This window comes from Streptomyces sp. NPDC096040 (assembly GCF_040303265.1).
GTDB lineage: Bacteria > Actinomycetota > Actinomycetes > Streptomycetales > Streptomycetaceae > Streptomyces.
Genome location: NZ_JBEOTA010000019.1, coordinates 111,973 through 168,319, shown reverse-complemented (window position 1 = coordinate 168,319; position 56,347 = coordinate 111,973). Strand labels below are relative to the sequence as shown.

Here is a 56,347-nt window from a genome sequence, read left to right as displayed (position 1 = left end):
GTACGCGGAGGTGGACCGCGAACTGCGTCTGCTGCGGGAGCGCTGCGCACAGGTCTTCGTGGCGGGTCTGTCCATGGGCGGCACCCTGGCGCTGCGGCTGGCCGCCAAGAACGGGACGGGTGTGGACGGCGTGGTGATCGTCAACCCGGCGAACAGGGTGCACGGCCTGTCGGCGTACGCCCTTCCGGTGGCCCGTCACCTGGTGCGCACGACCAGGGGAATCGCCAGCGACATCGCCAAGCCGGGCGCGGCGGAGGTGGGGTACGACCGGGTGCCGCTTCATGCCGCGCACTCGCTGCGGAACTTCTTCCGCCGGGTGGACGGCGAGCTTCCGCAGGTGACCCAGCCGCTGCTGCTTCTGCGCAGCACCCAGGACCATGTGGTTCCGGCGGTCGATTCGGCCCGGATCCTGAGCCGGGTGTCGTCCACGGACGTAACGGAGGTAGTGCTGGAACAGAGTTACCACGTGGCGACGTTGGACCACGATGCGGACCGGATCTTCGAGGAGAGCCTCGCCTTCATCGGCCGGCTCGCACCCAGTGTCGGCAAGGAAGGGACGGCCGCAGTTGGCTGAGCACGACTCCGACCGCGAGGACCGCGAGCCGGACGAGAAGGGGGTGCCCTTCGACGAGTCCGCCGCCTGGGCGGCGATCGTCGCGGGGTACGGCGACGAGCCGCCGGACCCGCCGGGCGCGAAGCCCTACAAGCCGGTGGAGGACCTGGCGCTGCCGGCCATGGAAGAGGACACCGCCGCCGACGCGGAAACGACCGAGGAGAAGCGGCCCGTGCAGCCCCTGGGCAGCTCCATCTCCTTCGCGCCCGGGGTGGGCCCACGGGACTACACGGCGCCGGAGCCGTCCGAGGACGACTTCGACGATGACGACGAGGGGCACTTCGTGCCGCCTGAACCGCCGCCGCTGGGGGACGCCGACACCACGTCGAAGTTCGCCTGGCTGGGCGTGGTGGGCGGTCCGATCCTGCTGCTGCTCGCGGTGCTGCTCGGCTGGGACATGACCTGGTGGCTGGCGACGCTGGGGATCGGCGGGTTCCTCGGCGGGTTCGTCACTCTGGTGACACGGATGAAGACGGACGACGACGAGGACGACCCGGGGCGCGGTGCCGTGGTCTGAAGCCCTGCTAGGACGCCGGGATTCTGAGGGCGGCCAGGACCGGAAGGTGATCCGTGGCCGCCCTCACGTCTGCGCCGGTGACGCCGGGCTGGTCCTCCGGGACGCCGCAGCCGAGCACCTCGATGCCCTTCGTCGCGAAGATCGCGTCGATGCGCTGATGGGGGTCGGTGGACCAGGAGGTGAACTCGCCGCCCCAGGGCGCGGTGGTACGGCAGTCCTGGAGGGCGTCGGCCAGGCGGCGGAAGGTATGGCCGTCGGGTCGGTCGTTGAGGTCGCCGCCGGCGATGGCGTGCTCCACGCCCATGCCGGCGAGCCGGTCGAGCAGCATGCCGCCCTGCTCGTAGCGCTCGTCCTGCTGGAGGCTGAGGTGGAAGCTGGTGACGCCGAGGCGGGCGCCGCCGAAGCGGACGACGGCGGTCGCGAAGCCGCGGCGGTGAAGGCCGGGGGTGAGGGGCAGGAGGACGTCCTCGGTGCGCTCCACGGTGGCCCGGAGGTCGCAGAGGATGGCCGGGCCGGCGGCGGTCGCTCCCCCGGTGAGGATCACCAGGTCGGAGGCGGCGGCCAGGCGGGCCAGCTTCTTGCGCCAGCGGAAGAACCGGGGCGCCTCCTGGATCAGGACCAGGTCGGGGGCGCAGGCCTTGATGACACGGGCCAGGGCCCGGGTGTCGTCCCGCATCGAGCGGATGTTGTAGCTGAGGACGCGGATGACGGCGGAACCGTCGGGCTCGGTGTGGGAGTTGGGGAGCGGCGCCATGTGGATCAATCTACGCCCACTGGGTGGGGGCGCGAGGCGGGTGGGCGACTGCCGGGCCGTCATGGCTGGTCGCGCCCGCGCGGCGGTAGCCGCATATCGACTACCGCCTCGCGCCCTGACAGCAGGTGGGACCGGTGAGAGGCGCTTACATGATCGGGTCGGGCTCTCGCGCCAGGTCCGCCGCGCCCACCAGGCCGGCCTCGTTGCCCAGCTGGGCCGCGATGACGTCTGCCACCGGGCGCCAGTTGCCGCCCACCAGCCAGCGTTTGTAGGACTTGCGGATCGGGTCGAGGACCAGTTCGCCCTCGTCGGAGAGGCCGCCCCCGACAATGAAGGCGGAGGGGTCGAAGAGGGAGGCCAGATCGGCGAGGCCGGCGCCGGCCCAGCGGGCGAGCTCGCGGTAGGAGTCGACGGCGACCGGGTCGCCCTGGCGGGCGGCCATGGAGATGTGCTTGCCCTCGATGCCGTCGGGGCTGCCGTCGCCGAGGCCGAGCAGGATCTCCGCGTTCTCCGGGGTGGCGTTGGCGCGCTGCTTGGCGTAGCGGACGAGGGCGCGGCCGGAGGCGTACTGCTCCCAGCAGCCCTGCGAGCCGCAGCCGCACAGCAGCCCGTCCGGGACCATGCGGATGTGACCGAACTCGGCGGCGACGCCGAAGTGCCCGCGGCGCAGCTTGTTGCCGATGATGATGCCGCCACCGAGGCCGGTGCCGAGCGTGATGCAGATGACGTTGCGGTGGCCCTTGCCGGCGCCGAACCTGTACTCGCCCCAGGCGGCGGCGTTGGCGTCGTTCTCCACGACCACGGGGAGGCCGACGCGGGCCTCGACCTTCTCCTTCAACGGCTCCTGGCGCCAGTCGATGTTGGGCGCGAAGTAGACCGTGGAGCGCTGCCGGTTCACATAGCCGGCGGCACCGATGCCCACGCCGACGATCTCGTGCCCGGCGCGCGCACCCTCTACGGCGGAAGCAATGGCGTCCACGATGCCCTCGGGCGTGCCCGGGGTCGGCACCTTGTGGGTCGAGAGGATGTTGCCTTCCTCATCGACCACGCCGGCCGCGATCTTCGTGCCGCCGATGTCGACGCCGATGGTGAGTCCCATGAATCCCTCAGTTTCGGTCGAGCCCCGCTACGGCCAACCGTACCCGAGGCCCTGCCCCCGGGTTCCCGTCGTCCGCCTGCAGGGACGGGCCCGGCGGCGTCTGGGACGACAACGCGGGTGCGCCGGGCAGGGGGCCTGTCAGTCGAGATCGATGCGTTCGCCGGGGCCGGTGTCCTCGCCCTTGTCGTGGCCGCCGGAGGTCCAGCGGGTCTCCTGGGCCTGGACCGCGGAGCGGTAGGCGGCGAGGAGCTCGCTGCCGGCCGCGGCCAGGTGGTCGAAGACGTCCGGGTTGCGCTCTATGACAGGCTCGACGGCGTTCTTCGCCTGCTGTACGACCTGCCGGACCACCTGCTGGGCGGCGGGACCGGCGACCGCCCCGAGGAGCGGGGTCTGGATGCCGGAGAGCTTGTCGGCGACGGCGTCGACGAGCTTGCGCAGTTCCTCGGCGGCCGACCCCGGGGGCTGGCCGTACTGGGCGCGGCGGCGGGCCTTCTCCGCCTCCAGGTCCTCGGCACAGGCCGTGGCCCAGGCGTCGGCGTCCGTCGCCCGTACCTCGTCCGGTGCCTCGGAGGCGTCAGCTGTGGGGCGCTCTTCGCTCATGACCGACTCCTGACTACGGTTCGCTCTTACGACGTTACCCGAACGGGCGTGCCGGATTCACCGTCAGCGCGGCCACAGATCCGGGTCCGGCGCGAAGCGCAGCCGCAGCTCACCGTCGCGCAGCGCGGCACCGGCGACGGTGCAGCGGCGCAGCACCGACGGCAGCGCGACGATCCGGCGGAAGCCGCCGACGGTGATCACGACTTCGTCGCCGCGCCGGATGAGGTCGAGGCCGTCCCGTATCGCGCCGGGCAGCGGGATGTGCCAGACGAGGACGCCGTCCTCCCCGATCCGGTCGGCGACGGGCCACTCGACCGGTGCGGGCGCGGTGTTGACGCCGGGCACGGCGAGCGCGGCGAGGTCCTCGGTACCGCGCGGGTCGTGCCCGAGGTGGGGGACGGCGGTGACGTCGAACGTCTCCGCCCAGTCGGCGAGGGCCTTGCGCTGCTGGGCGACGAGACCGTGCAGGGGCGTGGCCTCGGGCAGCACCCGGTTGGCGACCAGGGCCTCGGTTCCCAGGCCGCGCAGAGCGAGGCCGAGGCGGGTGCTGCGGACGGCGTCCGCACCGGCCGGGCCGGGTTCGGCGACCAGGCGTACGGAGGTGTGGCGGTCGGCGAGTACGGCCTCCACGGCGGCCAGCTCGACGTCCCAGCGGGCGGCCGTCTCGTAGAGCCAGTCGGCGGGCATGGGGACGCCGGCGAGCCGGCCGAGGACGGGGCGCAGGGCGCGGGCCGCCTGCCGCTCGGGCGGGAGGAGGCGGCGCAGATAGCGGCGCAGCTCCTCGGGGAGGGCCAGCAGGTCCAGGGCCTGCGGGGCGGGCGGGAGGTCCACGACGAGCAGCTCGTAGCGCTCGGAGAGGGCGGCGTCACGCAGGGCGCGCAGACAGGACAGCTCCTCGGCGCCGGGGAGGGGGGTGAGCTCCTCGGCGTCCAGGCGGGAGGCGCCCAGGAGGTCGAGGACGTTCGCGGCGCGGGTCTGGAAGGCGGTGAGGTCCTCGCGGAACCGGGCGGCCGCGTCGGGGCGCCAGGCGGTGAGGGTGGGGGTGACGCGGGTCGGCGCCGGTCCTGTCGCCGTGCCCAGGGCCGCGCCGAGGGTGTCCGTGCGGTCGGCGCCGAGCACGAGGGTCGGGGTGCCCTCGCCTGCGGCGCGCAGAGCGGTGGCCGCGGCGACGGTCGTACGGCCGCTGCCGCCGGGTCCGGTGATCAGGATGGTGCGCATGGGGGTGAACCGTAACCGAAGCGGGTCTCGCTTGACGGTGCCCGGCGCTGGGGCCGGCCGCGGGGGGCGTCACTTAACGGCGTCGGCAGGGTGCCTCCCCCAGAGGGGGTACCCCCAGCGCCCACCCGTGCCGCCCCAGCGGTACGACTGCCCGCAGCTGCGAGCCCCTTCGAGAAGGCGAACGGGTGGGTGGGCAAACTAGTGGTCCGACTCCACCCGCTTCTTCAGCCCCGCCAGTGCCCGGTCGATGATGACCTTCTCCGCCTTGCGCTTGATCATCCCGAGCATCGGGATCTTCACGTCCACCGTCAGTGCGTAGGTGACCTCGGTCGCCCCGGCCCCCGCCGGCTTCAGCAGGTACGAGCCGTCCAGTGACCGCAGCATCTGCGACTTCACCAGCGTCCAGGACACCTCGTTGTCACCGGTCCAGGTGTAGCCGAGGGTCTGGTCGTCCTTGATCGCACCGGCGTCCATCACGAGACGGACCTGCTCGGCCCGGCCTCGCGCGTCGGTCTTCAGCACCTCCGCCTCCTTCACCTCACCGGTCCAGTCCGGATAGCGGGCGAAGTCGGCGATCACCGCCATGACGTCGGCCGGGGCCGCCTCGATCGTGATGCTCGAGCTGGTGTGTTCCGCCATCGCCGTGGCTCCTCCAGATGCGGGCCGGTGAGACCGGTACAAGGGGTCGCCGTGCGCGAGCGTGCGCACGCGTGTGCAGCGTGAAGGCTACCGCGCGTCCGACCAGCCGACTTCACCCCCGTCCGGGGCCGTCGTCACCATTCCAGCGCCCAGGGCCGGCCGGTACCGGCGAAGTGCCCGACGTTCACGCACTCGGTGGCCCCGATCCGCATCCGCTTCACCAGCGGCTGGTGGACATGTCCGAAGAGCGAATAACGCGGCCTGGTGCGCCGGATGGCGTCGAGCAGTGCCAGGCTGCCCCGTTCGAAACGGCGCGCCACCGTGTCGTACACCAACTCCGGCACCTCCGGCGGGATGTGCGTGCACAGCACGTCGACCTCGCCGAGCGCCTCGATCTTCGCCGCGTACTCCTCGTCGGAGATCTCGTAGGGCGTGCGCATCGCGGTCCGCAGGCCGCCGCCCACGAAGCCGAAGACCCGGCCCCCGATCTCCACCCGCTCCCCGTCGAGGATCGTGGTACCCGGTCCCGCGTACTCCGGCCAGAGCGGCGGTATGTCGACATTGCCGTAGGTCGCGTACGTCGGTGTCGGGAACGCCGCGAACATCTCGGCGTACTGCTTGCGCACCGCCTTCTCGATCGCGGTCGCCCGGTCCATGTCGATCCCGCCCCACAGCCGGGCCCCCAGCTCCCGCGCCTCCTCGAAGCGGCGGGCGGTGCGGAGTTCTACGAGGCGGTCGGCGTTCTCGACGCCGAACAGGTCGGGGAAGATACCGCGCGAGTGGTCGGCGTAGTCGAGGAAGAGGACCAGGTCGCCGAGGCAGATCAGGGCGTCGGCGCCGTCGCCGGCCCCGGCCAGGTCACGGGCGTTGCCGTGCACGTCACTGACCACGTGGACACGGGTCTTCCGGTTGCCGGAGGGTGTGGCTGCCATGGTGATCAAGCGTAGGCCTGTGCGGCAAACGTGAACAGGCGGTGGCCGGGCCTGCGGTTACTGGTCAGTCACTAAAGGCGTGGACTACCGTACGCGAAGGAACACCAACCTGTGTGACGCACCGAACATCTCGCCGGGACCCCCTGTCGAAGAAGCCATACCGGCGGGTAACGTCCGGGCCGTCCAGTCGTGCTCAGGAATTCAACCAACGGATCTTCCGGCCCGTGGCGAAGCCCTGAGTACCTGCCCGAGCCTTGGACCGCACCGTCGCATCGCACAACGTCGTGGCGCCGGCGCCCTATGAGGAGCAGCAGTCTTGCGCGAGTTCAGCCTTCCGGCTTTGTACGAGGTCCCCGCGGACGGCAATCTGACCGACATCGTCCGCAGAAACGCCGCGCAGCATCCGGATGTCGCCGTCATGGCCCGCAAGGTAGGCGGTGTCTGGCAGGACGTGACCGCCACCGCCTTCCTGACCGAGGTGCACACGGCCGCCAAGGGTCTCATCGCCTCCGGCGTGCAGCCGGGCGACCGGGTCGGCCTGATGTCCCGCACCCGCTACGAGTGGACGCTCCTCGACTTCGCGATCTGGTGCGCCGGCGCGGTCACCGTGCCGGTGTACGAGACCAGCTCGCCTGAGCAGGTGCAGTGGATCCTCAGCGACTCCGGCGCGACCGCCTGCATCGTCGAACTCGACAACCACGTGGCCGCCGTCGAGTCGGTGCGCGAGACGCTGCCGGCCCTCAAGCACGTCTGGCAGATCGAGGCCGGCGGCCTGGAGGAGCTGGGCCGGCTCGGCCAGGGCGTCACGGACGCGACCGTCGAGGAGCGCAGCTCGCAGGCGAAGGCGGACGACCCGGCGACCATCGTCTACACCTCGGGGACGACGGGCCGTCCCAAGGGGTGCGTGCTCACCCACCGCAACTTCTTCGCCGAGTGCGGCAACATCGTGGAGCGCCTGCGCCCGCTGTTCCGCACCGGCGAGTGCAGTGTGCTGCTCTTCCTCCCGCTCGCGCACGTCTTCGGCCGCCTCGTCCAGATCGCCCCGATGATGGCGCCGATCAAGCTGGGCTGCGTCCCGGACATCAAGAACCTCACCGACGAACTGGCCGCGTTCCGGCCGACGCTGGTCCTCGGTGTCCCGCGGGTCTTCGAGAAGGTCTACAACTCGGCGCGCGCCAAGGCACAGGCGGACGGCAAGGGCAAGATCTTCGACAAGGCCGCGGACACCGCGATCGCGTACAGCAAGGCGCTGGACACGCCGTCGGGCGCGTCCCTCGGCCTGAAGATCAAACACAGGACGTTCGACAGACTCGTCTACAGCAAGCTGCGCGCGGTGCTCGGCGGCAAGGGCGAGTACGCCATCTCCGGCGGCGCCCCGCTGGGCGAGCGCCTGGGTCACTTCTTCCGCGGCATCGGCTTCACGGTGCTGGAGGGCTACGGCCTCACCGAGTCCTGTGCGGCGACCGCGTTCAACCCCTGGGACCGGCAGAAGATCGGCACGGTCGGCCAGCCGCTGCCCGGCTCGGTGATCCGTATCGCGGACGACGGCGAGGTGCTGCTGCACGGTGAGCACCTGTTCAAGGGCTACTGGAACAACGAGGCCGCGACCGCCGAGGCGCTGGCCGACGGCTGGTTCCACACCGGCGACATCGGCACCCTGGACGAGGACGGCTACCTCAGGATCACCGGCCGCAAGAAGGAGATCATCGTCACCGCGGGCGGCAAGAACGTCGCCCCGGCCGTGATCGAGGACCGTATCCGCGCGCACGCGCTGGTCGCGGAGTGCATGGTGGTGGGCGACGGGCGGCCGTTCGTGGGCGCGCTGGTCACCGTCGACGAGGAGTTCCTGGGCCGCTGGGCGGCCGACCATGGCAAGCCGGCGGGTGCCACCGCGGCGTCGCTGCGTGACGACCCGGACCTGATCGCGGCGATCCAGGCCGCTGTCGACGACGGCAACGCCGCGGTGTCGAAGGCGGAATCGGTGCGGAAGTTCCGCATTCTGTCCTCCCAGTTCTCGGAGGAGTCGGGCCACCTGACGCCGTCCCTGAAGCTCAAGCGCAATGTGGTGGCGAAGGACTACTCGGACGAGATCGAGGCCATCTACCAGAAGTAGAGCGGCACTTGACTCGCCTGTCCACTCACGTCCCCTCTCACATGTCCTCGGCGAGAACCCGTTCCATCGTCCGCTCGGCGAGCGCGGTGATGGTCACGAACGGGTTCACGCCGATGTTCCCGGGCACCAGCGAACCGTCCGTGACGTACAGCTTCGAATAGCCCCTGACCCGCCCGTAGTCGTCGGTCGCCTTGCCCAGCACACAGCCGCCCAGCGGGTGGTAGCAGAAGTCGTCCGCGAACACCTTGCTGCCCGACCCGAACAGGTCGTACCGGTAGATCGTCGCGTTGGCCGCGTTGATCCGGTCGAAGAGCTTCCTGGCCATGGCGACCGAGACCGCGCTCTGGGCGGCGGTCCAGCCCAGCTTCACCCCGTCGCTCGCGGAGTCGTAGGTGAAGGAGGCCCGTTGCGGGTTCTTGGTGATCGCCAGGTACAGGCTGACCCAGGTCTCGAACCCGATGGGCAGCGGGGCGATCTCCGCGAAGACCGGGTTGCCGGTGTTGGCCCAGTCGTCGATGCCCATCACCGGCATGGTCGCCTGGTTGGCGCCGGTGGTGTCCCAGATGTGGTTGGCGCGCCCGAGCATGGTGTTGCCGTTGGTGCTCCACCCGGCACCGACACTGGAGTTGAGCGCGGGCAGCGCCCCGGTGTCCCGCGCCCGCACGAGCAGTTCGCTGGTCCCGAGGCTCCCACCACCGAGGAACAGGTAGGTACAGCTGTACTGCTTGGTCTCGACGACGGCCCCGGTCACGTCGATCCGGTCGACGCCTAGCAGCCAGCTCCCGTCGCTCGCCCGGCTGACGGACTTCACCTTCTCCATGGTGTGGATGGTGAGGTTGCCGGTGCCGAGGGCGGCGGCAAGGTAGGTCTTGTCGAGGCTCTTCTTGCCGTAGTTGTTGCCGTAGATGACCTCCTGGGCGAGCGCGGACCTGGTGGCGGTGCCTGCGGCTTCCTTCTGCATGTACCCGAAGTCGTAGACGTTGGGTACGAAGGTGGTCTTGAGGCCGGCGTTGGCGGCGGCCTTCCTGGAGGTCCGGGTGAACTGGTACCACTCGGTCGACTCGAACCAGGTGGCGTCGACGGTGTTGACCCCGAGCATGGAACGGGCGCGCGGGTAGTACGTGTTGTACATCGCGCTCGCGTCCACGGTCGGGAACTGCTCGGCGAAGTACGACTGGAGCGGGGTCACCGCCATCCCCCCGTTGACCAGCGACCCTCCACCCACACCACGGCCGACGTACACGGACATGTTGTCGTAGTGCACCCGGTCCAGGACGCCGGGATAGGGGGTGATGTCCTTGTTGACGACGTCCAGCCAGAGGAAGCTGGCGAGCGGCGCCTCCGTACGGGACCTGAACCACATGGATCTCTTGTCCGGAGCCGCGGTGGAGCAGAAGACCTTGCCGTCGGAGCCGGCCGTGTTCCACAGCTGCCCCATCTCGATCATCAGGGTCCGCACCCCGGCCTGCCCGAGCCGGAGCGCGGCCACGGCCCCGCCGTACCCGGAACCGACCACGATGGCGGGCGCGCTGTCGACGGCGGCCGCCTCCTCGGCGGCCTGCGCCGACTGGAGCCCGACACGGGTGAGACCGGCCGCCGCCGCGGTCTGGAGGGCGATCATGCCCAGGATGTGACGTCTCGTCATCTGACGCTGCATCAGTTTTGCTGTCATGCGCGAAGCATGTGCGGATTTTCCGGTTCCGCCTAGAGCTGCGGCAGAGTCGACCCGGTCCCTTGAAGCAGACTTTTCCCCGGGTGGCGGCTCACAACAACGTCTTGAGCTTCTCCGCAAGCAGGTCCCATCGCCACCGCTCCTCGACCCACAGCCGCCCCCGCTCCCCCATCCGCCGCCGCAGCTCCGCATCCCCCAGCAGCACGCCGATCCGCTCGGCGGCCTCCTCCACCGACCCACCCCGCACCACCCACCCGGTCTCCCCGTCGAGCACCGCGTCCGGCGCCCCGCCGGAGTCCCCCGCCACCACCGGCAGCCCGGTGGCCGAGGCCTCCAGGTACACGATCCCCAGGCCCTCCACGTCCAGCCCGCCCCGCCGTGTCCGGCAGGGCATCGCGAACACATCACCCGCGCCGAAGTGGGCCGGCAGCTCGGCCCACGGCACAGCCCCCGTGAACCGCACCGACGCCTCGACCCCCGTCTCCCGCGCCAGCCGCCGCAGCTCCTTCTCGTACGGCCCGCCGCCCACGATCAGCAGCACCGCGTCCGGCTGGGCGGCCAGGATCAGCGGCATCGCGAGGATCAGCGTGTCCTGCCCCTTCCGTGGCACCAGCCGCGACACGCACACGACCACCGGCCGGTCGCTCAGCCCCAGCCGCGCCCGCACCTCGGCACCCCCGGACCCGGGGTGGAACGTCTTCTCGTCCACCCCCGGAGGCAGCTGCACCATCCGCCCGGCCGCGGCCGGACTGAGCGCCGTCGCGATCCGCGAGCGCGTGTACTCGCCGAGGTAGGTGATCGTGTCGGTCGCCTCGCCGATCCGCCCGAGCAGCTGCCGGGCGGCGGGCAGCTGGGCCCAGCCGGCCTCGTGCCCGTGGGTGGTGGCGACCAGCCGCTCCGCCCCGGCCCTGCGCAGCGCGGGTGCCATCAGCCCGAGCGGCGCCGCCGCCCCGAACCACACGGACGTGCACCCGTGCTCCCGGAGCAGCCCGACCGCCGTCCGGGTCGCCCCGGGCGTCGGCAGCAGCATCGTCGTACGATCGCGTACGACGGTGAAGGGCTGCTCCGCGTCGAACGCGGCGGTGGCCTCGACGCCCTCCCGGCTCCGCTTCCACGTGGACGCGTAGACGACGAGCCGCTCCGGGTCCAGCCGCAGCGCCATGTTGTGCAGAAAGGCCTGGATGCCGCCCGGCCGGGGCGGGAAGTCATTCGTCACGATGAGGGTCTTGTGCATCGCGGCCGACCTTACCCGCACGGTGTGTTCGGCCGTGCTTCATGGCCCCCGCACAGGCCGGCGGGAGATCATGTGGCGCACTTCAAGGCAGGGCGAAGGACAGGGGCTCAGGTGGACAGGACGGGCGAGAGGCGTGCCCTGGCGTTGTTGCTGGTCGTCTGGGGCGCCACCCGGCTGTTGGTGCTGCTGTCCGTGCTGAAGGTGTTCGTGTTCCCGGGCGCGGACGTCACGACCGACGTGTCCGTGATCTACCAGGGGTGGTACGAGGTCCTCCGGCACGGAACGTTTCCCCTGGACGACGTCACCTGGCAGTACCCGCCCGCGGCCGCCCTGGCGATCCTCGCCCCCGGCCTCCTGCCCTTCCTGGACTACCCGACCGCCTTCTTCGTGCTGGCCTTCGTGGCCGACCTGGTGGTGCTGTCCCTCCTCCTCTACACGGGCCTGCGCCCCGGCCGCACCCTGCGCGGCGCCTGGGCCTGGGTGCTCGGCGTCCCGCTCCTCGGCCCGACCGTCTACTCCCGCTACGACCTGATGGTCACCGCGGTCGCCGTCGCCGCGCTGCTCGCCGGGGCCCGGCACCCCCGGCTGATGGGCGCGCTGGCCGGCTTCGGCGCGATGGTCAAGGTGTGGCCGGCGCTGCTGCTGGTGGGTGCCGTACGGCGACGGGCCTGGGCGTCGGCGGCGGTCACGGCGGGCGTGGTCGGGGCGCTGTTCGCGGTGGCCATGCCCGGCGCGTTCGCCTTCCTGACCTTCCAGCGGGACCGGGGCACCGAGGTGGAGTCCCTGGGCGCACTGGTCCTCCATGTCGCCCGGCACTACGGCTGGCACGGCGAGGTGCTGCTGAACTACGGCTCGATCGAATTCCTGGGCCCGCAGGTGAAGGCGGTCAGCGCGGCGGCCCTGGGACTGACCGCCTGCGCCTTCGGCTGGCTGCTGCTGTGGCGGCTGTGCGCGGCCCGCTTCCGGTCCCACACGCTCGCGGACGCCGCCTTCACCGCCGTCCTGATGTTCACGGTCACCAGCCGGGTGATCAGCCCGCAGTACATGGTGTGGCTGGTGGGCCTGGCCGCCGTCTGTCTCTGTTTCCGGGCCGGCCGGATGACTCTGCCGGCGGTGCTGGTCCTGCTGGCGACCTTCGTGACGGTCCTGGAGTTCCCGGTCGGCTTCTCGCACGTCGTGGTGAGCGACTGGTACGGCATCACCCTGCTGGCCCTGCGCAACGGCCTGCTGGTCGCGGCGACGGTCACGGCGGCCCGGCAGCTGTGGCGCTCCACGGTGGCCAAGGCCCCGGCCGCTCCCCTGCCCTTTCAGGCCGCCCGCGCGAAGGAGACCTCGGTCCCCTCCTGAGCCCGGGCCGGCAACAGCCAGGTCCGTTTCAACACCGTCCTGGCCTTTCTGCGGCATCTCGGCGACCCGACTGCACAGGCGGCCGTACTGCGCCGCAGGCTGGACTTCCTGGAGACCCCGTCCGGCTTCTCCACCCGGACGGCGAGCCGGTGCGGGCCGAGGAGAGCGGGGATCTCTTCCGGGAGAGCATGCTGCGGGTGGCGCGGGCGACAGGGAAGGCCGAGCGGGGCCTGGCTGAAGGAGGCGATCGAGCGGCTGGCTCAGTCGCCGAGCTGAGCCGTCAGATAGTCCCGCCAGCGCGCGGTGAAGTCCGGCAGGGTCGTGCCGAGTTCCTTCCGCAGCGCGTCCTCGACCGCGCCCGTACGGCCCTGGTGGGCGCCGACGGCCCGGTAGAAGGCGCCGAGCCTCTCCTCGCCCCAGTGGGCGGCGATCATCCGGCAGGCCAGCCAGCCGCCCTCGTAGGCCTCGGCCAGCTTGGTGGGGTCGTCGGTGAAGCCGAAGTCCTTGTCCACCGGGAGGCCCTCGGGAATGTCGCCGGCCTGGACGGCGCGGGCCAGTTCCGGTGCGGCCTCGGTGGGCGTACGGCCGGTGTCGAGATAGCCGATCCAGTCGGCGTACCCCTCGGAGAGCCAGAGCGGGGTGGCGGCCGAGGTGTGGGTGCGGGTGGCGACATGGGTCGTCTCGTGGGTGAGGACCACCTGTTTGCCGACCGAGCCGAGCTCGGCGTACGCCTCCGGGTTGAGGATGACCCGGTCCGCCGGCGCCTGACCGGCGCCGCCCACCTCGCCGGTGGTGACGGCGGCGATGCCCCGGTAGTTGGAGGCCGGGGCACCCAGCAGGCCCGCCATGCCGTTCAGCGACCTGGGTACGAGCAGGACCACCCGCCGGGTCCAGTCCGTGCCCCAGGCCTTCGAGACCTCCGGGACGGCGGTGTCGGCGAGGCCGGCGTAGTCCCGCAGGGTGTCTTTGGGCTGGCCGACCCCGAGAACCAGGCTGTGCGCGCCCTTGACGGCCGTCACCGTGCCCTGGTCCCAGAGCTGCTGCCCGGCCTTCTTCGCGGGTTGGTCGGCGGCGACGTACCAGTGGCCGTCGGCGGTGCGGCTGAGGGTCAGGGTGCGGTCGGTGGTGACCGGGGCCCTGTCGTAGCCCTGGATGCGGTAGCGGAGCTGGGCGTCGGCGGTGGCCTCGGCGCCGTCGGGGTGCAGGGCGGTCAGCCGGTAGCTCCAGTCCGCGAGGGGTACGGCCCGCAGGTTCGTGTACGCGTTCCGGGTGCCGGTCTCGGCGTAGGCGCCCTCGTCATGGCCGAGGACGGCGGCCGCCCGCCGGTCCAGGACCTGCTGCACCTCGGCCATCGCCGAGCCGGTCGGCGCCTGTCCGCCGCCGCATCCCGTCAGCGGCAGGAGCAGCAGACACAGCCCCACCGCTCCTGAGCGCCACGCCCGTCTGCCACCAGCCACTTTCAGATCGTACGGGTCGGGGCCCCAAAGTCAGGGCCGGGTGACGGAGGAGATGGGCATCATCCCGACCGGGTCGTAGCGGACCGGGGCGCCCGGGTAGGGGGCGTGGATGACCTGTCCGTTGCCGACGTACATCCCCACATGGCTGGCGTCGGAGCGGTAGACGACCAGGTCACCGGGGCGCGCCTGGGAGAGCGGGACCTGGTGGCCGGCGTAGCGCTGCTCCTGCGAGGTGCGCGGCAGATGGATCCCGGCGTGCGCGTACGACCACTGCATCAGGCCCGAGCAGTCGAAGCCGGTGGGGCCGCTGGCGCCCCACACGTACGGCTTGCCGAGGGCGGCGCGGGCGGCGGCCACCGCGGCGGCGGCGCGGCCGTCGGGGGCGGCGACGCCGGAGAGGTCGGGCAGGTCGGCGCGGTCGTCGCCCCGGGAGGCGTGCTCGAAGGCGGCGCGGTCGGCGGCGGGCATCGCGTTGAGCAGTCGCCGGGCCCTGGCGAGCTTCTTCTCCACGGTGGCCTTGTGGGAGGCGACCGCCTTGCGGCTGCGCTCCAGCTCGGCGAGGTCGCCGGCGGCCTCGGCGCGCTCCTGGGCGAGTTCACGCATCGCCGCCTGGAGATCCCTGAGCTGCCCGGCCTGGCGGACGTCGATGCGGTCGAGGAGGGACGCCCGGTCGAGGTAGTCCTCGGGGTCGTCGGAGAACAGCAGGGCGACGGTGGGGTCGATACCGCCGGAGCGGTACTGGGCGCCGGCGAGCGAACCGAGCGCCTCCCGCATGACGTTGATGCGCTGCTGCTGGCGGGCGATGCGGTCCTGGGAGTCGTTGACCGCGCGGCGCAGCGCACCGGCCCGCTCATCGGCCTTGTCGTAGGCCTCGGTCGCCTCCTCGGCCTGCCGGTACAGCCGGTCCACCTCGGCGCGGGTGTTCCCCTGCGGGGCCGCGCTCGCGGGCACGGCGCCGAGCCCGGCTGCCGCGGCCGACAGCACACAGAGGGCGGCACCGGCGCCCCGGTTGAACCCGGACGATGCGAGACGGCGATGAGACCCCACAGGAAACCGCGCTCCTTCCGTTTGTCGGACGCCGACGGTCTCCCCGGGTACAGGGGGAGACGCGCCGGACTTTGACGCCCTCCCCCGCCCGAGGGCAGGGGATTCCGGTCCGCACCGCACAGCGCGGCGCCACCACGGGTTCCTGTTTCAAGGCCGCCGCCAACCCGTGTGGGCTGGTCCTACGCGGCCTCCGCAGGCGTGACTTCCCGCCCGTCCGGCGGTAGGTCCGACAACTCTGTCGCCGAACGCGGCGATGCTAGCCATACGACCGGTCCACGGCCAAAGACCTCTGCGCGCCCACAACGCGACGCCCCGCCGCTGACGCAGGTCACCGGCGGGGCGTGGAGTCATCTTCGGTTGTCGTGATTCGCCCGTTCGGGCGTCACCTCGCGTTGATCTTGGGCTGTACGGGTGTCGTCGTAACCCGGTGGGGTCAGATCCGGACGCCGAACTCGAACGTCATGTCGCCGATCGACTCGTAGCGCACCACAGCACCGGTGTGCGGGGCGTGCAGCACCTGGCCGTTGCCCGCGTAGAGGCCGACGTGGTGGTAGTCGCCGTAGAAGATGACCAGGTCGCCGACCTTGAGGTCGCTCTCGTTGTAGATGCGGGTGCCGGCGTTGGCCTGCGCCTCGGAGGTGCGCGGGATGGTGACGCCGGCCTGGGCGTAGGCCCAGGAGGTCAAACCCGAGCAGTCGAAGGAGGACGGTCCGGAGGCGCCGTAGACGTACGGCGAGCCGATCACGGACTGGGCGGCGGAGAAGGCGGCGGCGGCCCGGCCGGAGGCGGAGCCGGTGTTGCCGAGGTCCACCCGGGAGGAGGCGCGGCTGGCGGCCTGGGCCTGCTCGGCGTCCAGGGCGGCCTTCTCCTTGGCCGTCAGGGTGTTGAGGAGCTTCTGCGCGTCGGCGAGCTTGGACTGGACGGCGCTCTTCTGCTTGGCCAGCTCGGTGCGGGTGGCGGAGAGGTCCTTGAGCTTGTCCGTGGCCTCTGCCCGCTCCTGGGCCAGTTCGCGCTGTTTGTCCTGAATCTTCTTCAGGGCCTCGACCTGCTGGCTGCTCAACTGGTCGAGCGTGGACGCCTTGTCGAGGTAGTCGTCCGGGTTGGACGAGAGGAAGAGCTGGACGGAGGGGTCTATGCCGCCGGAGCGGTACTGCGCGGTGGCCAGCGAACCGAGGCTGTCGCGCAGCTTGTTGAGGTCCTCCTGACCACGGGCCACATTGTCCTGGATCGTGGAGATTTCCTTCTGCAGCTCCTGCTGCTTCTCCTTGGCGCCGTCCAGCTTCTCGGTGGCCTGCTCGGCCTCCTGGTAGAGCTTGTCGACCTTTGCCTTGACCTCGTCCTTGCTCAGCTTCTCGCTGGGCGCCGCGTTGGCGGCGTTGGCGCTGAGGACGACAGCAGCAGCGGCCGCGGTGGTCAGTACGGTCACGCGCGCGCGACTCGGCTGCTTGGGTCGACGATGGGACGCCACGGAGACGGGCTCCTTCGTTTGAGTGATCACCCGTGTGGAGGTTCGAGGCCTGACCCTAGTGACCTTCCCGTGATCAGTTCAAACTCAACAGCCAAAAATCTGGTCACGCAACGCACTCTTTGCACATAACTCACGTGTCGTGATGCTCGATTGACGCTACGTTGCGTGACGGTTCGGTCAATTCGGGCATAGCGTATGTCTGTTGAACCTTCAGGACAGTCGCTTCAGAAGCATCGCAGAAGCCACCGGACGGGCACCCGCCTTCGCGACCCCGTCGGCGACCTCACGGTCGGTCGAGGCGACGATCACCGGGCGGCCCGGCGGCTCGGCACGCACCAGCTGGCGGATCAGTTCGTCCGCGGTGACACCGGGCTTGGAGAAGAGGACCCTGACCCCGCGCGGCGGGGCCAGCAGCACCGGCGCGGCCAGTTCGGCGCCGTCGAAGACACAGGTGACCTCGGCGCCGGTCTGCGCGGCGAGCTGGGAGAGCTGGCCGAGCAGTCGCAGCCGCTGCTTCTCCAGCGGCATCTGCGGATAGCCGGTCTTGGTCACGTTGTAGCCGTCGACGACCAAGTGCGCCTGAGGCAGGGCGAGTAGCTGATTGAGAATGGCCGGATCGTTCTCGGAAAGTGCTCGGGCCGCGATGTCCTTCGGGGTCATTCGTCCCGGTTCGACCGCATCCACGGTCTCTGCGGGCCGCACCGACACCGGCGGCAACGCCAGTTCACGGCGCAGCCCCTGGGCCGCGTCCAGGACGGTGTCGAGCAGCAGCCGTACCCGCATGTCCTCGACACTGCGTCCCTCGCGGACGGCGCGGCGACTGGCCTCCAGGGCGGCCTCGACCTCGCCGAGCCGGGCCTTGAGCCGCCGGCCCTCGCTCTCGGCGGCGGACACCTGGACCTGCCCCTCGGTGCGCACCGCCTCCATCTCGGCCTGTAGCTTGCGCAGCGCGGCCTCGCCGCGCTTGACGTCACTGAGGGCGGCGCGCAGCTTGCGGTGCAGCGACTCCGCTTCCTTCTTCGCCGCGTCCAGCTCGACGCGCAGCCGCTCCGTCTCGGACCGGGTCAGCTCCCGGGCCCGGTCCAGCTCCTCGCGCAGCCGCTCCAGCTCGGCCCGGCTCTCCTCGTCGGCACGCTCGGCATCGGCCCGCTGGGCCTCCTCGCCGGCCGCCGTCACCAGCTTCACCCAGCCCGCGGGGCGCAGTACATAGGCCGCGGCCGCCACATCGAGCGGGTCCGCGGCCGGGGGCGGAGCGCCGGAGTCGAGCGCGCCGGCGAGTTGCGGCTGGGCCTCTCTGAGCTTCTCCCCGATCCGCTGCCGGAAGAGGGTGTCCGTCTCCAGCGCGGTCGCCATGGCGTTCCCGGCGAACTTGGCCCGCCGATTCGGGGCGAAACGGGCGTACTGCCGCAGCTGGGCGGGCAGTTCGGCGACGGTCAGCCCGCCGAAGCCGTCCGACACGATCTGTACGACACGCCGTCGCACGCCGTCGGGCAGCGGACGGTCAAGCACCTCAGCGGTGCCGTCGGCCGGCCCCCCGCCTGTGGTCTCCACCATCCGTCACACCCCATCACCTGTGCGGGGCCGCCTCCCGGTCTCAGGAGTCGGCGCCCGGCCTGTCCACGAGTTCCACCTGGTCCACCGCGTTGCACCAGCGGCAGCGCACCGACTCGATGGTCTCACTGACCACCTCGCGCTCCTCGACCTTGGGCTCACCGGCCAGGTCGAGGTGCACGTACTCCACGACCTTCGACGAGCGGGTCACGTCGAAGCGCGTGAGGTTGCCGCAGAGGGTGCAGCGCCACCGCGTCGTGGTGGTCGGCAGGGGAACCGTCATCGTGACTGTTCGCTTCCTTCTAGTGTCCGTGACGCGCCGTCCCGACGCGTGTGGCTCGTTACCCTACGGCCTGGCGAGTACTCGACGCCGCCCCCTCCGCGGCGGCGAGGCGATCTGCACCAGTGCATCCCGTTACGCCATGCTCTATGTCCATGATCGGCAACCGGAACACGACGGCCGCCCGGACCCTGCGGAGCCTGAGGGGCACGTCGGCGCCCATGACGTACACCCTGATCGCCGTCTGCTGCCTGATCTTCGTGCTCGGCCCGGCGTCCGGCTTCACCCCGTCCTACGGCACCGGGGACGCCCTGGCGGCCGCGCAGCGCGCGTACTTCCGGCGCTGGGGGGTCGTCCCCGCCGACCTGTTCGACGGTCCGGCCCGGGAGGCGCTCACCCCGGCCACGGCGCTGTTCATCCACGGCAGCTGGGTGCACCTGCTCGGCAACATGCTGTTCCTCTTCGTCTTCGGGGCGATGACCGAGGAGCGGATGGGCCGCCTGGAGTTCACCCTCTTCTACGTCGGCTGCGGCTATCTCGCTCTGCTCGGCTACGCGGCCGCCAACGCCACGTCCCAGCAGTCGCTGGTGGGGGCGTCCGGGGCGATCTCGGCGGTCCTCGGGGCGTTCCTGTACCTGTTCCCCAGCGCCCGCGTGACCAGTCTTCTGCCTTTCCTCTTCTTCCTTCCGCTCCGGTTCCCGGCCTGGGTGGTGCTCCCCTTCTGGGCGGCCCTGCAGTGGCTGGCCCTGAACCAGGCCCCCTCCGGCCCCGGCGTGGCCTACCTCGCCCACCTGGTCGGCTTCGGGCTCGGACTCGGCTACGCGTGGGTGCGGTACGGCCGTGGGACTAAAGTGAAACCCGCCCCAGCTCCGGCACCCGAGGGAGAGAACCAGCCGTGATCACCGCGATCGTCCTCATCAAGACCAGCGTGGACCGGATCCCCGAGATCGCGGAACAGATCGCCGCGCTGGACAGCGTCAGCGAGGTCTTCTCCGTCACCGGTACGTATGACTTGATCGCCATGGTCCGGGTGCGGGAGCACGAGGACCTGGCCGAGGTGATCCCGGGGCGGATCAGCAAGATCCAGGGCGTGGAGGGGACGGACACGCACGTAGCGTTCCGTACCTATTCGCAGCACGACCTGGAGGCCGCGTTCGCGATCGGCCTGGACAGCTGAGAAACGTCGGCTGAGGTGCCCCGCAAGGGGCGCGGGGAACTGCGCGCTCAGCCAGGACGGACCCGCAGTGGACCACGACGCTTCGTGCCCGGCTGCGGGCCGGTGGGGGCCGATCGCGCCCACGCGGCGGTAGCCGCACATTGACACAGCCCCCGCGCCCCCTGGGACGTTGCCCCTGAGGCCGGTCTGCATCACACCGCCGGTACGCAGCGGCCTTCCTCCGTGCGGTACGTCCACTTGGCACCGTCGGCGACCAGTTCCTTCACGGCGCTGACGAACCGCTCCACGTGCTCGTCCGGCGTGCCCGCTCCGAAACTCACCCGGATCGCGTTGAGGGACTTCTCGCCCGGTGCCGCTTCCGGCGCCCCGCACTCGCCCTGGGTCTGGGCGTCGGAGCCCAGCAGGGTCCTGACCAGGGGGTGGGCGCAGAAGAGGCCGTCGCGGACGCCGATGCCGTACTCGGCGGAGAGGGCCGCGGCGAAGTGGGAGCTGTTCCAGCCCTCCACGACGAAGGAGATCACACCGACGCGCGGGGCGTCGTCGCCGAAGAGGGAGAGGACACGGACCTCGGGCACCTCGGCCAGACCCGTCCGCACCTTCTCGATCAGGTGCCGCTCGCGGGCCACCAGCGTGTCGAAGCCGGCCTCGGTCAGCGCCTTGCAGGCGGCGGCGATCGAGTAGGCACCGATCACGTTGGGCGACCCGGCCTCATGCCGGGCGGCGCTCTCGTGCCACTCCACGGCCACTCCCCCGTCCTCGCGCCGGGTGACCTTGCGGCTGGCGCCGCCGCCCGCGAGGTACGGCTCGGCCGCCCGGAGCCAGTCGGAGCGGCCGGCGAGGATGCCGGAGCCGAAGGGGGCGTACAGCTTGTGGCCCGAGAAGGCGATCCAGTCGACGTCCAGGTCGCGGACGCTCACCGGGTGGTGCGGGGCCAGCTGGGCCGCGTCCAGGACGATCCGGGCGCCGTGCGTGTGGGCCGCCGCGGCCAGCTCCCGTACCGGCCACAGTTCGCCGGTGACGTTCGAGGCACCGGTGACACAGACCAGGGCCGGGCCGTCGGGGTCGCGATCGGCGAGGGCCTTCTCCAGGGTCTCGACGGCCTGGCGCGGGGTGCGCGGGGCGTCGAGGTAGGTGACCCGGGTGTCCTGCCAGGGCAGCAGGCTCGCGTGATGCTCGGTCTCGAAGACGAAGACCTGGCAGTCGGCGGGGAGGGAGCGGGCCAGCAGGTTCAGGGAGTCCGTGGTCGAGCGGGTGAAGATCAGCTGGTCGTCGGGGCGGCAGTCGAGGAACTCGGCGACCGTCCTGCGGGCGTTCTCGAAGAGGTCCGTGGAGAGCTGGGAGAGGTAGCCGGCGCCTCGGTGGACGCTGCCGTAGTAGGGCGCGTAGGCGGCCACGTCGTCCCAGACCCGCTGGAGGGCGGGGGCGCTGGCCGCGTAGTCGAGGGCGGCGTAGGTGACCTCGCCGCCGGTGACGAGCGGGACGGTGACATCACGGCCCAGAACGGGCAGCGGGGCACAAACAGACTGAGCGGAGACAGCGGTGGAGACGGACATGGCGGAACTCCCGTGAGAGGAAGGAAGAAAGAGAAAGTGGGTGTGCGGAGGCGGGGCTCGACGCCCTAGCGCATTCGCTTGCTCACGGGAGACTCCCTCGACGACCAGGATCCCTGGGGTCCGAGGGATCCGCGCTTGCCGTAGACCTCGCTGCCTACGGCCTGGTCTTCACCCGGGGCACCCCGCCACGGACGGAGGGTTGCCGGACAGTCGGCCGGGGCCTCATGACTGTCACTCATGACCTGGCAAAAAACGTAGATGAAGTGATCGCCGACGCGCAACTTCTGTCCGGATGACGGGACGAAGGCGCGCGTCGGCGCCGCTTCTCTTTCCGTTCGGCCTCTACTGGCCGCCCGGCGCCTACTTGTTCGTCGCCGCCGCCCAGCGCTCCAGCACCCGCTTGGCCGCGCCCGAGCCGATCGACTCCGCCGCCTTGTCCATGCCGGCGCGGATCTGCTCGGCCAGCGTGGCGGTGCCCGGGTCCAGGGCCACCAGCGCCGCCGCCGAGTTCAGCAGGACCGCGTCACGGACGGGGCCCGTCTCGCCGTCCAGAAGCCGGCGGGCGACCTCCGCGTTGTACGACGGGTCACCGCCGCGCAGCGCCTCCACCGGGACCAGCTCGATGCCGACGTCCCTCGGGTCGAAGGTCTCCTCGGTGACCTTGCCGTCCCGGACGATCCAGACATGGGACGTGGAGGTCGTGGTCAGTTCGTCGAGGCCGTCGTCGCCGCGGAAGACCAGGGAGGAGTTGCCGCGTTCGGCGAAGACGCCCGCGACGACCGGTGCCATACGGGGGTCCGCGACGCCGACCGCCTGCGCCCGCACCCGCGCGGGGTTGGTCAGCGGGCCGAGGATGTTGAACACCGTGCGGATGCCCAGCTGGCCGCGGGCCGCGCCCGCATGGCGCAGTGCGGGGTGGAACTTGACGGCGAAGCAGAAGGTGATGCCGGCCTCTTCGGCGACCTCGGCGACCCGCTGCGGGGTCAGGTCGAGGTTGACGCCGAGCTTCTCCAGCACGTCCGAGGCACCGGACGCGGAGGACGCGGCCCGGTTGCCGTGCTTGACGACCTTCGCCCCGGTGCCGGCCACCACCAGCGCGGACATCGTGGAGATGTTCACCGTCTTGGCGCCGTCGCCGCCGGTGCCGACGATGTCGACCGTGCGGCCGGGCACCTCGATGACGTTGGCGTGCTGGTACATCGTGCGGACGAGGCCGTTGATCTCGTCGACCGTCTCGCCCTTCGCCCGCAGCGCCACGACGAACCCGGCGATCTGGGCGTCGGTCGCCTGACCGCGCATGATCTGGTCCATCGCCCAGGCCGTCGCGTCGGCGCTCTGGTCCTGCCCGTACAGCAGCGCGTTCAGTACCCCGGGCCAGGAACGGCCCGCCGCGGTGTCGCCTCCAGCGGGGGTCACAGCGCTCATAAGGCCGCTCCTGATCGTCATACCGGCAAAAAGCAGTGTCAGGGCTACCCTATCCAGCCGCAGGCACGGCCGAAGGGCCCCCGTCCGTACACCGGACGGGGGCCCTTCGGCCGTGGCGTGGCGACGCGGTCGATCAGTGGTGGCCGTGGCCGCTCGTGATCTCCTTGTACTCCTCGACGGTGGGCTTCGGGATCTGGTTGTCGTCGCCGTAGTAGGCGCTGCTCAGCTTGGCGCGGAGCTTCTCAGTCCCCTTGATCTTGCGCTCGACACCGTTCTCGTCCACCGCCGCGCCGACCTGGGCCGGCTCGTACTGGTGGTGGGCCGTGAGGGTGTGCAGCTGCTCCTGGCTGAGCGGCTCGTGCACCTCGATGAACTCACCGTGCGGCAGCCGCTTGATGATGCCGGTCTCGCGACCGTGCAGCACCTTCTCGCGGTCCCGGCGCTGCAGGCCGAGGCAGATCCGCTTGGTGACGATGAACGCGATCACCGGTCCGGCGATGAAGAAGATCCGGACGAACCAGGTCACGTCGTTGATCGACAGATGGAAGTGGGTGGCGATGAGGTCGTTGCCACCACCGACCAGGCCGACCATGTACACGGTCACCCAGGCGACACCGAACCCGGTGCGGGTCGGAGCGTTGCGCGGGCGGTCCAGGATGTGGTGCTCGCTCTTGTCGCCGGTGACCCAGGACTCGATGAACGGGTAGACCGCGATCGCACCCAGGACCAGGCCGAAGAGCATCAGCGGGATGAACACGCCCAGGACGAGCGTGTGACCCCAGAAGTTGATCTCCCAGCCCGGGAAGTAGCGGACCAGACCCTCGGCGAAGCCCATGTACCAGTCGGGCTGGGCGCCGGTGGAAACCTGGTCCGGACGGTAGGGGCCCATGGCCCAGATCGGGTTGATCTGGGTGGTCGCCGCGACGACCGCGATGACACCGAAGACCAGGAAGAAGAAGCCTCCGGCCTTGGCCATGTAGACCGGCAGCAGCGGCATGCCGACGACGTTCTTCTCGGACTTTCCGGGACCCGCGAACTGCGTGTGCTTGTGGTAGAAGACCAGGATCAGATGGCCGACCACCAGGCCGAGCATGATGCCCGGCAGCAGCAGGATGTGGATCGAGTAGAACCGGGCCACGAAGTCGTGACCGGGGAACTCGCCGCCGAAGAGGAACATCGAGATGTACGTGCCGACGATCGGCATCGACAGGACCGCGCCCTCGGTGAAGCGGACGCCGGTGCCGGAGAGCAGGTCGTCCGGGAGCGAGTAACCGGTGAAGCCGGTGAACATGCCCAGGACGAACAGCAGGAAGCCGAACAGCCAGTTGATCTCACGCGGCTTGCGGAACGCGCCGGTGAAGAACACGCGCATCATGTGCACGAACATGCCGGCGAGGAAGATCAGCGCGGCCCAGTGGTGGATCTGCCGGACGAGCAGACCACCGCGCACGTCGAAGGAGATGTGCAGGGTCGAGCTGAACGCCTCGGACATCAGCTGTCCCTGGAGCGGGACATAACTGCCGTGGTACTCCACCTCGTTCATCGACGGGTGGAAGAACAGCGTCAGATAGACACCCGTCAGGATGATGATGATGAAGCTGTACAGGCAGACTTCGCCCAACATGAACGACCAGTGGTCGGGGAAGATCTTGCGCATGTTGGACTTGGCCAGGGAGTAGATCCCGAGCCGTCCGTCGGCCCAGTCGGCGACACGCTCGCCGGCCGGTGCCTTCCCGCGCGCGCGGGACTCTGTGTTCTCTGTAGTGCTCATCCGCGCTCCCAGAAAGCAGGACCGACGGGCTCCTCGAAGTCGCCGAGCGCCTGGAGGTAGCCCTCCTCGCTCACACCGATGCGCAGCTGCGGCAGGGCGTGACCGGCCGGGCCGAAGATCACTCGGGCACCGTCGGAGAGGTCGAAGGTGGACTGGTGGCACGGGCAGAGCACATGGTGGGTCTGCTGCTCGTACAGGGAGATCGGGCAACCGACGTGGGTGCAGATCTTCGAGTAGGCCACGATGCCCTCGTGCGACCACTCGAGCTCGCGCTTGTCCTTGATGTTGTCCGGCTGCAGCCGGATGATCATCAGGGCCGCCTTGGCCATCTGGTTCTGGAACTCCTCGTCGGTCTCCTCCAGGCCCTCGGGCTTGGCGAAGGTCAGCGAGCCGACGGCGATGTCGGAGGGACGCAGCGGCTCGTTGGTGTTCATGTTGACGAGCAGCTTGCCCTTCGACCACAGCGTGTGGCGCAGCGAGGTGCCGGGCAGCGGGCCGAGGTCGCGCAGCAGCATGACGCCGGAGAGCGGGACCAGGGTCAGCGCGCCGAACATCGTGTTGCGGATCAGCTTGCGCCGGCCGAGCGCCGACTCCTTGGCGCCCTGCTTGAAGTCCGCGTGGACCTTGGCACGGACCTCGGGAGGGGCCTCGATCGGGTGCCGCTCGTCGGCGACCTCCACGTCGGACATCAGGGTGCGGGCCCAGTGGACCGCGCCCGCGCCGATGCAGAACAGCGCCACACCGAGGGTCAGGCCCAGCGCGAAGTTCAGCGCGCTGATGTGACCGAGCGGGAAGACGAAGATCGACTTGTCGTGCGGGATCGTCACGTACGAGGCGATGAAGCCGACGGTGGCCAGCATCGAGATCGTGAACAGCAGGGCCACGACGCGCTCGGACCGCTTGGCGGCCCGCTCGTCGATGTCCTGGATCCGATGCTCGTGAGGCGGCAGACCGGGGTCCGCGAACGGGTCCTTCTCGTCCGCGACGCTCACCGCGCCGTGCGCGTGATCCTGCTCAGCGGGCAGGTTCTCTTCTGGAATCTCTTGGCTACTCATGACTTCTTGGCCTTTGCGGTCCGAGCGGCGACCCAGACGGCGACCGCGATCATGACACCGAGACCGAAGACCCACGCGAACAGACCCTCGCTGACCGGCCCGATGCCGCCCAGGTTCAGACCGCCGGGGTTCTCCGTCTTGGGGCTGTTGACCGCGTCGAGGTACGCGATGATGTCCTTCTTGTTCTTCTCGGACAGCGTGGTGTCCGGGAAGGACGGCATGTTCTGCGGGCCCGTCTGCATGGCCTCGTAGATGTGCTTCGGGTCGACGCCTTCCAGGTTCGGCGCGAACTTGCCCTTGGTCAGCGCGCCACCCGCACCCACGAAGTTGTGGCACTGCGCGCAGTTGGTGCGGAACAGTTCGCCGCCCGCGGCGACGTCGGCACCGCTCGGGCCGTACTGCTCCTTGGTGGGCACCTCGGGACCGGCGCCCAGCGAGGCGACGTACGCCGCGAGCTGGTCGATCTGGGCCTGGCTGTAGATGTTCTTCTTCTTGAGGACCTGCGGACCGTCCGAGGTGGCGGCCGGCATACGGCCGGTGCCGACCTGGAAGTCGACCGCGGCGGCGCCCACGCCGGCCAGGCTGGGACCGTCGGACGAGCCCTGACCGCCGGTGCCGTGGCAGCTGGCACAGCCGACCGAGTAGAGCTTCTTGCCCTCCTCAATGGTCAGGGACTGGGAGGCTACGTCGGCCTGCGCCTGGCCCGCGGGCGCGAGCGCGGCATACAGCCCCCCAGTGGCCGCCAGCGCAAAGAGTAGGACGACGACCGCCGCCAGCGGATGGCGTCGTCGTGCGGAGAGCTTTTTCACGGATTACCCCGGTGTCAGGATCTTCTGCGTCGATGCTTCTGGGTTGTGCGCTTCTGCAGCGCGTGGAGCCGGCCCGGCTACTTGATCAGGTAGATCGTGGCGAAGAGGCCGATCCAGACGACATCGACGAAGTGCCAGTAGTAGGACACGACGATGGCCGCGGTCGCCTGCTCGTGCGTGAACCGCTTCGCCGCGTAGGTGCGGCCGAGGACGAACAGGAAGGCGATGAGGCCGCCCGTCACGTGCATCCCGTGGAAGCCGGTGGTCAGGTAGAACACCGAGCCGTACGGGTCGGAGGAGAGCGAGATCCCGTCCTCCTTCACCAGGCTGGTGTACTCGTAGATCTGACCGCCGATGAAGATCGCGCCCATCACGAAGGTGACGATGAACCAGCCCCGGAGCTTCTTCACGTCCCCGCGCTCGGCGGCGAACACGCCGAGCTGGCAGGTGAGGGAGGAGAGCACCAGGATCGTGGTGTTGGTCGCGGAGAACGGAATGTTGAGATGGCTCGCCATCTCCTTCCAGTGATCCGGACCGGTCACCGATCGCAGGGTGAAGTACATCGCGAAGAGGGCCGCGAAGAACATCAGCTCGGAACTCAGCCAGATGATGGTTCCGACGCTGGTGAGGTTCGGCCGATTGACCGACGGGTGCGCGTGCCCGGTTTCTACTGTCGTTGCTGTCGCCACGACCGACATTATGTCGGTCGCTTATCTCGCGCTCACTCCGGGGGGTGCCGTTCGGGGTGTCCGCACCGTGTGTACTGCCCGGATGGCCCATCGAAGCGGTGTTCCAACAGGTGTTGACGAGGTGTCCGGGGGAGTAGCATCCGGCGCATCGGTCCTGTCCGTACGACGACTTCCGTCCCCGCGTATCGGAGGAACAATGCAGCCGACCGCCACGGTGCTGGTCTACAGCGACGACTCCAACACCCGCGAGCAGGTACGGCTGGCCGCCGGCCGGCGCCCGGCTCCCGATGTGCCGTTCGTCGAGTTCGTGGAGTGCGCGACGCCCCAGGCGGTCGTCACCGAACTCGACAAGGGCGGGATCGACGTCTGCGTGCTGGACGGCGAGGCCGTGCCGCTGGGGGGCATGGGGGTGTGCCGGCAGATCAAGGACGAGGTGTTCAACTGCCCGCCGGTCCTGTTGCTGATCGGGCGGCCGCAGGATGCCTGGCTCGCCACGTGGAGCCGCGCGGACGCGGCTGTGACGCTTCCGGTGGATCCGGTGGAGTTCGCCTCGGCACTGGCGTCTTTGTTGCGGCAGACGAGGCTGCAGAGCGCCTGAGAGGGAGGGGCGCCGGGTGAGCGCGCGACTGAAGGCCGTGTGTGGCTGGTCGCGCCCGCGCGGCGGTAGCCGCATGGCAAACGCGGCCCCGCGCCCCTGGTTCCTCACAGTGCGGCCGGCTGCACTCTCACCGCGTCCTGTGGCTTGGGGCCGTCCGGGGTGCCATTGATGAGGGCGCTGCCGTTGCGCCAGTCCTTCCAGGCGATGTTCCAGTCGCCGAAGCCGTTGCCGAAGTGCTCCATCTCCTCGCCGTTGGAGTTGACGACCTTCACCAGATCGCCCGGGTGGAAGGTGTCGAAGAACCACTCGGCGTTCGAGGTGTTCATGCCGGTGCAGCCGTGGCTGACGTTCGCGTACCCCTGGGAGCCCACCGACCAGGGGGCGGCGTGGACGTACTCGCCCGACCAGGTCACCCGGGTGGCGTAGTAGACCGGGAGGTCGTACGAGTCCGAGGTGCCCTCGGCGATGCCGACCGTGGTGCCGCGCATGCGTACGAAGTACTGCTTCTCCAGTACGACCTTGACACCGTTGCGGGTCTCGTAGCCGGACTTGCCCGTGGTGACGGGGATCTGGTTGATCTCCTTGTCGTTCCGGTACACCGTCAGCTGGTGGGCGGCGGCGTCCGTGACGGCGAGGAGCTTGTCGCCGGTGGTGAGCTTCAGGGGCTTGGCCGCGCCGCCCCACAGGCGGTCGCTGATCTTTACGCCCTCCAGGTTGCTGTGCACCTGGATGGTGGCGTGGGCGGGCCAGTAGTCCTTGGGCCGGTAGTGGAGTTCCTTGCCGCTCACCCAGTACCAGGACCCCTCGACGGCGGGGATGGAGTCGACCCTGAGGGCGCGCTCCACGATGGCGCGCTGGGCCTTGTCCTTGACCTCGTGGTCGAGCTGGGCGGTGACGGGCTGGCCCACGCCGTACTCACCCGCCTGGGGGCCGAAGGTGACCTTCAGCCGCTGCTGGGTGGTGGGCATGCTGGTGTCGAAGGTGAGGACCTTGCGACCGGGCGCGCCGTCCTCGTCCTCGGTACTGACCTGGACCGTGTAGTGGGCGTTGGCGGCCAGCGGGGAGGTGCTGTGCCAGCGACGGCCGTCGGCGTCGAGTTCGCCCGCCACATGACGACCGGTGGCGTCCTGGGCGGTGACGTCCGTGATCCGGTCCTCGTCGCTCTTGGCGACGACCTCCAGCGGTTTGTCGGGGTCGGCCCGCTTCCCCGCGTCAGTAGGGGTGTTGAAGGAGACCTGGTCCGCCGCGTCGTACGGCTTGTCCGACAGCGGGTTGCCGTCCGATCCGCAGGCGGTGACGCCCGCGCCGAGGGCGGTCACCAGCAGGGTGCAGCTGACGACGGTGCGGGCGCACGGAGAGTGGCTCATACGGTCACGCTATGAGGTGTTTTCCGTACCGGCACGCCAGGTACTCCAGATGGGGGACCGGCACTGCACCGAAGGTGGGACGGCCGTAAAAGCGGGAGCCCGGACCCTCCTGACAGAGGGTCCGGGCTGCCGGTGCGCTCGCGTGTGCTTACTGGGTGCGGTTCTCACCGTGGTAGTACTCGAACACCCAGCCGAAGAGGCCGATCATGATGATGGGCACCGAGAAGTACAGCAGCCACCAGCCGACGGCGACACCGAGGAAGGCCAGCGCGCCACCGACGCCGAGGGCGAGCGGCTGCCAGCTGTGCGGGCTGAAGAAGCCCAGCTCGCCCGCCTCGTCCGCGACATCGGCCTCCTTGTTGTCCTGGGCACCGGCGTCCACCCGCGAGGCCGTGAAGCCCAGGTAGAACCCGATCATGATGCACAGGCCGAAGGCCATGAAGAGCGCCGTGGTACCGGCCGCCTCCTTCGACCACACGCCGTAGACGATCGCCATGGCGAGGACGAAGACGCTCAGCCACACGAACATGCGGCCCTGGATCTTCACTTGCCGGCCTCCTTGCTGCCCGCGACAGCGGCGACGGCCTGGCCGTGCTCCAGCTGCTCCAGGGCGGCGATCTCAGGGTGGTGCAGGTCGAACGCCGGGGATTCACTGCGGATCCGCGGCAGGGTGACGAAGTTGTGCCGCGGCGGCGGGCAGGAGGTCGCCCACTCCAGCGAACGGCCGTAGCCCCATGGGTCGTCGACGCCGACCGGCTTGCCGTACTTGGCCGTCTTCCACACGTTGTAGAGGAACGGCAGGATCGACAGGCCGAGCAGGAAGGAGCTGATCGACGAGATCGTGTTCAGAGTGGTGAAGCCGTCGGCCGCCAGGTAGTCGGCGTAACGACGCGGCATGCCCTCGGCGCCCAGCCAGTGCTGGACCAGGAAGGTGCCGTGGAAGCCGATGAACAGCGTCCAGAAGGTGATCTTGCCGAGGCGCTCGTCGAGCATCTTGCCCGTCATCTTCGGCCACCAGAAGTGGAAGCCGGAGAACATCGCGAAGACGACCGTACCGAAGACCACGTAGTGGAAGTGGGCCACCACGAAGTACGAGTCGGAGACGTGGAAGTCCATCGGGGGCGAGGCCAGGATGACACCGGTCAGACCACCGAAGGTGAAGGTGATCAGGAAGCCGGTGGCCCAGAGCATCGGGGTCTCGAAACTCAGCGACCCCTTCCACATCGTTCCGATCCAGTTGAAGAACTTCACGCCTGTCGGTACGGCGATGAGGAACGTCATGAAGGAGAAGAACGGCAGCAGCACACCGCCGGTGACGTACATGTGGTGGGCCCACACCGTCACGGACAGACCGGCGATCGCGATGGTGGCCGCGATCAGACCCACGTAGCCGAACATCGGCTTACGGGAGAAGACCGGGATGACCTCGGAGATGATGCCGAAGAACGGCAGGGCGATGATGTACACCTCTGGATGGCCGAAGAACCAGAAGAGGTGTTGCCAGAGCAGCGCTCCGCCGTTTGCCGCGTCGAAGACATGTGCCCCGAATTTCCGATCCGCCTCCAGCGCGAACAGCGCGGCGGCGAGGACGGGGAAGGCGAGCAGGACCAGGACGGCGGTCAGCAGCACGTTCCACACGAAGATCGGCATGCGGAACATGGTCATGCCGGGGGCACGCATGCAGATGATCGTGGTGATGAAGTTGACCGCACCGAGGATGGTGCCGAAGCCGGAGAAGGCCAGACCCATGATCCACATGTCGGCGCCGAGGCCCGGCGAGCGGACCGCGTCGGACAGCGGGGAGTAGGCGAACCAGCCGAAGTCGGCCGCACCCTGCGGGGTGAGGAAGCCGCCCACCGCGATGGTCGAGCCGAACAGGTAGAGCCAGTAGGCGAACATGTTCAGCCGCGGGAAGGCGACGTCCGGCGCGCCGATCTGGAGCGGCATGATCCAGTTCGTGAAGCCGGCGAACAGCGGCGTCGCGAACATCAGCAGCATGATCGTGCCGTGCATCGTGAACGCCTGGTTGAACTGCTCGTTCGACATGATCTGCAGACCGGGGCGAGCGAGCTCGGCGCGCATGAGCAGCGCCATCACGCCACCGATCAGGAAGAACGCGAACGATGTGACCAGATACATCGTTCCGATGGTCTTGTGGTCGGTGGTCGTCAGCCACTTCACCACGATATTGCCGGGCTGCTTGCGCCTGACCGGCAGCTCGTCAGCGTACGAGCCTTCAGCCGCGGCACCCTGGGGTTCGTTGAGGATGCTCACAGGTTGTTCGTCTCCCGGTTCTTCTCGTGGCTCGTCTGCGCGATGCCGGCGGGAATGTAACCGGTCTGCCCCTTCTTGACGAGGTCCTTGAGGTGCTGCTGGTAGCGCTCGGGCGAGACGACCTTCACGTTGAACAGCATCCGGGAGTGGTCGACGCCGCAGAGCTCGGCGCACTTTCCGCGGAAGGTGCCCTCCTGGTTGGGAGTCACCTGGAACGCGTTGGTGTGGCCCGGGATGACGTCCATCTTCATCAGGAACGGCAGCACCCAGAAGGAGTGGATGACGTCACGCGAGGTGAGGACGAAGCGGACGGTCTCGCCCTTGGGCAGCCAGAGCGTCGGACCGGGGTTGCCGGTCTGCGGATTCCTGGTGCCCGGCGTGCCGACGTCGTAGACGCCGCCGGCGGCGGCCGGGAACTCCTTCTTGAACCGGTCCGGAATGGCGTCCAGGTTCGCGTCGGTCTTCGCGTCGCCGGTGACACCGGAGACGGGCGTGATGTAGTTGAAGCCCCAGCTCCACTGGAAGCCGACCACGTTGACCGTGACGTCGGGCTTCTTGTCGGTGAGGCTGAGAATCTTCGTCTCGTCACGCGCGGTGAAGTAGAACAACACCGAGACGATGATGAGCGGAACCACCGTGTACAGCGCCTCGATCGGCATGTTGTACCGGGTCTGGGCCGGAACCTCGATCTTGGTGCGGCTGCGCCGGTGGAAGATGGCGCTCCAGATGATCAGACCCCACACCAGCACGCCCACGGCGAGCGCGGCGGCCCAGGAGCCCTGCCACAGGGAGAGGATCCGCGGAGCCTCTTCCGTGGTCGGGGTGGGCATACCAAGGCGGGGGAAGTCCTTGTATGTGCAACCGGTAGCGGTCGCAAGGACCAGGCCCGCGGTCATTGCCTGCAGCAGCTTCCGCCGCATCGGGCGCCGCGGCGAGCGGTCGGAGCCGTTGGGACTCACGTAGCGCCTTCCCGAGAGTCTCGCCCGCGCGGTTGGCTGCGGCCTGCCTTCTCGCTGGTCGGTCGCCGCCCTGCGTCGGGCAGGGGTTTGGATGTTTATGCGGACCAAACCCTAGCCGACGCCCTCCGGGGGTTCGCGGGGAGGGGGGCATACGCGCCGCGGGTCACTCCGTAGGGGTGGGAAAGGGCGCCCAATAGCTCGGGTTGTCGCGGTTTGCGGTGCGGGTGCGGGTGCCTTGTGGCTTGTCATGCGGTTCCTCGCGCCCCCGGGTTCGTTGCACTTGAGGACGCCTTACCGTTGCTGTGTGCCCTACTTCGACGCCGCTTCCACCGCACCTCTCCATCCCGTCGCCAGGCAGGCGCTGTTGGCCGCCCTCGACGACGGGTGGGCGGATCCCGCGCGTCTGTACAAGGAAGGGCGCAGGGCCCGGATGCTGCTGGACGCCGCCCGGGAGGCGGCCGCCGAAGCCGTCGGGTGCCGGACGGACGAACTGGTTTTCACCCCGTCCGGAACCCGCTCCGTGCACACGGGCATCGCGGGGGCGTTGGCCGGTCGCCGCCGGACGGGACGCCACCTGATCGTGTCATCCGTCGAACACTCCTCGGTGCTCCATTCGGCCGAGGTGTTCGAGGCGGACGGTGGCGAGGTGACCCGGGTCCCGGTGGACCGTACGGGCGAGGTGGACGTGTCGTCGTACGCGACGGCGCTGCGGCCGGACACCGCGCTCGCCTGCCTTCAGTCCGCCAACCACGAGGTGGGCACCGTGCAGCCGGTGGCGGCGGTGGCCGAGGTCTGCCGGGCGGCCGGGGTGCCGTTGCTGGTGGACGCGGCGCAGTCGCTGGGGTGGGAGCGCGTCGAGGGCGACTGGTCGCTGCTGACGGCGAGCGCGCACAAATGGGGCGGCCCGAGCGGGGTCGGGCTGCTGGTCGTGCGCAAGGGGGTGCGGTTCGCCGTCCAAGGGGCCTCGGACGAGCGGGAGTCGGGCCGTTCGCCCGGTTTCGAGAACCTCCCGGCGATCGTCGCGGCCGCCGCGTCGCTGCGGGCCGTACGGGCGGAGGCCGAGCAGGAGGCCGTACGACTGCGGGGGCTGACGGCGCGGATCCGGGCGCGGGTGCCGGAGTTGGTGCCGGACGTGGAGGTGGTGGGCGCCCCGGAACGGCGGCTGCCGGGGATCGTCACCTTCTCCTGTCTCTATGTCGACGGAGAGACCCTGCTCCACGAACTCGACCGCGAGGGCTTCGCCGTGTCGTCCGGATCCTCCTGTACGAGCAGCACGTTGACGCCCAGCCATGTGCTGAAGGCGATGGGCGTACTCAGCGAGGGGAACGTGCGGGTGTCGCTGCCGACGGGCGCGGCGGAGACGGACGTGGAACGGTTCCTGGGGGTGCTGCCGGGGGTGGTGGCCGGGGTGCGGGAGAAGCTGGGTGCACCGATGCCGGCGGCGACGGTCCAGGCGGCGGACGTGGTCGTCGACTCGCTCGGCAAACGGTGCCCGATCCCGGTCATCGAACTGGCGAAGGTGATCGGGAGCGTGCCGGTGGGCGGCACGGTCCGGGTTCTGTCGGACGACGAGGCGGCACGACTCGACATCCCCGCGTGGTGCGAGATGCGGGGACAGGAGTACGTCGGTGAGGAGAAGGCGGAGCGGGGAACGGCCTATCTGGTCCGCCGGGTGAGCTGAGCGCCCCTTGGGGGCGCGGGGCTGTGCGGATGTGCGGCGACCGCCGCGTGGGCGCGCTCAGCCCCCACGCCCCGCACCCGACGGCGTCAGACCAGGTACCCCCGGACCTCCTCGGCGGCCTCGTCCCCGTACGCCTTGGTGAACCGCTCCATGAAATGCCCCCGACGCAGCTGGTACTCCTGCGTCCCCACCGTCTCGATGACGAGAGTCGCCAGCATGCAGCCCACCTGAGCCGCACGCTCCAACGAGACGCCCCATGCGAGCCCGGACAGGAACCCGGCGCGGAACGCGTCGCCGACGCCCGTCGGGTCGGCCTTGCGCTCCTCGTCGGGGCAGCCGACCTCGATGGCGTCCTCGCCGGCCTTCTCGATCCGCACCCCGCGGGCGCCCAGCGTGGTGACCCGGTGGCCGACCTTCGCGAGGATCTCCTCGTCGCTCCAGCCGGTCTTGGTCTCGATCAGCCCCTTCTCGTACTCGTTGGAGAAGAGGTACGTCGCGCCGTCCAGCAGTATCCGGATCTCGTCGCCGTTCATCCGGGCGATCTGCTGGGAGAAGTCGGCGGCGAAGGGGATGGAACGGGCGCGGCACTCCTCCGTGTGGCGGAGCATGCCCTCGGGGTCGTCCGCGCCGATCAGGACCAGGTCGAGGCCGCCCACCCGGTCGGCGACGGTCTTCAGCTCGATCAGGCGGGCCTCGCTCATCGCGCCCGTGTAGAAGGAGCCGATCTGGTTGTGGTCGGAGTCGGTCGTGCACACGAAACGCGCGGTGTGCAGGGTCTCCGAGATACGGACGGAGTCGGTGTCGACGCCGTGCCGGTCGAGCCAGGCCCGGTAGTCGTCGAAGTCGAAGCCCGCCGCGCCGACCAGGATCGGCCGGGTGCCGAGCTGTCCCATGCCGAACGCGATGTTCGCGCCGACACCGCCCCGGCGCACGTCCAGGTTGTCGACCAGGAAGGACAGCGAGACCGTGTGCAACTGGTCCGCGACGAACTGGTCGGCGAAGCGGCCGGGGAAGGTCATGAGGTGGTCGGTGGCGATGGAGCCGGTGACTGCGATGCGCACGGCTGGGACTCTCCTGAGGGGAGGCGTGATTGACAGTTAACGCTACCGGGTCCGGGTGGGCGCCCTGAAGGTGCCAAAACTACCCGATAGTAGATCTTTCTTCGCGGCGCCGGACGTGCGTACCGTTCGGTCATGACGAACCTCAAGGTCCACGCCCCCGCTCCGGCAGACCTGGACGGCGACCTGGCGTCGCTGCGCGGTGACTGCGCGCGGATGGCCCCGCACTGGGCGGTTCCCGATCACAGCGATGCCCGGCCGGTGCCGCCGTCACTCATCCACGGGGTGACCGTGCCGAAGAAGTCGGCCAGGCTGCTGGACGCGATGTCCGACTACGGCGACTAGGCCTGTCCGGCGCGTTTCCAGGGAACCGCGCGCTCCCCTCCCGCGTCCCATCGCCGTCCCCCGTGAAGGGGAGGCGGGATACGACACGCGGCAAGGAGCGATGCGGTGAAGAGCGAGCGACCCGAGAACGACGACGAGGCGCCCCCCGAGGCCCAGCAGACCACGGAGTCGCCGAACGCCCGACCCACCGCGGGGCCCGCCGAGAGCGCCGAACGCAAGACCCCGGAACGGGAGACGACCGCGGCCCACGAGCCGCAGGCGCCCTCTGCCGCAAAGGCGATCCCCGAGCCGGCTGCCGCCGAGGCTGAGGCCGAAGGACCCGAGCCGGATACGGCGGCCCCAGACCCGGAACAGACCCGCGACCCGGCAGCGCCCCCCGCCGCAACGGCGACCCCCGAACCCGCAGAAAGCCCCCAGCAGGCTGGGACTTCCGCGGACAGGGCTCCCGCACCGGAAGCGACCCCGAACTCGGCAACAGCCACGGACCCGGAGGAGACCCCCGACCCGGCAGCGCCCCGTGCCGCGGAGGCGGCCCCCGCGCCGGCTGCGGCTGACGCCCCCGACCCGCACGCGGCCCCAGAACCTGAAGAGACCCCCGCCGCAAAGGTCGTCCCCGAACCCGCAGAAAGCCCCCAGCCCGTGGAGGTGCCCTCCGCGGACACGGCTTTCGGGCCCGAGGTGGCCTCGCTCTCCGGTGTTGCCGGGGTTTCCGAGTCCGGTGGCGGGCGGCCCGCCCGCCGCCGCTCCCCCGCCGCCGTCATCGCCTCGGTGGCCGCCGCTGTGCTCCTGATCTGTGGCGGTGGGGCCTATCTCGCCGCCGGCGGCGGCTCTGGCGGCGGTACCGGGACCGGGGCCTCCGGCGGCTCCACTCCCCCGCCGCTCGCCCTGGACGGTTACTCCGCCGGAGGCAACGGCATGGCCCCGGGCGAGCCCAACCCCTACGGCGTGACCTACAAGGCGGACGGAACGCTCCCCGGCGGCCCCGGCTCGGCCGCGGTGTACCAGCCGGCCGGTGAGGTCTCCAAGGACCGTGTGGCCGCGTTGGCGAAGGCGCTCGGGGTCGACGGGACGCCGGTCACCGAGGGCCAGGTGTGGAAGGTCGGCACCGACAACGACGGCTCCGGCGGGAGTCTCCAGGTGAACAGGGCCGCCCCGGGCCTCTGGACGTACAGCCGCTACGCCCCCGGCACCGACAACTGCAAGACCGGCCTGGTGTGCACGCAGGATCCGGCGGCGCCGGCCGGGGATCCGGTGAGCGTCTCCGTCGCGGAGAAGGCGGCGGCGCCGGTTCTCAAGGCCCTCGGCCAGGACGGCGCGAAAGTCGACGCAAGCCAGGTCATGGGCGCGCAGCGGGCGGTGAACGCCAATCCGGTGATCGGCGGGCTGCCGACGTACGGCTGGACGACGGGGCTGACCGTCAGCAGGCAGGGCGAGGTCGTCGGCGGCAACGGGATGCTGGCGACGCCGGCCAAGGGCGACACGTATCCGGTGCTGAGCGCCGCGAAGACGCTGGACCTGATGAACGCGGCGCCCCGCTCCGACCACCGGATGGGCATCGGCGGCTGCGCCAGTTCCGTACCGCTCAAGGACCGGCTGGAGCAGCCGTGCGCCGCGTCGACGCCGTCCGCTTCCTCCGCCGTCGTTCACAGCGCGGTGTTCGGGCTTGCCGCGCAGTCCGTCTCCGGCCGGCAGGCGCTGGTGCCGTCCTGGCTGTTCCAGGTGCGCGGCGCGGCGGACTCGTACACCGTCACCCATCCGGCGGTGGACCCGAAGTACCTGGCCTCCGCCTCCTCCTCGACGGCGCCGACGGCGCCGACGCCGAGTTCCTCCCCGAGGGCCCCGAAGGACGTGAAGGTGGACGGCTACACGGCCGACGACAGTGAGCTGACCGTCGCCTTCACCGGCGGGGTGTGCGCCGACTACAAGGCCTCCGTGGACGAGGGCTCGGAGCAGGTGGTGGTCAAGGTGACCGAGACGCCCTGGCCGGACAAGATCTGCATCATGATCGCCAAGCAGTACCACCAGACGGTGCACCTGGACGCGCCGCTGGACGGCCGGAAGGTGGTCGGCACGGACGGCAAGGCGGTCCCGAAGGAGAAGGCGGTCACCCTCGACCCGCAGGTGCGCTGAGACACACGAAGGCGGCGGCCCCTCCGGAGGGGCCGCCGCCTTCGTTCCGCTCTGTCGTGCCGTGCCGACTCAGCTGAAGGAGTCGCCGCAGGCGCAGGAGCCGGTCGCGTTCGGGTTGTCGATCGTGAAGCCCTGCTTCTCGATGGTGTCGACGAAGTCGATCGACGCGCCGCCCAGGTAGGGAGCGCTCATACGGTCGGTGACGACCTTGACCCCGCCGAAGTCCTTGACGACGTCACCGTCGAGGGAACGCTCGTCGAAGAAGAGCTGGTAACGCAGGCCGGAGCAGCCACCGGGCTGGACGGCCACACGGAGGGCGAGGTCGTCACGGCCTTCCTGGTCGAGCAGGGCCTTGACCTTGGCCGCGGCGGCGTCGCTCAGGATGATGCCGTCGGTGGCGGTGCTGGTCTCGTCCGATACGGACATCTACATCTCTCCCGGGTTGTACGGAGACTGCTTGCCGACGAGTGCAACCGGCGGGTCCGCTGTTTCATTCCGGGCCGGCGTTCGTCTTCTCGCGTTTTCGCTTCTTCTCTACCTCTTCATGCTCGCACATACCCGCGGCCGGGATTCACGTCACATGGACGCAATGGGCATCGTCAAAGTGACGTGAAGCAGTTATGATAGATAACGTCAGAACGACGAAAAGTAGAAAGGGTGCGTGTCGTGACCACCGCCCAGACCACGGAGCTCGACGTACAGCCGACTCCGCTCGCCCTGCTGCTGCTCGGCCGTGAGGCCGACCCGAAGAGCGAGCGGGGCGTCGAGTGTCCCGGCGACCTGCCCTCGCCGTCCGACCCGGACCTGGTCGCGCGCGCCCGCGCGGCCAAGGAGAAGCTCGGCGACAAGGTCTTCGTGCTCGGCCACCACTACCAGCGCGACGAGGTCATCCAGTTCGCCGATGTCACGGGTGACTCCTTCAAGCTGGCCCGGGACGCGGCCGCCCGCCCGGAGGCCGAGTACATCGTCTTCTGCGGTGTGCACTTCATGGCCGAGTCCGCCGACATCCTGACCTCGGACGACCAGAAGGTGGTCCTCCCCGACCTGGCGGCCGGCTGCTCCATGGCCGACATGGCGACGGCCGAACAGGTCGCCGAGTGCTGGGACGTGCTGACGGAGGCCGGGATAGCCGAGCAGGTCGTCCCCGTCTCGTACATGAACTCGTCCGCGGACATCAAGGCGTTCACGGGCAAACACGGCGGCACCATCTGCACCTCGTCCAACGCGAAGCGGGCCCTGGAGTGGGCCTTCCAGCAGGGCGAGCCCTCGGCGACGAAGGTGCTGTTCCTGCCGGACCAGCACCTTGGCCGCAACACCGCCGTCCGTGACCTGGGCATGTCCCTGGACGACTGCGTGGTCTACAACCCGCACAAGCCGAACGGCGGGCTCACGGCCGACGAGCTGCGGGCCGCGAAGATGATCCTGTGGCGCGGCCACTGCTCGGTCCACGGCCGTTTCAGCCTGGAGTCCGTGGCGGACGTACGCGCCCGTATCCCCGGGGTGAACGTCCTGGTGCACCCCGAGTGCAAACACGAGGTCGTGGCCGCGGCGGACTACGTCGGTTCGACCGAGTACATCATCAAGGCCCTGGAGGCGGCCCCGGCCGGCTCCAAGTGGGCGATCGGCACGGAGCTGAACCTGGTCCGCCGACTGGCGAACCGTTTCGCCCCTGAGGGCAAGGAGATCGTCTTCCTCGACAAGACCGTCTGCTTCTGCTCCACCATGAACCGCATCGACCTCCCCCACCTGGTCTGGACCCTGGAGTCGCTGGCCGAGGGCAACCTGGTCAACCGGATCGAGGTCGACAAGGAGACGGAGGCGTTCGCCAAGCTGGCGCTGGAGCGGATGCTGGCGCTGCCGTAGCCGTACGACCGCGTGTCACCCCGGGTCGACGGGTTTCCGCCCGGGGTGCGCCGGGTCGACGGTGAAGATCGTGCCGTCGGAGGTCGAGAGGACCAGGGCGCCCCGGTTGAACCACACGGTCGGCAGCAGCCCGCTGTTGCCCAGGACCTCGGCGCGTGCGGAGGACTCCCACAGCCGGGTGCCCTTGGCCGCGTCGAGCGCGACCACCCGCCCGCTCGCGCCGGCCATGTACATCGTGCGTCCGCTCGCGTCCACCGAGGCCTGGCCAGGCGACTCCAGGGTCGTGTGGCTGCTCCACAGCCGGGCCCCGGTGGTGGGCGAGAAGGCGGTGACCAAGCCGCTGGAGGTGGCGAGGTAGAGGGTGCCGTGGGCCAGGGTGGGCACCCCGCCCCGGTAGTGCTCGGGCAGGGGCGTCAGGGTGCGCCTGCCCGTGTCGGGGTCGACGCGCACGATGCGGGTGTAGATCAGGTCGGGGCCGTTGTCGACGTCCTTGTCGTCCGTCTCCAGGAAGACCAGCCGGCCGGAGAGCACGCCCACGAAGCCGGCCCGCTGGGCGGGGGACGTCAGGGTGCGGACGGGCCCGTCGGGGTCGACGGCGTAGAACTTCGTGGCGTGCGAGCCGTCCTCCTGGTCGGCGCACTCCACGTAGGGAAGGTCGTCGGCGGCCATCGCCGAGCAGAGGTAACCGGTGGGCACGGGGATCGTACGGCGCACGGTGCCGTCCTTCGCCGAGCGCACGGTCACCGCGCTGCCGTCGCCTTCCTCGGTCAGGGTCACCCCCTCGGCGTAGGCCGAGCCCAGGCTGTCGGTGCGTACCGCGTGGGACCAGAGCCTGGTGCCGCTCCCGGTGTCGAGCGCGAGGACGGACTGGGCCTGTCCCAGGCCGCCGCCGTCGGTGACGGTCAGCTCCACCAGCACCCGGCCGTCGTCCACGCCGAGGACGGTGGTGACGTAGCGGTCGGCCTGCACGCCCGCGGGTGCGATGCCGGCGCGCCAGAGGGTCCGGCCGGTGGTGGCGTCGACCCGGGTCGGGAGCAGGGCGGTGCCGCCGCAGTAGACGGAGCCGCCGTCGGACACACAGGTGGGCGAGGTGTCGCCTTCGTAGCCCGGTGCCTTCTTCACCCCGTGCTCGGCGGCCGCGGACACGGTGGTCTGCCAGGGCTGCCAGCCGGTGGGAAGGCTGCCCCAGCGGGAGGCCGAGGACCCGGTCGCACCGGTGTGGGCCTCGCCGTCGCCGTTCCACGGGCCCAGCAGGAGGAGGCCGGTCAGGGCGGCGGCCAGGACGCCGGAGACCACGAGCAGTGCGCGCCGGCGTGGGCGGCCCCCGGCGTCCGGGGCCGTGTCGGCACCGAGGGCCGGGACTCCGGGCGCCACCGCGGAGGGCAGGCGCAGGGTCAGCGTCTCCGGTTCGCCGGGCTCCGGCTCCGGCAGGACCCGCTCGAACTCCGCCGCCAGTTCGTCGAGTCCGGGCCGGTCGGCGGGTGCCTTGGCCAGGCAGCGCTCCAGGACCGCGCGCAGCGGCCCGGTCACCCCGTCCAGGACGGGCTCGTGGTGGACCACCCGGTAGCCGGTCAGATAGGGGCTGTCGGCGTCGAAGGGGCCGCGTCCGGTGACGCAGTACACCAGCAGCGCGCCGAGCGAGAAGACGTCCGAGGCGGGGCCGACCGTACGGGCGTCGGTGAACTGCTCCGGGGACATGAACGGCGGGGTGCCGACCATCTGCCCGGTCTCGGTGAGGGTGTTGTGGTTCTCGGCGGCCCGGGAGATGCCGAAGTCGATGACGCGGGGGCCGTCCTCGGCGATCAGGACGTTGGCCGGTTTCAGGTCGCGGTGCACGACCCCGGCGCGGTGGATGTCCCGCAGCGCCTCGACCAGCCCCAGTGCCAGGGGCCGCAGTTCGGTGACGCGCAGGGCGCCCCGGTGGCGGATGCGGGCGGCGAGCGACTGCCCGGGCACGTACTGGGTGGCCATCCAGGGCGGTTCGGCCTCCGGGTCGGCGTCCACCACGGCCGCGGTGAAGGCGCCGCTCACCCGGCGGGCGGCCTCGACCTCCTGCCGGAACCGGGCCCGGAAGACCGGGTCCTGGGCGTACTGGGCGTGCACCACCTTGACGGCGACCTCGCGCCCGGAGCGGGCCCTGCCCCGGTAGACGACGCCCATGCCGCCGGCTCCGAGCCGGTCGACGAGCCGGTGGCCGCCGATCGTCCTCGGGTCGTCCTTGTGCAGCGGCACCCCGAAACTCCCCTTCGCCGCATGGCAGTTCGAGCCGACAGCATACGGAACCCACAACGCACCGACGGCCGGTTCCCGGTGGGTTCCGGGAACCGGCCGTCGTTCACCGGTCCGTCACACGGCCGCGGGACTGTCCGGACGGCCGTGGGACCGTCATACGGCCGCGGGCTCCGGTTCCTCGGCGGTCCTCGCCGGTTCCACGGGCCCCTGTCCCTTCTTCGCCGCGCGCCTGTGCGCCCGGCGCTCCTTGCGGAGTTCGAGCATCGCGTACAGCGTCGGCACGAGCAGCAGGGTGAGCAGCGTGGACGTGATCAGACCGCCGATCACCACCACCGCCAGCGGCTGGGCTATGAAGCCGCCCTCGCCGGTGACACCGAGCGCCATCGGGAGCAGGGCGAAGATGGTCGCCAGAGCGGTCATCAGGATCGGGCGGAGCCGGTGCCGGCCGCCCTCGATCACCGCTTCGACCACGCCGTGTCCCTGGCGCCGGTACTGGTTGACGAGGTCGATCAGCACGATCGCGTTGGTGACCACGATGCCGATCAGCATCAGCATGCCGATCATCGCGGGGACACCCATCGGGGTGCCGGTGACGATCAGCAGGCCGATCGCGCCGGTCGCCGCGAACGGGATGGAGACCAGCAGGATCAGCGGCTGGACGAGCGAACGGAAGGTCGCCACCAGCAGCATGAAGACGATCGCGATCGCCGCGAGCATCGCCAGGCCCAGGTTCTTGAACGCGCTGTCCTGGTCCGAGGTGACACCGCCGATCGAGGCCGTCGCGCCCGCCGGGAGCTTCAACGCCTTGATCCTGGACTGGAGTTGGCTGCTGACCGCGCCGGTGTTGTCACCGGTCGGCTTCGCGGTGACGGTCGCCGCGCGCTGGCCGTCGATACGGGTCAGCGACACCGGGCCGTCCACCAGCTTCACGGTGGCGATGTCGCCCAGCTTCACCGCGCCCAGCTTGAGAGCGCGCAGCTGGGCGAGAGTCTCGGCCGGCTTCGCCGACTTCACGACGACGTCCCGCTCGGTGTCGTCGAGGGTCGCCTTCGCGGCCGTGGTGCCCTTGACCGCCTGGGTGACGGCGGCGCCCAGCGTCTGGTCGTCGAACCCGGCCGCCGCGGCCTTGGAGTTGGCCTCCACCGAGATACGCGGCACGCTCGTCGCCAGGTCGCTGGTGACGTCGGTGACGTCGTCCAGCTTGGCGACCGTCGCCCGCACCTGCTCCGAGGCCTTGCGCAGCACGTCCCCGTCGGCTGCCTTCACCACGACGCTCAGGTCCTGGCTGCCGAAGCCGTCACCGGCGGAGACGGTGGTGGTGCCGATCCCGGACAGCTTGTGCAGACCGTCCTCGATGGCGTTCTGCACCTTGTCGTAGGACTTCGAGTCGTCCAGCATCACCGAGTACGACGCCTGGTTGGTGTCCGTGCCGCCGCCGAAGGCCGCCATGAAGCCGGACGAGCCGATCGTGACCTGGTAGTCCTTCACCCCGTCGATGGAGGCGAGCAGCTTCTCCACCTTCTTCGCCTGCGCGTCGGTCGCCGCCAGGCTGGTGCCCGGCTTCAGCTCCTGCTTGACGGTGAGGACCTCCTGGTCGCCCTGGTCGAAGAAGTTGGTCTTCAGCAGTCCGGCCATGCCGAACGTGACGACCAGGACCACGATCGCGATCAGCACGCTGGTGAGGCGGCGCCGGGTCGCGAAGCGCAGGACGGGCACGTAGGCGCGCTGGAGACGGCTGTCGGCCTCCTTCTCCTCGGCCTTGCGGCGGGCCTCCGCGGCGTCCTCGGGGGTGCCCTTCGGGGCGCGCAGGAACCAGTACGAGAGCACCGGTACGACCGTCAGCGAGACCACCAGGGACGCGAGCAGCGCGGCCGTCACGGTGATGCTGAACGAGCCGAACAGGGCGCCCACCATGCCGCCGACCAGGCCGATCGGGAGGAAGACGGCGACCGTGGTGAGGGTGGAGGAGGTGACCGCGCCGGCCACCTCGCGGACCGCGCCGATGATGGCGGCCTGGCGCTCCTCGCCATAGCCGAGGTGGCGCTTGATGTTCTCCAGGACCACGATCGAGTCGTCGACGACCCGGCCGATGGCGATGGTGAGCGCGCCGAGGGTGAGCATGTTGAGGGAGAGACCCCGGGTCCACAGCACGATGAGCGCGAGGACCACGGACAGCGGGATGGAGACCGCCGTCACCAGCGTCGAGCGGATCGAGGCCAGGAAGACCAGGATGACCAGGACCGCGAAGAGCAGACCGAGGGCGCCTTCGGTGGTCAGGCCCTTGATGGACTTGGAGACCGCCGGGCCCTGGTCGCTGACGACCGTGAGGGTGGCGCCGGAGCCGAGGTCCTGACGCAGCTTGGGCAGCTTGTCCTTGACGGCGTTCGAGATGGAGACCGCGCTGCCGTCGTGGTCCATGGTGACGTTCACGGCGAGGCTGGGGCGGCCGTCGGTGCGGGTGATCGAGTCGGCCGGGGCCTCCTGCTCCTTCACCGAGGCCACGTCACCGAGCCGCACGGGCTTCCTGACGCCCTGCCCGGTGACCATCAGGTCCTTGATCTGCCCCAGCGAGGTGAGACCGCCGCCGACCTGGACGGTGCGGTTGGCGCCGTCCTCGTCGAAGGAGCCCGCCGGCACGGTCGCGCCCGCGGCCTGGAGCGTCTGGGCGATCACGGCCGGGGTGAGCCCCGCCTCGGCCAGCTTCGCCTGGCTCGGGGTGACGGTGACCTGGAGGTCCCGTACGCCGGTGACCTGGACGCGGCCGACGCCGTCGATGTCCTTCAGGTCCGGGACGACCGTCTTGTCGAGCTGGTCGGCGAGGGCCTGCTGGTCCTGGCCGGAGGTGACGGCGAGGACCACGGTCGGCATGTCGTCGGTGGAGCCGGAGATGACCTGCGGGTCGACGCCGTCCGGGAGCTGGGCGCGGTTGACGGCCAGCTGGACGTCGGCCACCAGCTGCTTGGTGTCGTTGCCGTAGTCGAAGGACGCCATGATCACGGCGTTGCCCTCGCTCGCGGTGGAGGTGACACCGGTGACACCGTCGACGCCTTCGAGGTTGTTCTCGATGGGCTCGACGATCTGCTTCTCGACGACGTCGGGGGCCGCTCCCTGGTAGGGGGCGATGACCGACACCATGGGCAGGGAGATGGTGGGCAGCAGCTGCTGCTTGATCTGGGGGATGGCGATCGCCCCGAAGACGAGCGCGATCAGTGACATGAGGCCTATCAGGGCCCGCTGCGCGAGGCTGAATCTGGACAGCCAGGACATGGGTCAGGGTCTCTTTTCGGTGAGCTGCTGTGAGCTGAGCTGCTGTGAGCGGCAGAAGGGGCACCTGTGAGCGCCCACCCCACCACCCTGACCCATGCACCGCCCTGCTCACGTAGGCCCTGGGTGCCGTCCTTTGTCCGGCTCCTACTCCGGCCGCAGTACGCCCGGGTGGAGTTCACTCCATCCTCGGACGGACCAGCCCCGACTCGTACGCGATCACCACGAGCTGTGCCCGGTCCCGGGCGCCCAGCTTGGCCATGGCCCGGTTGACGTGCGTCTTCACGGTCAGCGGGCTGACCTCCAGGCGCTCGGCGATCTCGTCGTTGGAGTGTCCGCCGGCGACCTGGACCAGGACCTCGCGCTCGCGTGAGGTGAGCGCGTCGAGCCGTTCGGCGCGGGCCGGGTCGCGGCCGTCGCCGCCGGCGTCGCCCTGGGCGAGGAAGCGGGCGATCAGCCCCTTGGTGGCGGTCGGGGAGAGCAGGGCCTCGCCGCCGGCGGCGAGGCGGATGGCGCTCAGGAGTTCCTCGGGTTCGCTGCCCTTGCCGAGAAAGCCGGAGGCGCCCGCGCGCAGCGCCTGTACGACGTAGTCGTCGACCTCGAAGGTGGTCAGGATGACGACCCGGACCTGGGCGAGGGAAGGGTCCTCGCTGATGAGCCGGGTGGCTGCCAGCCCGTCCGTGCCGGGCATCCGGATGTCCATCAGGACGACGTCGGCCCGGGTCTCCCTGGTCAGCCGTACCGCGTCGGCGCCGTCGGAGGCCTCGCCGACCACCTCCATGTCGGGCTCGGAGTCGACGAGCACGCGGAACGCGCTGCGCAGCAGGGCCTGGTCGTCGGCGAGCAGGACACGGATCGTCATATGGAATCCCCCAGGGCGGCCGTGCGGTGGTTCGTACGGTCGTCGGTGCCGGTCTTGACCGGCAGGATGGCATGGACGCGGAAGCCGCCGCCGTAGCGGGGGCCGGTGGTGAGGGTGCCGCGCAGGGCGGTGACGCGCTCGCGCATGCCGAGCAGGCCGTGGCCGCCGCCTTCCTCGGGGGCGGTGTCCTCGCCGGAGCCGTTGTCGAGGACGGTGACCTCGATATGCGGTCCGACGCGTACGACGCTGACCTCGGCCCTGGCCTCGGGGCCCGCGTGCTTCCGCACGTTGGTCAGGGCCTCCTGGATGATCCGGTAGGCGGCGAGGTCCGCGGCGGCGGGCAGGGTGGTGCCCTGGTCGGCGCGGGCCACCTCGACCTGGAGGCCGGCGTTGCGGAAGGTGTCGGCGAGCTCTTCGAGGAGGTGCAGGCCGGGGGCGGGTTCGGTGGGGGCCTCGGGGTCGCCGGACTGGCGGAGCAGGCCGACGGTGGCGCGCAGTTCGTTGAGCGCGGAGCGGCTGGCCTCGCGGACGTGGGCGAGGGCCTCCTTGGCCTGGTCGGGCCGCTTGTCCATGACGTGCGCGGCCACGCCCGCCTGCACATTGACCAGGGCGATGTGGTGGGCGACGACGTCGTGCAGATCGCGGGCGATGCGCAGCCGCTCCTCGGCGACCCGGCGGCGGGCCTCCTCCTCACGGGTGCGTTCGGCGCGCTCGGCGCGTTCGCGGATGGCCTGGACGACGGCCCGTCGGCTGCGGACCGCGTCCCCGGCGGTGGCGCCGATGCCGGTCCAGGCGAAGATCGCGAGGTTCTCCTGGGCGTACCACGGCAGGGGGCCCGCGGCCATCGCGGCGGTGGTCAGGACGGTCATGGTGAGCAGGCCCGCCCGCAGGGTGGTACGGCGGTCGGTGGTGGCGGCGACGGTGAAGAGGGCGACGACGGCCGCCATCGCGACGGGGGCACGGGGGTCGCCGGTGACGCACTCGACGACGGAGGCCGCGCCGGTGACGGCCAGGACCGTCTTCGGGGCGTGCCGGCGGAAGACCAGGGCGACGGCGGCGAGCGTCATCAGGACCAGGCTGAGGGTGTCCGGGGTGCGGATGCCCCAGGCGACGCCGTGCGCGCCGTGCGGGACGGCGAAAGAGCTGACGACCATGCACACGAGGGCGCCCGCGGCGATGACCGCGTCCACGGCGAGTGGATGGGCGCCGACTCTGCAGCGGGCTCTTTCGAAGGGGCTCACGTGTGAACAGTACGGGGGGCTACGTGCGGGCCGGAACCGAAGCGACCGCCGCACCGCCCACCGGGGGCACCGCCCCCGAAGGCTGCCGCCCCCGGCCCCCGCGTCGGCCTGAACGGCCTCGTCCTCGAACGCCGGACGGGGCGGACAGTGGGGGGTACCGCCCAGCCTGCGCTCGCGGACGCCGCACGGGCCGGAGCAAGCGCCGCCCGGCCTTCGAGCGCGGACTTCGGACAGCCGGGTGGGCGTGGGAATCGGCTGGGAGGGCGCGTGGACCGGGGTCCTGCGGGCTCAGCCCGGGATGAGGCCGTCGTCCCTCAGGAAGGCCCGGACCTCCTCCAGGGTGGCGTCCGGGGAGGGGAGGATCAGGTCCGAGGGTTCCAGGGCGTCGTCCGGGAGCGGGGTGCCCAGTTCGCGGACCTTGTCCAGGAGGGCGCCCAGGATGCGGCGGAAGGCTGTCTCGTCGCCGGACTCCGTCTCCGCCAGGAGGTCGTCGTCCAGCTTGTTCAGTTCGGTGAGGTGGCTGTCGGCCAGCCTCACCTGGCCCTCCCCCATGATCCTTACGACCATGTCGGCCATGTCGCCCTCCAGGCGTCGGCTACTGCTTGTCGAAGCGCGGGGTGTCCTGCGGCTGCTGCGTCTGCTGGCCCTGGCCGGTACCGCCCTCGATCGCCTGCTGCGGCTCACCGCCGGCCAGCTCGGCCTTCATCCGCTGGAGTTCCAGCTCTACATCCGTACCACCGGAGAGGCGGTCCAGCTCGGCGGCGATGTCGTCCTTGGCCATACCGGACGGGTCGTCGAGGGCGCCGGAGGCGAGCAGTTCGTCGATGGCGCCGGCGCGGGCCTGGAGCTGCTGCGTCTTGTCCTCGGCGCGCTGGATGGCGAGGCCGACGTCGCCCATCTCCTCGGAGATGCCGGAGAAGGCCTCGCCGATGCGGGTCTGGGCCTGGGCGGCGGTGTAGGTGGCCTTGATGGTCTCCTTCTTCGTGCGGAAGGCGTCCACCTTGGCCTGGAGGCGCTGGGCCGCGAGGGTGAGCTTCTCCTCCTCGCCCTGGAGGGTTGAGTGCTGGGTCTCCAGGTCGGTCACCTGCTGCTGGAGGGCGGCGCGGCGGGACAGCGCCTCGCGGGCGAGGTCCTCGCGGCCGAGCGCGAGCGCCTTGCGGCCCTGGTCCCCCAGCTTGGTGGACTGCTGCTGGAGCTGGTTCAGCTGGAGTTCGAGCCGCTTGCGGGAGGTGGCCACGTCGGCCACCCCGCGGCGCACCTTCTGGAGCAGCTCGAGCTGCTTCTGGTACGAGTAATCGAGGGTCTCGCGCGGGTCCTCGGCCCTGTCCAGGGCCTTGTTCGCCTTCGCGCGGAAGATCATCCCCATACGCTTCATGACACCGCTCATGGGCTTCGCGCGCCCCCTTCTGACGGACTCCAGCTCACAGATCCTGCGACAGAACCCACAGTACGGGCCCTGCCTCCATTACCGCACTGTTCGGGGACCGATGCGCTCATCCCCAAGGACGACTGCGGTCGCCTCCGCTCCGGCACAGGTAGTAGGTGGCCCCCCAGGGTCTCCCGGGGCGGCCCCCCGGTGAACCCACGCGCAACCGCCGTACAACCCTCGCACAACGCCATACCAACGTCGTACGACCCGAGCGAACCGTCTGCAACGTCCCCTCTGTCCCTAATGGAGACGACTGACGTTGCGGGATCGTTCCCCGCCGGACTAGGGCCCACACCCCGCCACCCCGTACCCTTGGGTTTTGTGTTCCGTAGCCGTGCCAAGGATGAGAAGGCCCCCGCCGACAAGGCGGTCGTGACCGACTCCAAGCAGACCCGTGACCCGCAGGCGCCCAAGGGCAGGCCCACGCCCAAGCGCAGTGAGGCCCAGACCCAGCGCCGCAGCGTGGCCAACACGCCGACGAACCGCAAGGACGCCGCCAAGCGTCAGCGCGAGGACCGGCGCGCCGCCATGGAGCGGCAGCGCCAGGCGCTGGCCACCGGCGACGAGCGGTACCTGCCGGCCCGTGACAAGGGCCCGGTCCGCAAGCTCGCCCGCGACTGGGTCGACTCACGCCTCAACGTGGCGGAGTTCTTCCTGCCGCTGGCCGTGATCATCCTGGTCATGAGCGTGGTCAACAACGCGGCGATCAAGAACATCGCGCTGCTGCTGTGGCTGGTCGTCATCGTGCTGATCGTGCTCGACGCGGCCGTCAGCGGATTCCGCCTGAAGAAGCGGCTGGCCGAGCGCTTCCCGGACCAGAACAGGAAGGGCGCCGTCGCCTACGGTCTGATGCGCTCCCTGCAGATGCGCCGGCTCCGGCTGCCCAAGCCGCAGGTCAAGCGCGGAGAGCGGCCCTGAGCACAGAGCCTTTCTCCGGAGGTGCGGCGAGGGCCTGGCTGACCGGGCTGGGCGGGCTGCGTGATGTCGTACGACAGGAGCTGGTGGCCCGGCAGCTCGACGAGCAGATAGCCGGGCGGTTCCCGGTCGGGCAGCGGCTGCGCGTGCTCGACGTGGGGATGGGCCAGGGCACGCAGGCGCTGCGGCTGGCCCGGACCGGTCACCAGGTGACCGGTGTCGAGCGGGAACCGACGATGATCGAGGCCGCGCGGGAGGCCCTGGCCGGTGAGCCGGAGGGGATCCGCGCGCGGGTGCGGATCGTCCAGGGCGACGGGCGGGACACGGGTGTCCACTTCCTGCCGGGCAGCTTCGACGTGGTGCTCTGCCACGGTGTGCTGATGTACGTCGAGGAGCCGGACGCGCTGCTGGCCGGGCTGGCCCGGATGCTGGCTCCGGGCGGGCTGCTGTCGCTGCTGGTGCGCAACGCCGACGCGCTGGCCATGCGGCCGGGGCTGAGCGGGGACTGGGCGGGGGCACTGGACGCTTTCGACACCGTCTCCTATCGCAACCGGCTGGGCCTGGAGGTGCGGGCCGACCGGCTGAGCACCCTCACCGCCGCACTCGCCGGCATCGGTGCGCCGCTGCACTCCTGGTACGGCGTAAGGGTGTTCACGGACACGGCCGTGGACGGCGCCGAGGTACCGGCCGACGTGGAGACGCTGCTCGCGGTGGAGGAGCGGGCCGGGCGGACGGATCCGTACCGGGCGGTCGCGGCGCTGCTGCATCTGTGCGGGGTCCGCGGCTGACAGCGTCGCGTGCTTCTCGTTCGGGTCAGCAGCACGAGCCGGACCGGCACCCCGCGACAAGACTCGGGGCATGGACGTTTCCCGTACCCACCGGTCCTTCCGTACGGCCGCCGTGCTCGGCTCCTGCTGCCTCGCCCTCGTCTCCGGCTGTTCCGCCTTCGGCAGCGACACGGCCGGGGACGGCACGACCGCACGAGCCGCCCGGGTGGCGGCCGTTCCCATGGCGGCGGTCGATCTGCAGAACCAGTACCAGAAGGTGATCAAGGAGGTCCTGCCGTCGGTCGTGCAGATCCAGGCCAGCAGGGACCTGGGCTCGGGCGTGGTCTACGACGGCAGCGGGCACATCGTCACCAACGCGCACGTCGTCCAGGGCGAGAAGAAGTTCCGGGTGACGACCGCCAACAACGAGGAGCCGCTCACCGCGACGCTCGTCTACTCCTACCCCGAGCAGGACCTGGCGGTCATCAGGCTCGACAAGCTCCCGGACGGGCTGAAGGCGGCCACCTTCGGGGACAGCGAGAAGGTCGACGTCGGGCAGATCACGCTCGCCATGGGCTCGCCGCTCGGGCTGTCGTCCAGCGTCACCGAGGGCATCGTGTCGGCGACCGGACGGACCGTCAGCGAGAACGCCGAGGGCGGCGGTACGGGCGCCACCATCCCCAACATGGTGCAGACCTCGGCCGCCATCAACCCCGGCAACAGCGGCGGAGCCCTGGTCAACCTGGCCGGCCAGATCATCGGCATCCCGACGCTCGCCGCGAGCGACCCCGACCTCGGGGGCAGTGCGGCGCCCGGGATCGGGTTCGCCATCCCGGCGTCGATGGTGAAGACGGTCGCCGACCAGATCATCAAGCAGGGCAAGGTGGTCGACTCGGGGCGGGCCGCGCTCGGCATCAGCGGGCGCACGGTCGTCGACGTGAACTACCAGCCGGCCGGGGTTGCCGTCGTGACCGTGAAGAAGGGCGACGCGGCCGACAAGGCGGGCATCAGGGCCGGGGACATCATCACCAAGGTGGGTGGCGACGACATCACCACCATCACCTCACTGGCCGAGTCGCTCGCCGTGGACCGGCCGGGGCAGAAGACGACGGTGACGTACAGCCGGAACGGCGTCGAACGGACGGTGGATGTGGCCCTGGGCGAGCAGTGACGGCGGGGCGGCCCGTGCGGGGCCGCCCCTGACCGGCACCTCTCAGGACCCCTCCGCGTGCAGGCTCATCGGGCCGTAGATCTCGGTGGTGTCCTCGTAGAGCCACACCTGGTCGGCGCCGCCGGCCAGCAGGGCCTTCCACTGCTCGCCGATCCAGGACTCGGCGTCGCCCTGGGTGGTGAACTCCTCGGGCTCCACCGCGGGCTGGACCTCCGTCCCGTCGGCCTTCTCGAACCGCCACGTCCATGCCGTCATGTAGGCCTCCTTTGATCCAACTGGTGCATCGTATGTGGTCATTGCAGGGTGCAGGACCCCTTCGGGACTACCACTGAGGGCAGGACTCGTCGCGTCGGGTGAAAATCAGGGCGTGGAAGTGACTTTGCTCGGTACCGGTGCTCCCGCGGGTCTGCCCCGCCCGGACTGTCCCTGCGCGGCCTGTGCCTGCGCCGTCGGGGAGGACGTCCGGGCCGCCACGGCGGTGCTCGTCGACGGAACACTGCTGCTCGATCTGACGCCGGGCGCGGCGTTCGCGGCGGCGCGGGCCGGGCGGTCGCTCGGGGGTGTACGGCAGGTGCTGCTGTCGCATCCGCACGACGGGCCCGCCGTCGAGGTGCCGGCCGGGCTGCCGCAGCCGGGGCGGGTGCCGGACGGGCGCGAGCTGTCCCTGCTGACCGGGCAACGGGTGCGGGCGCTGGCGATGGACGCGGGCGGCACCGGGTACGCGGTGACCGGACCCGCCGGGCAGCGGCTGCTGTACCTGCCGCCGGGCAGCGCCCCGGCCGGGCTGGAGAACGGGAGCGCGGAGTCGTACGACATGGCACTTCTGGACGTCGTGGGGCGCCCGGACGCGCTGGCGCGGCTGCGGGCGGTCGGCTCGGTGGGACCGACGACGGACGTCATCGCCGTCCATCTCGACCACGACGTGCCGCCCGGACCGGAGTTGCGGCGGCGGCTGGCGGCGGCCGGGGCGCGGGCCGTGCCGGACGGTACGACGCTGACGGTGGGGGTGTACGACGAGGTGCCCGACGTTCCGCGCCGGACGCTGGTGCTGGGCGGCGCGCGGTCCGGCAAGTCCGTGGAGGCCGAGCGGCGGCTGGAGTCCTTCCCCGACGTGCTGTACGTCGCCACGGGCGGGACGCGCGGTGGGGACACGGAGTGGTCGGCGCGGGTGGCCGCGCACCGGGAACGGCGGCCGGGGTCGTGGCGTACGACGGAGACGTGCGACCTGGTGCCGTTGCTGGCGCAGGACGGGCCGCCGCTGCTGGTGGACTGTCTGTCGCTGTGGCTGACGGACGCGATGGACTCCGTCGGGGCCTGGGACGACACGGAGTGGGCGTCGGGCGGGGAGAAGGCGCTGCGGGAGCGGGTGCGGGAGCTGACGGAGGCGGTGCGCTCGACCCGGCGGACGGTGGTCGCGGTGTCCAACGAGGTGGGGTCGGGGATCGTGCCGGCCACGGCGTCGGGGCGGCGGTACCGGGACGAACTGGGCCGGTTGAACGCGGCGTTCGCGGACGAGTGCGAGCAGGTGGTGCTGGTGGTGGCCGGGCAGGTGGTGGTGTTGCGGTAGTGGAGCGCCCCTTGGGGGCGCGGGGAACTGCGCGACCGGCCCCACCGACCCGCAGCCGCGCAACGGCCCGTCACCGCCCCTTTCTCGCGATGATCCGGTACCCGTTGGAGAAGGGTGTGCGGCGCAGCAAGGGGGCCAACGCGTGGTCGACGGCTGCCGCCACGGCCACCAGCGGGGCGGTCGCCCCTACCCACCGCTTCGGCAGCACCCGGCCCAGCGCCAGGGTGAGCGCCGCCGAGATGTCGTACGGGATGTGGGGCGCTTTCCGGTCGGCTTTCAGGATCTCGCAGCCCTGGGACTCCAGTTCCGCCCGCAGGTTGGCCGGCGGCACCAGGTGCAGATGGCGGGGCTGGCCGTACGGGAGCCACCACTTGCCGAGGAGCGCGCCGAAGGCGCTGCGCGGGTTCGCGACATCGATCAGGAGGTGGCCGCCGGGCCGCAGCGCCGCGAGGGCCGCGCGGAGTTCGGCGCGTGGGTCGGGGGCGTGTTCCAGGTGCCGGAACATGCTGACGACGTCGTAGCGGGCGCGCAGCCGGGCGAGAACATCCGGTGCGGTCAGGTGGCCGCAGTGGGCCTCCTCGACGTGCCCCTCGGCCTGGGCCCACACCACCCGGAGGGTCGAGTCCAGACCGTCGAAGGACGTGTACGTGAAGAGTTCCTTCGCCGCACGGGGGAAGTGGGCGTGGCCCGTCCCGACGTCCAGCCAGCTCTCCGGCTCCGTCAGGGCCAGCATGGCGTGGGCGGCGGCGCGGTGCCGGCGGCGGCCGCCGCGGGTGGTGAGAAGGCGGTCGGTGTAGTCCTCCAGACGGCCCTCGTAGTAGTCCCGGTGGTAGAGGGTGAAGCCCACTGCGGTCAGCCGGGGGTTCTGGAAGGCGTGGGCGCAGTCGCGGCACTCGTCGACGACGAACCTGCCGGGCCGCTGATGGAGGAGGTCGGGCGTGCGCAGACGGGTGCGCAGGCGTCTGGAGCCGCACCAGGGGCAGTCCTCGCGGCGCGGCTCGTGGAACCCGTCGGTGCCCGGGAGGAGTTCGGGTCTTGGCGACATGGGCGGCTCCCTGTGCTCCCTTGTACGCAATCCACTGCAAAACGGAACGTATGGGATACCGATCTTGCCTGCCAAGACGCCGTGCGGGTGTGGTGGCGATCTGGCACCGAATCGTTCGTTCGGTGCCGGTACTGTTCGGCGAATGAGCTCGCTTAATCTCGACGACTTCACCGATCTGATCGAGCGCCCCGACGGCGGTGTGCGCCGTGACGCGGAGGCGCGCCGGGAGCGGCTGATCGTGCCGCCCGGGTCGCTGGGCCGCCTCGACGACCTGGGTGAGTGGCTGGCCGCCGCACAGGGTTCCGTGCCGGTACGGCCGGTCGAACGGCCGCGGGTCCTTCTCTTCGCCGGTGACCACGGCGTCGCCGAACTCGGCGTGTCCGCGCGGCCGGCGGGCAGCGCCGGGCTGCTGGTGCGGGCGATCCTGGAGGGGGCCAGCCCGGTGGCGGTGCTGGCCCAGCGGCTCGGGGTGCCCCTGCGGATCGTCGACATGGCGCTGGATTGCGACCCGGACACGCTGCCCGCGGAGGTAGTACGGCACCGGGTGCGGCGGGGCAGCGGCCGTATCGACATCGAGGACGCGCTGACCCTGGAGGAGGCCGAGGCGGCCTTCCGGGCGGGCGTGGCACTGGCCGACGGGGAGGCCGACTCCGGGACCGATGTGGTGGTGCTCGGCGATGTGAGTGTCGGGGGGACCACGGCGGCCTGCGTGCTGGTCGCGGCGCTGTGCGGGACCGACGCGTCCGTGGTGACCGGGCGGGGCGGGGTCGCCATCGACGACCTCGCGTGGATGCGGAAGTGTGCGGCGATCCGGGACGCCTTGCGGCGGGCGCGGCCGGTGCTCGGGGACCAGTTGCAGTTGCTGGCGACGGTCGGCGGGGCCGACCTGGCGGCGATGACCGGGTTCCTGTTGCAGGCGGCGGTACGGAAGCTGCCGGTGGTGCTGGACGGGGTCGTGGCGGCCGCGTGTGCGCTGGTCGCCCAGCGGATCGCGTTCCGGGCGCCGGACTGGTGGCTGGCCGGCCATGACAGCGGGGAACCGGGCCAGGCCAAGGCGCTGGACCGGATGGCCCTGGAGCCGCTGCTTGAACAGGGCGTGACGGTGGGCGAGGGAGCGGGAGCACTGCTCGCCCTTCCTCTGGTCCAGTCCGCGGCGGCCCTGGCGGCGGAACTCCCGGAGAAGCCGCAGAATCCGGAGTCGGAGGAGAAGCCGGAGGAGTAGGGAGAGGTCCCTGCGTGTGGCGCGGTTCGTCGCGGGAGCACCCATATGATCCATCTCCATGGGAGATGCCCGAATTGCCGTTGAGCGGTGTGCTGGACGTGAGGCGGGTCGGCGGTCCGTCGGGGTTTCCCAGCGGGCCGCCGCCTTTGCTGTGTGGTATTTGCGGGCCGTCGCCTTCGTCAACTTCCTCAGCGCGGTGTGGGTGTCGTTGGGGCAGGACGTGCGGCGGCACAACCAGGAGGACTTCTTCACGCCGTACCTGCTGACCGCAGGCTTCGCCTCCGGCGTGTTCACCGCGTTCCTCGCCATCACCATGCGGCGGCGCAAGCGGGCCGCATGGATCCTGAACCTCGTACTGAGCGGGCTGTTCCTCGCGCTGTTCGCGTTCGCGATGACGTTTCCGGAGATCCGGCGGTACGCGCAGAACTGGATCTCGATCGCGCTGACCGCCGCCTTCGTGGGCGCGCTGCTCGTCGGCCGCCGGGAGTTCTACGCCAAGGGCGACCGCTCCAATCCGCGGCTCGCCGCGACCGTGGCCGTCGGCGGCGGGCTCCTCGCCTCGCTGCTCGCCGCCCTCCTCGTGTCCGTCACCAACCAGGCCCCGCACGCCGCCCGTTCGACGTTCCCGGAGCGCTGGCACTACGGCACCCTGCGCCTGGTGTCGGTCGCCGCCGACCCCTCCCGGTTCCCGTACATCGCGCCGCCGAACTGGGTGAACGTCTCCATCAACGTCCTGAGCACGCTCCTCGTCCTCGCCGTCCTCTACGCCGCCTTCCGCTCCCGCCGCGCCGTCGACCCGATCACCGAGGACGACGAGAAGCGGCTGCGGGCGCTGCTGGAGCGGCACGGCGAGCGGGACTCGCTCGGCTACTTCGCGCTGCGCCGGGAGAAGAGCGTGGTGTGGTCGCCGACCGGGAAGGCGGCGGTGGCCTACCGGGTGGTGGGCGGGGTGAGCCTTGCCTCCGGGGATCCGATCGGGGATCCGGAGGCCTGGCCGGGGGCGATCGTGCCGTGGCTGAGCGAGGCGCGGGCGCACGGGTGGATTCCGGCGGTGATGGGGGCGAGCGAGGAGGCCGGGACCGTGTACGCCCGGCACGGTCTTGACGCGCTGGAGCTCGGGGACGAGGCGATCGTCGAGGTCGCCGAATTCACACTGGAGGGGCGGGCCATGCGGACCGTCCGGCAGGCCTGCAACCGGGTCGGGCGGGCGGGCTACTCGGTGCGGATCCGCCGGCACGAGGACATCCCGGCCGACGAGATGTCGTACCTCGTCCGGCGCGCCGACGACTGGCGGGACGGCGCCACCGAGCGCGGGTTCAGCATGGCGCTGGGACGGC

At 70.6% G+C, this 56,347-nt stretch carries 50 protein-coding genes, 1 pseudogene and 1 riboswitch (2 of these 52 running past the window's edge); of the genes and pseudogenes, 18 read left to right on the top strand and 33 right to left on the bottom strand.

Features of this window, described 5'->3' with window-relative positions:
* Both ABTY98_RS26260 and ABTY98_RS26255 read left to right on the top strand, forming a co-directional pair.
* On the top strand, positions 1 to 574 hold the 3' portion of the coding sequence (locus ABTY98_RS26260) for an alpha/beta hydrolase (RefSeq protein WP_352223422.1). 206 nt of this gene lie to the left of the window's left edge; 574 of the gene's 780 nt are visible here — the last part of the coding sequence; its start codon lies beyond the left edge, outside the window; the stop codon is at positions 572 to 574.
* Positions 567 to 1,130, top strand: coding sequence for a hypothetical protein (locus ABTY98_RS26255; protein WP_352223420.1), 564 nt, complete (start codon positions 567 to 569; stop codon positions 1,128 to 1,130). Before ABTY98_RS26260 ends, ABTY98_RS26255 begins: the two co-directional genes overlap by 8 nt.
* 7 nt (positions 1,131 to 1,137) lie before the next feature.
* Here ABTY98_RS26255 and ABTY98_RS26250 read toward each other — a convergent pair whose 3' ends face one another.
* The 6 genes from ABTY98_RS26250 to ABTY98_RS26225 all read right to left on the bottom strand — a co-directional run bounded on the left by ABTY98_RS26250 (position 1,138) and on the right by ABTY98_RS26225 (position 6,372).
* Positions 1,138 to 1,884, bottom strand: a complete 747-nt coding sequence (locus tag ABTY98_RS26250; RefSeq protein WP_352223419.1) for an endonuclease/exonuclease/phosphatase family protein — start codon at positions 1,882 to 1,884, stop codon at positions 1,138 to 1,140.
* A 145-nt stretch (positions 1,885 to 2,029) separates the two neighbouring features.
* Entirely contained in the window at positions 2,030 to 2,983 is a 954-nt protein-coding gene (locus tag ABTY98_RS26245; protein ID WP_352223418.1) for an ROK family glucokinase, read from the bottom strand.
* A 138-nt stretch (positions 2,984 to 3,121) separates the two neighbouring features.
* Complete coding sequence (locus tag ABTY98_RS26240; protein ID WP_352223417.1) at positions 3,122 to 3,583, bottom strand: DUF5304 domain-containing protein; 462 nt, start codon at positions 3,581 to 3,583, stop codon at positions 3,122 to 3,124.
* Positions 3,584 to 3,646: 63 nt separating this feature from the next.
* Positions 3,647 to 4,801, bottom strand: coding sequence for an ArsA family ATPase (locus tag ABTY98_RS26235; protein ID WP_352223416.1), 1,155 nt, complete (start codon positions 4,799 to 4,801; stop codon positions 3,647 to 3,649).
* A gap of 198 nt (positions 4,802 to 4,999) precedes the next feature.
* The gene (locus ABTY98_RS26230) at positions 5,000 to 5,440 is read right to left on the bottom strand and encodes an SRPBCC family protein (RefSeq protein WP_352223415.1); all 441 of its coding nucleotides are present in this window, start codon (positions 5,438 to 5,440) and stop codon (positions 5,000 to 5,002) included.
* 134 nt (positions 5,441 to 5,574) lie between these two features.
* Positions 5,575 to 6,372, bottom strand: a complete 798-nt coding sequence (locus ABTY98_RS26225) for a metallophosphoesterase family protein (protein ID WP_352223414.1) — start codon at positions 6,370 to 6,372, stop codon at positions 5,575 to 5,577.
* 316 nt (positions 6,373 to 6,688) lie between these two features.
* Here ABTY98_RS26225 and ABTY98_RS26220 point away from each other — a divergent pair, with 316 nt between their 5' ends.
* Positions 6,689 to 8,485, top strand: coding sequence for an AMP-dependent synthetase/ligase (locus tag ABTY98_RS26220; protein ID WP_352223413.1), 1,797 nt, complete (start codon positions 6,689 to 6,691; stop codon positions 8,483 to 8,485).
* Between the two features lie 37 nt (positions 8,486 to 8,522).
* Here ABTY98_RS26220 and ABTY98_RS26215 read toward each other — a convergent pair whose 3' ends face one another.
* Both ABTY98_RS26215 and ABTY98_RS26210 read right to left on the bottom strand, forming a co-directional pair.
* Positions 8,523 to 10,157 (bottom strand): GMC oxidoreductase, encoded by a 1,635-nt coding sequence (locus ABTY98_RS26215; RefSeq protein ID WP_502994352.1) that lies wholly within the window; start codon positions 10,155 to 10,157, stop codon positions 8,523 to 8,525.
* A 91-nt stretch (positions 10,158 to 10,248) separates the two neighbouring features.
* The gene (locus ABTY98_RS26210) at positions 10,249 to 11,391 is read right to left on the bottom strand and encodes a glycosyltransferase family 4 protein (protein ID WP_352223412.1); all 1,143 of its coding nucleotides are present in this window, start codon (positions 11,389 to 11,391) and stop codon (positions 10,249 to 10,251) included.
* 111 nt (positions 11,392 to 11,502) lie between these two features.
* On the opposite strand from ABTY98_RS26210, the gene ABTY98_RS26205 reads away from it, so the two are divergent.
* Both ABTY98_RS26205 and ABTY98_RS26200 read left to right on the top strand, forming a co-directional pair.
* A complete protein-coding gene (locus ABTY98_RS26205) occupies positions 11,503 to 12,738 on the top strand; it encodes a glycosyltransferase 87 family protein (protein WP_352223411.1) in 1,236 nt (411 codons plus the stop codon).
* Positions 12,739 to 12,759: 21 nt separating this feature from the next.
* A pseudogene (locus ABTY98_RS26200) lies at positions 12,760 to 13,014 on the top strand (PadR family transcriptional regulator); the annotation flags it as partial.
* Here the strand turns inward: ABTY98_RS26200 and ABTY98_RS26195 are convergent.
* From ABTY98_RS26195 to ABTY98_RS26175, 5 genes are all read right to left on the bottom strand, one after another.
* Positions 12,999 to 14,195: a hypothetical protein gene (locus ABTY98_RS26195; RefSeq protein WP_352223410.1), complete on the bottom strand. Its 1,197-nt coding sequence runs from the start codon at positions 14,193 to 14,195 to the stop codon at positions 12,999 to 13,001. The pseudogene ABTY98_RS26200 and the gene ABTY98_RS26195 overlap by 16 nt on opposite strands.
* Positions 14,196 to 14,225: 30 nt before the next feature.
* Positions 14,226 to 15,242 (bottom strand): C40 family peptidase, encoded by a 1,017-nt coding sequence (locus ABTY98_RS26190; RefSeq protein ID WP_352223409.1) that lies wholly within the window; start codon positions 15,240 to 15,242, stop codon positions 14,226 to 14,228.
* Between the two features lie 433 nt (positions 15,243 to 15,675).
* Positions 15,676 to 16,710, bottom strand: a complete 1,035-nt coding sequence (locus tag ABTY98_RS26185; RefSeq protein WP_352223408.1) for a C40 family peptidase — start codon at positions 16,708 to 16,710, stop codon at positions 15,676 to 15,678.
* Positions 16,711 to 16,920: 210 nt separating this feature from the next.
* Complete coding sequence (locus tag ABTY98_RS26180; RefSeq protein ID WP_352223407.1) at positions 16,921 to 18,264, bottom strand: NYN domain-containing protein; 1,344 nt, start codon at positions 18,262 to 18,264, stop codon at positions 16,921 to 16,923.
* 40 nt (positions 18,265 to 18,304) lie between these two features.
* The gene (locus ABTY98_RS26175; protein ID WP_352223406.1) at positions 18,305 to 18,544 is read right to left on the bottom strand and encodes a hypothetical protein; all 240 of its coding nucleotides are present in this window, start codon (positions 18,542 to 18,544) and stop codon (positions 18,305 to 18,307) included.
* 152 nt (positions 18,545 to 18,696) lie between these two features.
* On the opposite strand from ABTY98_RS26175, the gene ABTY98_RS26170 reads away from it, so the two are divergent.
* Complete coding sequence (locus tag ABTY98_RS26170) at positions 18,697 to 19,440, top strand: rhomboid family intramembrane serine protease (RefSeq protein ID WP_352223405.1); 744 nt, start codon at positions 18,697 to 18,699, stop codon at positions 19,438 to 19,440.
* Positions 19,437 to 19,718 carry an Lrp/AsnC family transcriptional regulator gene (locus tag ABTY98_RS26165; protein WP_024882613.1) on the top strand — a complete coding sequence of 94 codons (282 nt, stop codon included), beginning with the start codon at positions 19,437 to 19,439 and terminating at the stop codon, positions 19,716 to 19,718. Before ABTY98_RS26170 ends, ABTY98_RS26165 begins: the two co-directional genes overlap by 4 nt.
* A gap of 191 nt (positions 19,719 to 19,909) precedes the next feature.
* On the opposite strand, the gene ABTY98_RS26160 is transcribed toward ABTY98_RS26165, so the two are convergent.
* The 6 genes from ABTY98_RS26160 to ctaE all read right to left on the bottom strand — a co-directional run bounded on the left by ABTY98_RS26160 (position 19,910) and on the right by ctaE (position 27,029).
* Positions 19,910 to 21,271: an aminotransferase class V-fold PLP-dependent enzyme gene (locus ABTY98_RS26160; protein ID WP_352223404.1), complete on the bottom strand. Its 1,362-nt coding sequence runs from the start codon at positions 21,269 to 21,271 to the stop codon at positions 19,910 to 19,912.
* 126 nt (positions 21,272 to 21,397) lie between these two features.
* Positions 21,398 to 21,514: riboswitch (SAM riboswitch) on the bottom strand.
* A gap of 117 nt (positions 21,515 to 21,631) precedes the next feature.
* The gene (gene trpD, locus ABTY98_RS26155) at positions 21,632 to 22,696 is read right to left on the bottom strand and encodes an anthranilate phosphoribosyltransferase (RefSeq protein ID WP_352223403.1); all 1,065 of its coding nucleotides are present in this window, start codon (positions 22,694 to 22,696) and stop codon (positions 21,632 to 21,634) included.
* A 133-nt stretch (positions 22,697 to 22,829) separates the two neighbouring features.
* Entirely contained in the window at positions 22,830 to 24,467 is a 1,638-nt protein-coding gene (qcrB, locus tag ABTY98_RS26150) for a cytochrome bc1 complex cytochrome b subunit (RefSeq protein WP_352223402.1), read from the bottom strand.
* The gene (gene qcrA / locus ABTY98_RS26145) at positions 24,464 to 25,522 is read right to left on the bottom strand and encodes a cytochrome bc1 complex Rieske iron-sulfur subunit (RefSeq protein ID WP_352223401.1); all 1,059 of its coding nucleotides are present in this window, start codon (positions 25,520 to 25,522) and stop codon (positions 24,464 to 24,466) included. The genes qcrB and qcrA overlap by 4 nt, the downstream gene beginning before the upstream one ends.
* A complete protein-coding gene (gene qcrC, locus ABTY98_RS26140) occupies positions 25,519 to 26,331 on the bottom strand; it encodes a cytochrome bc1 complex diheme cytochrome c subunit (protein WP_352223400.1) in 813 nt (270 codons plus the stop codon). The genes qcrA and qcrC overlap by 4 nt, the downstream gene beginning before the upstream one ends.
* A 77-nt stretch (positions 26,332 to 26,408) precedes the next feature.
* Entirely contained in the window at positions 26,409 to 27,029 is a 621-nt protein-coding gene (ctaE, locus tag ABTY98_RS26135) for an aa3-type cytochrome oxidase subunit III (RefSeq protein ID WP_351695412.1), read from the bottom strand.
* A 187-nt stretch (positions 27,030 to 27,216) separates the two neighbouring features.
* Between ctaE and ABTY98_RS26130 the strand changes: the two genes are divergently transcribed.
* Positions 27,217 to 27,618, top strand: coding sequence for a response regulator (locus tag ABTY98_RS26130; protein ID WP_352223399.1), 402 nt, complete (start codon positions 27,217 to 27,219; stop codon positions 27,616 to 27,618).
* A 104-nt stretch (positions 27,619 to 27,722) separates the two neighbouring features.
* On the opposite strand, the gene ABTY98_RS26125 is transcribed toward ABTY98_RS26130, so the two are convergent.
* The 4 genes from ABTY98_RS26125 to ctaC all read right to left on the bottom strand — a co-directional run bounded on the left by ABTY98_RS26125 (position 27,723) and on the right by ctaC (position 32,218).
* Positions 27,723 to 28,985, bottom strand: a complete 1,263-nt coding sequence (locus ABTY98_RS26125; RefSeq protein ID WP_352223398.1) for a L,D-transpeptidase — start codon at positions 28,983 to 28,985, stop codon at positions 27,723 to 27,725.
* 148 nt (positions 28,986 to 29,133) lie between these two features.
* Positions 29,134 to 29,532: a cytochrome c oxidase subunit 4 gene (locus ABTY98_RS26120; protein WP_352223397.1), complete on the bottom strand. Its 399-nt coding sequence runs from the start codon at positions 29,530 to 29,532 to the stop codon at positions 29,134 to 29,136.
* A complete protein-coding gene (gene ctaD / locus ABTY98_RS26115; RefSeq protein ID WP_352223395.1) occupies positions 29,529 to 31,259 on the bottom strand; it encodes an aa3-type cytochrome oxidase subunit I in 1,731 nt (576 codons plus the stop codon). The genes ABTY98_RS26120 and ctaD overlap by 4 nt, the downstream gene beginning before the upstream one ends.
* On the bottom strand, positions 31,256 to 32,218 hold the full coding sequence (gene ctaC / locus ABTY98_RS26110) for an aa3-type cytochrome oxidase subunit II (RefSeq protein ID WP_352223394.1): 963 nt from the start codon (positions 32,216 to 32,218) through the stop codon (positions 31,256 to 31,258). The genes ctaD and ctaC overlap by 4 nt, the downstream gene beginning before the upstream one ends.
* Before the next feature lie 304 nt (positions 32,219 to 32,522).
* On the opposite strand from ctaC, the gene ABTY98_RS26105 reads away from it, so the two are divergent.
* Positions 32,523 to 33,899, top strand: coding sequence for a cysteine desulfurase/sulfurtransferase TusA family protein (locus ABTY98_RS26105; protein ID WP_352223393.1), 1,377 nt, complete (start codon positions 32,523 to 32,525; stop codon positions 33,897 to 33,899).
* 86 nt (positions 33,900 to 33,985) lie between these two features.
* On the opposite strand, the gene ABTY98_RS26100 is transcribed toward ABTY98_RS26105, so the two are convergent.
* A complete protein-coding gene (locus tag ABTY98_RS26100) occupies positions 33,986 to 34,960 on the bottom strand; it encodes a carbohydrate kinase family protein (protein ID WP_352223392.1) in 975 nt (324 codons plus the stop codon).
* A gap of 132 nt (positions 34,961 to 35,092) precedes the next feature.
* Here ABTY98_RS26100 and ABTY98_RS26095 point away from each other — a divergent pair, with 132 nt between their 5' ends.
* Both ABTY98_RS26095 and ABTY98_RS26090 read left to right on the top strand, forming a co-directional pair.
* On the top strand, positions 35,093 to 35,302 hold the full coding sequence (locus ABTY98_RS26095; RefSeq protein ID WP_093503947.1) for a hypothetical protein: 210 nt from the start codon (positions 35,093 to 35,095) through the stop codon (positions 35,300 to 35,302).
* Between the two features lie 639 nt (positions 35,303 to 35,941).
* Complete coding sequence (locus ABTY98_RS26090) at positions 35,942 to 37,432, top strand: hypothetical protein (RefSeq protein WP_502994358.1); 1,491 nt, start codon at positions 35,942 to 35,944, stop codon at positions 37,430 to 37,432.
* Positions 37,433 to 37,501: 69 nt separating this feature from the next.
* Here the strand turns inward: ABTY98_RS26090 and ABTY98_RS26085 are convergent, their stop codons facing one another.
* Positions 37,502 to 37,858 carry an iron-sulfur cluster assembly accessory protein gene (locus ABTY98_RS26085; protein WP_030951236.1) on the bottom strand — a complete coding sequence of 119 codons (357 nt, stop codon included), beginning with the start codon at positions 37,856 to 37,858 and terminating at the stop codon, positions 37,502 to 37,504.
* A gap of 240 nt (positions 37,859 to 38,098) precedes the next feature.
* On the opposite strand from ABTY98_RS26085, the gene nadA reads away from it, so the two are divergent.
* Positions 38,099 to 39,295 carry a quinolinate synthase NadA gene (gene nadA / locus ABTY98_RS26080; protein WP_352223391.1) on the top strand — a complete coding sequence of 399 codons (1,197 nt, stop codon included), beginning with the start codon at positions 38,099 to 38,101 and terminating at the stop codon, positions 39,293 to 39,295.
* A gap of 15 nt (positions 39,296 to 39,310) precedes the next feature.
* Here the strand turns inward: nadA and ABTY98_RS26075 are convergent, their stop codons facing one another.
* The 6 genes from ABTY98_RS26075 to ABTY98_RS26050 form a co-directional block, all read right to left on the bottom strand.
* Complete coding sequence (locus ABTY98_RS26075; protein ID WP_352223390.1) at positions 39,311 to 41,527, bottom strand: protein kinase domain-containing protein; 2,217 nt, start codon at positions 41,525 to 41,527, stop codon at positions 39,311 to 39,313.
* Between the two features lie 153 nt (positions 41,528 to 41,680).
* A complete protein-coding gene (locus ABTY98_RS26070) occupies positions 41,681 to 44,794 on the bottom strand; it encodes an efflux RND transporter permease subunit (protein WP_352223389.1) in 3,114 nt (1,037 codons plus the stop codon).
* Between the two features lie 175 nt (positions 44,795 to 44,969).
* Positions 44,970 to 45,653, bottom strand: coding sequence for a response regulator (locus ABTY98_RS26065; protein WP_352223388.1), 684 nt, complete (start codon positions 45,651 to 45,653; stop codon positions 44,970 to 44,972).
* On the bottom strand, positions 45,650 to 46,894 hold the full coding sequence (locus tag ABTY98_RS26060) for a sensor histidine kinase (RefSeq protein ID WP_352223387.1): 1,245 nt from the start codon (positions 46,892 to 46,894) through the stop codon (positions 45,650 to 45,652). Before ABTY98_RS26060 ends, ABTY98_RS26065 begins: the two co-directional genes overlap by 4 nt.
* Before the next feature lie 288 nt (positions 46,895 to 47,182).
* A complete protein-coding gene (gene pspAA / locus ABTY98_RS26055) occupies positions 47,183 to 47,461 on the bottom strand; it encodes a PspA-associated protein PspAA (protein ID WP_352223432.1) in 279 nt (92 codons plus the stop codon).
* 28 nt (positions 47,462 to 47,489) lie between these two features.
* On the bottom strand, positions 47,490 to 48,281 hold the full coding sequence (locus ABTY98_RS26050) for a PspA/IM30 family protein (RefSeq protein ID WP_352223386.1): 792 nt from the start codon (positions 48,279 to 48,281) through the stop codon (positions 47,490 to 47,492).
* 285 nt (positions 48,282 to 48,566) lie between these two features.
* Between ABTY98_RS26050 and ABTY98_RS26045 the strand changes: the two genes are divergently transcribed.
* The 3 genes from ABTY98_RS26045 to ABTY98_RS26035 all read left to right on the top strand — a co-directional run bounded on the left by ABTY98_RS26045 (position 48,567) and on the right by ABTY98_RS26035 (position 51,176).
* Positions 48,567 to 49,241 (top strand): DUF3043 domain-containing protein, encoded by a 675-nt coding sequence (locus ABTY98_RS26045; RefSeq protein WP_352223385.1) that lies wholly within the window; start codon positions 48,567 to 48,569, stop codon positions 49,239 to 49,241.
* 83 nt (positions 49,242 to 49,324) lie between these two features.
* A complete protein-coding gene (locus tag ABTY98_RS26040; protein WP_352223384.1) occupies positions 49,325 to 50,026 on the top strand; it encodes a class I SAM-dependent methyltransferase in 702 nt (233 codons plus the stop codon).
* A gap of 70 nt (positions 50,027 to 50,096) precedes the next feature.
* Positions 50,097 to 51,176 carry a S1C family serine protease gene (locus ABTY98_RS26035; protein ID WP_352223383.1) on the top strand — a complete coding sequence of 360 codons (1,080 nt, stop codon included), beginning with the start codon at positions 50,097 to 50,099 and terminating at the stop codon, positions 51,174 to 51,176.
* 42 nt (positions 51,177 to 51,218) lie between these two features.
* Here the strand turns inward: ABTY98_RS26035 and ABTY98_RS26030 are convergent, their stop codons facing one another.
* Complete coding sequence (locus tag ABTY98_RS26030) at positions 51,219 to 51,431, bottom strand: hypothetical protein (RefSeq protein WP_352223382.1); 213 nt, start codon at positions 51,429 to 51,431, stop codon at positions 51,219 to 51,221.
* 112 nt (positions 51,432 to 51,543) lie between these two features.
* On the opposite strand from ABTY98_RS26030, the gene ABTY98_RS26025 reads away from it, so the two are divergent.
* Entirely contained in the window at positions 51,544 to 52,743 is a 1,200-nt protein-coding gene (locus ABTY98_RS26025) for a bifunctional adenosylcobinamide kinase/adenosylcobinamide-phosphate guanylyltransferase (RefSeq protein WP_352223381.1), read from the top strand.
* 70 nt (positions 52,744 to 52,813) lie between these two features.
* Here the strand turns inward: ABTY98_RS26025 and ABTY98_RS26020 are convergent, their stop codons facing one another.
* Positions 52,814 to 53,788 (bottom strand): class I SAM-dependent methyltransferase, encoded by a 975-nt coding sequence (locus ABTY98_RS26020; protein ID WP_352223380.1) that lies wholly within the window; start codon positions 53,786 to 53,788, stop codon positions 52,814 to 52,816.
* 142 nt (positions 53,789 to 53,930) lie between these two features.
* On the opposite strand from ABTY98_RS26020, the gene cobT reads away from it, so the two are divergent.
* Positions 53,931 to 55,010 (top strand): nicotinate-nucleotide--dimethylbenzimidazole phosphoribosyltransferase, encoded by a 1,080-nt coding sequence (cobT, locus tag ABTY98_RS26015; RefSeq protein ID WP_352223379.1) that lies wholly within the window; start codon positions 53,931 to 53,933, stop codon positions 55,008 to 55,010.
* Positions 55,011 to 55,068: 58 nt separating this feature from the next.
* On the top strand, positions 55,069 to 56,347 hold the 5' portion of the coding sequence (locus ABTY98_RS26010) for a phosphatidylglycerol lysyltransferase domain-containing protein (RefSeq protein WP_352223378.1). 518 nt of this gene lie beyond the right edge of the window; only the first 1,279 of its 1,797 coding nucleotides appear in the window; it begins with the start codon at positions 55,069 to 55,071; the stop codon falls past the right edge of the window.

Bases quoted from the DNA above. Each gene is read 5' to 3' on its own strand.
- ABTY98_RS26215 (WP_502994352.1), bottom strand. From the start codon at position 10,157: ATGACAGCAAAACTGATGCAGCGTCAGATGACGAGACGTCACATCCTG.
- qcrB (WP_352223402.1), bottom strand. From the start codon at position 24,467: ATGAGCACTACAGAGAACACAGAGTCCCGCGCGCGCGGGAAGGCACCG.
- ABTY98_RS26085 (WP_030951236.1), bottom strand. From the start codon at position 37,858: ATGTCCGTATCGGACGAGACCAGCACCGCCACCGACGGCATCATCCTG.
- pspAA (WP_352223432.1), bottom strand. From the start codon at position 47,461: ATGGTCGTAAGGATCATGGGGGAGGGCCAGGTGAGGCTGGCCGACAGC.
- ABTY98_RS26050 (WP_352223386.1), bottom strand. From the start codon at position 48,281: ATGAGCGGTGTCATGAAGCGTATGGGGATGATCTTCCGCGCGAAGGCG.
- ABTY98_RS26210 (WP_352223412.1), bottom strand. From the start codon at position 11,391: ATGCACAAGACCCTCATCGTGACGAATGACTTCCCGCCCCGGCCGGGC.
- ABTY98_RS26235 (WP_352223416.1), bottom strand. From the start codon at position 4,801: ATGCGCACCATCCTGATCACCGGACCCGGCGGCAGCGGCCGTACGACC.
- ABTY98_RS26130 (WP_352223399.1), top strand. From the start codon at position 27,217: ATGCAGCCGACCGCCACGGTGCTGGTCTACAGCGACGACTCCAACACC.
- ABTY98_RS26160 (WP_352223404.1), bottom strand. From the start codon at position 21,271: ATGTCCGTCTCCACCGCTGTCTCCGCTCAGTCTGTTTGTGCCCCGCTG.
- ABTY98_RS26250 (WP_352223419.1), bottom strand. From the start codon at position 1,884: ATGGCGCCGCTCCCCAACTCCCACACCGAGCCCGACGGTTCCGCCGTC.
- ABTY98_RS26020 (WP_352223380.1), bottom strand. From the start codon at position 53,788: ATGTCGCCAAGACCCGAACTCCTCCCGGGCACCGACGGGTTCCACGAG.
- trpD (WP_352223403.1), bottom strand. From the start codon at position 22,696: ATGAGCGCTGTGACCCCCGCTGGAGGCGACACCGCGGCGGGCCGTTCC.
- ABTY98_RS26125 (WP_352223398.1), bottom strand. From the start codon at position 28,985: ATGAGCCACTCTCCGTGCGCCCGCACCGTCGTCAGCTGCACCCTGCTG.
- ABTY98_RS26225 (WP_352223414.1), bottom strand. From the start codon at position 6,372: ATGGCAGCCACACCCTCCGGCAACCGGAAGACCCGTGTCCACGTGGTC.
- ABTY98_RS26045 (WP_352223385.1), top strand. From the start codon at position 48,567: ATGGAGACGACTGACGTTGCGGGATCGTTCCCCGCCGGACTAGGGCCC.
- ABTY98_RS26035 (WP_352223383.1), top strand. From the start codon at position 50,097: ATGGACGTTTCCCGTACCCACCGGTCCTTCCGTACGGCCGCCGTGCTC.
- qcrA (WP_352223401.1), bottom strand. From the start codon at position 25,522: ATGAGTAGCCAAGAGATTCCAGAAGAGAACCTGCCCGCTGAGCAGGAT.
- ABTY98_RS26070 (WP_352223389.1), bottom strand. From the start codon at position 44,794: ATGTCCTGGCTGTCCAGATTCAGCCTCGCGCAGCGGGCCCTGATAGGC.
- cobT (WP_352223379.1), top strand. From the start codon at position 53,931: ATGAGCTCGCTTAATCTCGACGACTTCACCGATCTGATCGAGCGCCCC.
- ABTY98_RS26065 (WP_352223388.1), bottom strand. From the start codon at position 45,653: ATGACGATCCGTGTCCTGCTCGCCGACGACCAGGCCCTGCTGCGCAGC.
- ABTY98_RS26180 (WP_352223407.1), bottom strand. From the start codon at position 18,264: ATGGTGGAGACCACAGGCGGGGGGCCGGCCGACGGCACCGCTGAGGTG.
- ctaE (WP_351695412.1), bottom strand. From the start codon at position 27,029: ATGTCGGTCGTGGCGACAGCAACGACAGTAGAAACCGGGCACGCGCAC.
- ABTY98_RS26030 (WP_352223382.1), bottom strand. From the start codon at position 51,431: ATGACGGCATGGACGTGGCGGTTCGAGAAGGCCGACGGGACGGAGGTC.
- ABTY98_RS26230 (WP_352223415.1), bottom strand. From the start codon at position 5,440: ATGGCGGAACACACCAGCTCGAGCATCACGATCGAGGCGGCCCCGGCC.
- ABTY98_RS26095 (WP_093503947.1), top strand. From the start codon at position 35,093: ATGACGAACCTCAAGGTCCACGCCCCCGCTCCGGCAGACCTGGACGGC.
- ABTY98_RS26175 (WP_352223406.1), bottom strand. From the start codon at position 18,544: ATGACGGTTCCCCTGCCGACCACCACGACGCGGTGGCGCTGCACCCTC.
- ABTY98_RS26245 (WP_352223418.1), bottom strand. From the start codon at position 2,983: ATGGGACTCACCATCGGCGTCGACATCGGCGGCACGAAGATCGCGGCC.
- ABTY98_RS26240 (WP_352223417.1), bottom strand. From the start codon at position 3,583: ATGAGCGAAGAGCGCCCCACAGCTGACGCCTCCGAGGCACCGGACGAG.
- ABTY98_RS26170 (WP_352223405.1), top strand. From the start codon at position 18,697: ATGATCGGCAACCGGAACACGACGGCCGCCCGGACCCTGCGGAGCCTG.